Source organism: Delftia sp. S65 (assembly GCF_016516495.1).
Taxonomy (GTDB): Bacteria; Pseudomonadota; Gammaproteobacteria; order Burkholderiales; family Burkholderiaceae_C; genus Comamonas; species Comamonas acidovorans.
In genome coordinates this window covers 111,565-159,304 of record NZ_JACVUR010000011.1, presented here as the reverse complement: position 1 = coordinate 159,304, position 47,740 = coordinate 111,565, and the positions used below count along the sequence as shown (strand labels likewise).

Genomic DNA, 47,740 nt, shown 5'->3' with positions numbered 1-47,740 from the left:
GCGGGCCCCCAAGGAGAAATGCGTGCGCAGCAAGCTAAATGGATTCACGCTGATCGAGCTGATGATCACGGTGGCGGTGGTCGCCATTCTTTCGGCGATCGCCTACCCCTCCTACCAGGAATACGTGCTGCGATCGCGGCGCGTGGAGGCGCAAAGCCTGCTGGGCGAGGCCGCCGCCCGGCAGGAGCGCTGGCGGGCGCAGAACGGCGGCTACACAAGCTCCGTCGCCAACCTCAGACTGCCCTGGGGGGACAAGTCCGAGAACGGCCACTACACCCTGACGATGGCCACGGCCGCCAATGACGGCGGCTACACGCTCAAGGCCACGCGCACCGGCCGCCAGGCATCGGATAGGCGCTGCGGCGACTACACCCTGAACGCCCTGGGCGTGAAGGGCATCTCGCCCTTGGGAACGGTGGGAGACTGCTGGCGCTGAGCGCCACCGGGGCCGGGGTCTCAGTCCTGCGCCTCATCCACAAATTCCACCATGGCCGCCGACACCTCGAACTGCTGCTGCACAAAGCCCAGCATGCGGTAGTAGGTGCTGTCGGTTCGGCCGTAGGCAAGCGCCCCCAGCCGGATGGCGGCCGCCGCCATGTTCCAGTGTTGGGCGAAGGCCTCGCGCTCCATGGGCCCCGCTGCGCGCAGGCGCCTGATGTGTTCCAGCGCCAGTTCCACGGCCAGCTCCACATCGGCATCGGTGCCGTCGTCGTCGTAGTTGGCGTTGTCGTGTTCGCCTGCCACGCGCACCAGGAATTCCAGGGATCGCTGCATGAAGGCCAGCGCGGTCCGCATGGTGCAGTGAGTCCTGCGATGCCTGCGGCAAGCCTTGGCTTTTCCCGCTTGGCGAGTGGTGAGGGAAGGGGGTGGACGGGAAGCGGGTGAAGATGCGGTCATCGCTTGGCTCCTACTGGATTCAAGGAAGCCACCCGCACCGCTTCGACACGAGACGGGTGGACGGGATGTTCGAAGCACGTCAGTAGCCGTGCGGGCGTCCTCACGGAGAGCCCCATCCCGCCCAAAACCGTTGGAAGGGGCGTGCACAGGCACGTCCGCCTCAGGAATTCGGGCATGACAGAACCCCGCTTGACGTTGGGGGTCGCAAACGCTACTGGTAAGGTGCTTCGACACACCGGGCCTTTCGGCTTGGCGACAAGTGTAATGACTTCTGCCCCTGACCTGGGCAAGCGGCCTCGTACCCGTGCCGTGTTACCGCAGTCAGGTGCGTTGCGAATCCAGCTGCTCACCGTTCCTGGCCACTTCCTGCGCCTTGGAGTAGCTTTCGATCAGCAATTGGTACGGCGGAAAGATGGCGCTGTAGGCCTGCGCCCACTGCAACGCGTCCTCACGGTTCCAGGTCTTTTGCACCTCCGAGCACACCGCCGCCGTGTCCATCGGCACGACACCAGCCTGCACGATGCGCGCCAGCGTGATTTCCTGCGCCATTTTCGAGTAGGTCCCCGAGGCGTCGATCACCGCGAAGACCTGGTAGCCCTCGTGCACTGCGGCGATGCTGGGGAAGGCCATGCAGACGCTGGTGATCGTCCCCGCGATGATGAGCTGCCTGCGCCCAGTGGCCTTGACGGCAGCGACGAACTCCGGGTTGTCCCAGGCGTTGATCTCGCCCTTGCGCGCAACGTACCGGGCATGCGGGGCGTACTGGTGGATCTCGGGGATCAAGGGGCCGTTCGGACCCTGCGGCACCGATGCGGTGGTGATGACCGGGATCTTCGCCAGTGTCGCTACCTTGGCGAGTGTGGTGGCATTGGCACGCACCTCGGTGAAGGGCATGTCCTTGATGGTCTGGAACAGGCCGCTTTGATGGTCGATCAGCAGCATCGCCACATTGTCGGGATCGATGACCGGGCGGGCGCCGTTGAAGTTGGCGATGGTTTGGGGTGTGCTCACGGTCTTCTCCTCAATTGCCCTGGGTGAACGTGGTGTGGCTCGTGATCAGGTTGCGGTAGTCGGGGATGTGGTTGGAAAACAGAGTGCCCAGCCCCTGCACGTCGTTGCGCCAGTCGCGGTGCAGTTCGCAGGCAGCGCCGAACCAGCTCATCAGTTGCACGCCGGCCTGCGACATGCGATTCCACGCCGCATCGCGGGTGATGGGGTTGAAGGTACCGGAGGCGTCAGTGATCACGAAGACGTCGAAGCCTTCCTCGATGGCCGACAGTGCCGGGAAGGCCACGCACACCTCGGTCACCACGCCGGCGATGATGAGTTGCTTCTTGCCCGTGGCCTTCACGGCCTTGACGAAGTCCTCATTGTCCCAGGCGTTGATGTTGCCGGGCCGGGCGATGTAGGGCGCCTGGGGAAACTTGCTCTTGAGCTCCGGCACCAGCGGTCCGTTGGGGCCGTTCTCGAAGCTGGTCGTCAGGATGGTCGGCAGCTTGAAATAGCTGGCGATGTCGGCCAGCGCCAGCACGTTGTTCTTGAACTTGTCCGGGTCGATGTCGCGTACAAGGGATAGCAGGCCGGTCTGGTGGTCTACCAGCAGCACGGCGGCGTTGTCCTTGTCCAGGCGGACGTAGGGCTTGGTCATGGTGAATCTCCTTGGGTCGCCCAGACAAAGGTCTTGGCTGATGGATAGAGAATAGGATTTGAACGATGAACGCGGTAGTCGTTAATAATTGCCATCAGAGTCCTATCTGAGGAACGATGGAGACGGTGTGCAATGAAAGACCTGAACGACCTCTACTACTACGTGCAGGTGGTGGACCACGGCGGCTTTGCGCCCGCGGGCCGCGCGCTGGGGATGCCCAAATCCAAGCTGAGCCGGCGCATCGCGCAGCTGGAGGAGCGTCTCGGCACGCGCCTGATCCAGCGCTCCACGCGGCGATTTGCCGTCACCGAGACCGGCCAGACCTACTACGGCCACTGCAAGGCGATGCTGGTGGAGGCCGACGCCGCCGACGAGGCCATCGCGCTGACCCACGCCGAGCCGCGCGGCATCGTGCGCATGACCTGCCCGGTGGCGCTGCTCGATGCGCGCATCGCCGACATGCTGGCAGCCTTCATGGCCGCGTACCCGCGCGTGGAGATCCACCTCGAGGAAACCAACCGCCGCGTGGACGTGGTGGGCGAAGGAATCGACGTTGCCATCCGCGTGCGCCCGCCGCCGCTGGAGGACAGCGACCTGGTGATGCGCATGCTCGCCGAGCGCGGGCAATGCCTGGTGGCTTGCCCGCGGCTGTTGACAGGCGGCATCCCCCAGGTGCCCGCCGATCTGGCAGGCCTGCCGAGCATGGACCTGGGCCTGCCGCAGCACGAGCATGTGTGGCACCTGATCGGCCCGGACGGCACGCAGGCGGCCATCCGCCACCGGCCGCGCCTGGTCACGCGCGGCATGCTGGCGCTGCGCGCGGCGGCCTTGGCGGGGGTGGGCGTGGTGCAACTGCCCTCGATGATGGTGCGCGAGCAGATCGCGCGCGGTGAACTGGTCCACGTCATCCCGGGCTGGGCGCCACGGCGCGAGATCATCCATGCGGTGTTCGCCTCACGGCGCGGGCTGCTGCCGGCCGTGCGGGCGCTGCTGGATTTCCTGGCAGAGCGGTTTGAGGCGCTGGACGAAGACTGAGCTGCCGGGAAGCCGACTGGCTACCACCCGGAGCTCCATCTTCATCGCTGACAGATGAATGATCCGGCCGGGTACTTGATGCCTTCCACCTCCGGAAGCTGCTTTTCCAGAGCGACCAGATTTTCAATCAATCGGGGACCGTGCGATCACGCGGCCGTCGTGTTAGATGTGCGCCGAGCGGACGCCAGGAGACAGCTATTGTGCGCCATCGATCCTGCCCGTAGAGCGCGGCAATGTCCCGGTGCTTGCCGTTAGTCAGGCACGTAGTCAGGCACGTCGAACCCACTCCGGATGGCATCACGTCAAGCGTGTATCGCGCCACCGGGGCGCCGTTGGACGACATCGAAAGCTAGGTGTACCTGAAGCCCGAGACCAGTGCGGGCCCTTGGACTTCTTTGGACGTATTGGGATTTCTTGGGATGCCAGGATGGCCTGCCCGGAGGGACTCGAACCCCCGACCTATTGCTTAGAAGGCAATTGCTCTATCCGGTTGAGCTACGGGCAGATATGGCCGCTGACGGGCCAGCGCGGATCATACCCGCAATGGGTGGGCGCTCAGGGCTTGGCGGCGTGCCCTGGCGCCCTTGCCGTCATTCGGCGTCGTCTTCTTCCTCGAAAACCACCGAAGGAGGTGCCATCACGCGCGCCATGTCGGTCATCGTGGGCACCAGGCCGCGTGCAAGGTAGCTGTAGGGTGTGTCCGGCTCCAGCGCCGCAGCGGCAAGATTGGCCATGGGCTGGTTCATCGTCAGGTAGTAGCTGCCCACGGGCGCTTCGACGGCGCCGCGCGTGAGCGCATAGGCGCCGCTGGCGGGCGTGGCCGAGCGGGTTTCGTTGTACGAGTCGGCCAGCAGCTGGCCGGGCTCGGCCACCTTGAGCACCTGCAGGCCCAACAGGCGCAGCCTGTCTACGGCGGGCTGGGCGCTGGCGGACAGCCAATAGCCGCAGGAGCGCGGGCGCGACAGCGTGGTGCGCGGCTGCAGCGAAGCGTTCCAGTCCACGCGCACCTGCTGGTCGGCGCCCGTGTCGGGCTGGATCATGGTGAGGGTGCGCTGCTCGGGGGTCTGCTCGGCCAGCACGGCCAGTTGCTGGTGGCAGGCAAGGGAGGCGGTCTCGCGGGCCACGAAGGCCTGCACCTGGGTGAGGTCCTTGGCACGCTCGGCGCTGGAATGCAGCATGCGTGTGGACGCGGTGACCAGGGTGTGCACGCGCCGCTGGATGTGGGCGCGGCCCAGGTCCGAGCCACGGCTGCTGACCAGGTAGCCCACCGAGTTCTTGAGCCCGCTGACGTTGCGCAGCGAATCGGGCGCGAGGCTGCCCATGGAGATGGACTTGTCCTGCAGATCCTGGCTGGTGGTGTAGTACCAGTCGCTGCTCAGCCCGGCCTGCGACAGCGCGGTGCGCAGCGGCGCCGTGTACCACTCGCGCGCAGCCTTGGTCACGAATTCATTCTGGTTGGCCGTGGCCGAGTACTGCAGCAGGGCGTCGTAGCGCTGTATGGCCTGGTACTTCTGCAGGAAGATGCTGGCGGCGGGGAATTCCTGCAGGTCCACCACGGCGACGGGGCGGTAGTCGCGTGCCAGGGTGGCCAGGGCCTTGGCCTCCGGCGTGTTCAGGAGCAGGTGGTCATGGGCGATGTCGGTGCCATCGGCTGCATTGCGCGTGCCGGCTTCCACGGCGTCGGGGTTGGCGCGCGGCACGAGGATCACGTTGATCTGCTGCAGCAGCGGCTCCAGCAGGCCGCCGGGAGCGAGCTCGCGGGCGATGATGAGCAAGGCCTCCGTACCCGCGGGTTCGTCGCCGTGCTGGCCGGCCACGAGCATGACCGTGGGGCGGCGGCTGTCATAGAGCGCCGACGGCTGAATACCGGGTGCGCGCGTGGCCACCAGGGCCTGGATGGGGCTGCCGCGCTGCGAGCTGCCGGGCTGCACGATACCCAGGCGCGTGTCGCGGCCCAGGGATTTGCTGGCCTGGCTGTTCAGCCAGGAAGACAGTTCGCTGGCCGTGGTGAACTGGTTGCGCTGCGGGGCCAGGCCCGGTGTGTCGTAGCGGGTGGCTGGATCGGGAAAGCGCGCAGCCACGGCCGCGTTGTAGGGCAGCGGGACCAGGTTGTTGGCCGGCGCGATGGGCTGCGTGGTCGCCTGGGGCTTGGAGGTGGTGGGCCATGGCGGCAGCGGGGTGCTGGCGCAGGCGGAAAGCAGGGCTGCGCACGCCAGGGCCGACCACCGCAACCTGTCCTGTGGCAGCTCCGAATCGGGGCGCTGGCTGGAGGGGGTGGCGTGTGGGGTCTGCAGTGTCATGGCGTGGCCTTGAGGAACCAGTCGGGGGAGTCTTTGAAATCCGGGAAAAGGGCGCGGCCTTCAATAGCCGCAGGCCGCAATGCTATCGGGATGATAGCCATGCAGGCTTGCGGCGCGCTGTCGGCTGAATGCGCAATCTGCGCCATGTGAAAAGGGCTGCAGCCCCGGAGAGATGCAGCCCGTTTTTGTTGGCGGATTCCTCGGCTTGCCGCAGGGCATGCCAAGGAGCCGTGGTGCAGGTCAGCGACCGTAGCCGCCGCGCGAGGGGCCGCCACGGCCACCGCCGCCGAAGCCGCCACCACCACCGCCGCCACCATTGCCGCCGCGGTTGAAGCCGCCACGGCGGCCGCGTTCGGCCATGGTGTCCACGCTGGTGCGCATCGGATCGGGCTGGCCGCCACCTGCGCTGCCACGGGGGCCGCTGCTGCGTGCATGGCCCAGCTGCGTGCCCAGGTGGGCATCAGCGCGCGGGGGTTGGTCATCGAAGCGACGGACACCGCCGCCGCCTTCGCCGTCAGGGCGCGGGCCGCGCCTGGGGGCGTTCTGGGGGGCTGCCTTGGGGCGGTGGGCGGCGCCGGAGCCATTGCCCGGGCCATCGAAGCGATCGCGGCGCGGCTTGTTGTTGGCGCTTGCACCGGCGTGGTTGCGGCCACGGCCCTGGCCGCCGGCGTTGCCTTCGGAGCGGCCTTCGTCCGAGCCGGCCTTGGGAGCCTGGCCACGGCCGCCTGCGCGACCGCCACGGTCGGGCTGGGTGGCCTTGGTGGTGCGGATGCGGTCCATCATTTCCTGGCGCGCAGCCTTGGCGGCGGCCTGCATGACGTCACGGCTGGGCGGCTTGCCTGCACCGCCCCAGATGGTCTGGCGGCCCATGGCGATGGGTTCGGCCACTTCGTCCTCTTCCGGGCCGAAGCCTTCGAGCACCTGCACAGGGATTTCCTGCTTGGTGAAGCGCTCGATGTCCATCATGAAGCCTTCTTCGTCCATGCAGACCAGGCTGACGGCGTGGCCTTCGCGACCGGCACGGCCCGTGCGGCCGATGCGGTGCACGTAGTCCTCGGACACGTTGGGGATCTCGTAGTTCACGACGTGCGGCAGCTCGTCGATATCGATGCCGCGTGCAGCGATGTCGGTGGCGACCAGGGCGCGCAGCTCGCCGGTCTTGAAGCCTGCCAGGGCCTGGGTGCGGGCGCTCTGGCTCTTGTTGCCGTGCAGCGCCATGGCGCTGATGTTGTTCTTGGTCAGGAATTCGGCAACGTTGTTGGCGCCGAACTTGGTGCGCGTGAACACCAGAACCTGGCTCCAGTTGTTCTCGTTGATGATGTGCAGCAGCACCTGCTTTTTCTTGCCGCGGCCCACGGGGTGGATCACCTGGGTGATGCGCTGGACCGTGGTGTTGCTGGGCGTGACCTGGATGGACTGCGGGTTGCGCAGCAGGCCGTTGGCCAGGTCGCGGATCTCGTCGCTGAAGGTGGCCGAGAACAGCAGGCTTTGCTTGTCCTTGGGCACCAGGGCCAGCACCTTCTTGACGTCATGGATGAAGCCCATGTCCAGCATGCGGTCGGCTTCGTCGAGCACCAGGACTTCGACGGTGGACAGGTCCATGAAGCCTTGCTGCTGCAGATCCAGCAGGCGGCCCGGCGTGGCGACCAGGATGTCCACGCCCTTCTTGATGCGGTCGATCTGGGGCTTCATGCCCACGCCGCCGAAGATGACGGTGGAGTTGATGTCCAGGTACTTGGCGTAGCTGCGCACCGATTCCTCGACCTGTGCGGCGAGTTCACGCGTGGGCGTCAGCACCAGGGCGCGGATGCCCTTGCCGCCGAACTTGTTGCGCGGCACCTGGCCTTGCGAGAGGCGGTGCAGCATGGGCAGGGTGAAGGCAGCGGTCTTGCCGGTGCCGGTCTGGGCACCTGCCAGCAGGTCGTGGCCGGCGAGCACCGCAGGGATGGCCTGTGCCTGGATGGGAGTCGGGTTCTCGTAACCCTCCTCAAGCACGGCCTTCAGAATGGCGGGAGCCAGATTCAGTTCTTCAAATGTCATGTGATCAAAGATGCGCCCGTCCGGGGCGCTGGGTATCTGCCTGTCGAGGCAACCAGGGCGGTTGCCGGACCAGTCGTAGGCGGATGTAGTTCAATGTCGGGAGCCTGGAAAACAGCGTCCATCGTCCCCAGCTGGAATGCTGATGTCACGGGCAACTGGAACCCGTGACGCAGGGTATTGTCGCATGCGCGGATAATCACGGCTGGCGTGCAACCGATTTGTTGCCCGGTTTTTGCAGAAATCAACGATTCAAGTACTCGGACCAGAATGGCTCAATACGTTTTCTCGATGAACCACCTCACCAAGACCGTGCCGCCCAAGCGGCAGATCTTGAAGGACATCTCTCTCAGCTTTTTCCCGGGCGCCAAGATCGGCGTGCTGGGTCTGAACGGCTCGGGCAAGTCCTCGCTGCTCAAGATCATGGCTGGGGTGGACAAGGAATTCGAAGGCGAGGCGCTGCCCATGCAGGGCCTGTCCATCGGCTACCTGCCGCAGGAGCCGCAGCTCAATGCGGAGCACACCGTGCGCCAGGCCGTGGAAGAGGCCATGGCCGAAGTCAACGCGGCCCGTTCGCGCCTCGATGAAATCTACGCCGCCTATGCCGAGCCCGACGCCGACTTCGACGCGCTGGCCGCCGAGCAAGGCGAGCTCGAAGCCAAGATCGCCGCTGCCGGCACCGACTCCGAGCACCAGCTGGAGATCGCTGCCGACGCCCTGCGCCTGCCGGCCTGGGATGCCGTGATCGGCAAGCTGTCCGGTGGCGAAAAGCGCCGCGTGGCCCTGTGCAAGCTGCTGCTGTCCAAGCCCGACATGCTGCTGCTTGACGAACCCACCAACCACTTGGACGCCGAGTCCGTGGAATGGCTGGAGCAATTCCTGCACCGCTTCACCGGCACCGTGGTGGCCATCACCCACGATCGCTACTTCCTGGACAACGCTGCCGAGTGGATTCTGGAACTGGACCGTGGCCACGGCATTCCCTACAAGGGCAACTACTCCGAATGGCTGTTCCAGAAGCAAAGCCGCCTGGAGTCCGAGCAAAAGGGCGAGGAAGCCCGTGCCAAGGCCCTGAAGAAGGAACTGGAGTGGGTTCGCCAGAATGCCAAGGGCCGCCAGACCAAGTCCAAGGCCCGTATTGCGCGCTTCGAGGAACTGAGCGATTTCGAATACCAAAAGCGCAACGAAACCCAGGAAATCTTCATTCCTGTGGCCGAGCGCCTGGGCACCCAGGTCATCGAGTTCAACAACGTCACCAAGAGCTTTGGCGACCGCGTGCTCATCGACAACCTGACCATGAACATCCCCGCTGGCGCCATCGTCGGCATCATCGGCCCCAACGGTGCCGGCAAGTCCACGCTGTTCAAGCTGATCGCGGGGCGCGAGCAGGCCGACTCCGGCGAAGTCATCGTGGGCCAGACGGTCAAGATGGCCTATGTGGAGCAGACGCGTGACGCGCTGGCCAACGACAAGACGGTGTGGGAAGACATCTCGGGCGGGCTGGACATCATCAACGTCGGCAAGTTCCAGATGGCGTCGCGTGCCTACGCAGGCCGCTTCAACTTCAACGGCCAGGACCAGCAAAAGAAGGTCGGCAACCTCTCCGGCGGCGAGCGCGGCCGCCTTCACCTGGCCAAGACGCTGATCCAGGGCGGCAACGTGCTGCTGCTGGACGAGCCCTCCAACGACCTGGACGTGGAAACCCTGCGCGCGCTGGAAGATGCGCTGCTGGAGTACGCGGGCACGGTGCTGGTGATCTCCCACGATCGCTGGTTCCTCGACCGTATCGCCACGCACATTCTGGCCGCCGAAGGCGATTCGCAATGGGTGTACTTCGACGGCAACTACCAGGAGTACGAAGCCGATAAGAAAAAGCGTCTGGGCGAGGAGGGCGCCAAGCCCAAGCGCATGCGCTACAAGGCACTGAAGTAAGCATCAAAGGCAAGCCTCAAAGCGCCTCCGGCACGGGCTGGAGCCTGTATTCTTCGGGCCATGAATCCTCCACCCGTTTCTGTTGCCGCGTTGCAAGCCTGCCTGGTGCAGGCTGTGCGTGGCTCGGAGGCGCTGATCCTGCGGCTGCTGCAGCGCACGGCGCATGCCATGGAGCAGGCCGACCAGCCGGGCTCCGGCCTGCCGCGCCGCGCTGAAATCCCCGAGGCGCTGGAGCTGCTGGCCCGCCATCGGGCGCCCATGCTCAAGGGCTATGGGCGGGCGCTGCTGGAATGCTTTGGTCAATCCGGCGGCGCTGCGGCCTGGCCCCCTGTGCCTGGCATGTCCGGTGCGTCCGGTGTGCCCGGCACCACCGATTTCGCCTCCCTCTCCCTCCTGGACGATTCCGTGCTGCAGTCCCAGCTGGCCCACCAGCGCCTGCTGCAGCATGTGGCGCCGCAGGTGGAGATCGCGCTGGCCGAGCTCGATGCCCTGGTCAGCGCCGTCCAGGGCCTGGACCGTGTCCAGCCCGAACGCAATCCGCTGCGGCCCCACAGCTATGTGCAGGCGCTGCAGCGCGTGATCGACGACACCGGGGTGGACCCCGGCTCCGCCGCCTGCTGGCTGGGCTTCATGCGCGAGCACCTGGGTGCGCTGCTGGTGTCCGAGTACGGCCATATCGCCCAATCCCTGCGTGACAAGGGGGTGCAGCCTGCGGCCTATGGCCTGGCGCCGGTACAGGCCCCTTCGCCCGACGCGGGACGCCGCCATTCCGACCTGCCGGGGCAAAGCCGCTGGCGGGCACCTTCCCACTATGGCGATGCCGTGGCCCAGAGCCGCGCCTATGGCTCCTTTGGCCAGCAGGCCCAGGAAGATGAGCTGACGCGGCGCCTGGTGGCGGCCCTGCTGTCCGATCCACGCTGGATGGATTCGCACCGCGAGGCGCCCGCAGCGGCGCCTTCTTCCATGTTGGCGCTGGCCCACACATCCTCCTATTCCGTGCCCGGGCAGTTTGCGCCGGCCATGGACGGCGCAAGCCGCCTGCAGACCACCGCCTGGCAGGGCAGCGAGACGGCACCCACCGTGCTGGCGGCGCTGCCCGAAGGCTGGACTTCGCTGAGCTGCATGGCGCTGGAGTCCGTGCAGCACCACTCGGCCCAGCTGGAGCAACTGATGCAGGCGCTGCAGCCGCCCGAGCAGCAGGAGCCCGCACCCGGCGTGCGCGCCGACGACGGCGCCGCGCTGCACACCCTGCAGCGCATGATGCGTTTCATGGCGGCCGACACGCGCCTGCTGCCTTCCGTGCAGCGCACCGTGGGCCGTCTGGAGCCGCTGCTGCAGCAGCTGGTGGTCCAGGACGCGCGCTTTTTTGAAGACCGCAGCCACCCCGCGCGCCAGCTGCTGGATGAGCTGACGGCACGCAGCCTGTGGTTCGACAGTGAATCCGCGCCCGGCTACGGTCAATTCCTGCAGGTGGCCGATTCCGCCGCCATGCGGCTGGCGGCCCTGCAGCGTGCCGATGCGTCGGCCTTTGCCACGGTGCTGCAGCAGCTGCGCGACGGTTGGGGCGGCAGCGGCATGCAGCCCGTGGGCCCTGGCGAAATGCCGGAAGGCGGCACGGTGACCGGGCCTGTCTCGGCTGCGCTCAGGCATGTGGAAAGGCGGGGCTTGGACCCGCGCTGGCCCGAAACCGCCATGCCCAGGGCAGAGCAGATTGCAGCCGCCATCCGGCGCCTGCCCAGCGCCCAGGGCGTGCCCGATGACATTCTGGAATTCGCCACGGGACCCTGGGCCGAAGTGATCGCCAGCGTTCAGGAACCCGTGGACGGCAGCGAGGCCCGGGACCCCGGCGGCTATCTGGCCCTGGTGCCCAGCCTGCTGTGGAGCGTATCAGCCCATGCGGGCCGCGATACCGACCGCCTGGTGGCGCTGGCACCCCGGCTGCAGGCCCGGCTGCGCGCCGGCCTGCGCAGCGTGGGGCGTACGGAAGAGGAAATCCAGGCCTTTGCCGCGCGCCTGGCCGGCCTGCACCAGGATGCGCTGGATGCCGGTGTGGTCCGCCAGCCCATAGAGAGCGTGGACATTTATCTGGACTCCGTACCGCCCACCATCTACGGGTCGGACTCGGTGCTGGCATCCCTGTCTTCCTCCACTGGTGCGGCAACGCTTGGCCAGACAACGCCCGGCTCCCTGGCGGGCCGTCTGCCGCAGTCGTTGTTTGGCCTGGCGGCCTCCCTGCCGGTGCCGCTTGATGTGCGGCAGCCGATGGTGGACGATATCGGCGCGCTGACCGAGCAGGACCTGGAACTGCCCGAGGCGCTGCAGGATGAGCTGCCGGCCACCCCGGCTGCACAAGCGCCGCAGGCCCTTGCTGGGCTTGCGGGGCAGGCTGCGTTGGCCGTTGGCGAAGCCGCCCCGATGCCTGCCGAGCCCGCGCTGCCCCTGGAGCCACCGCCGCCGGTGGTTCCCGTGGTGTCCGAAGACTGGGCGCTGGGTACCTGGGTGGAACTGTCCAACGCCCGGCAGTGCATCCGCACCCAGCTGACCTGGGTCAGCCCGCAGCAGACGCTGTTCCTGTTCACGGCCACCGATGGCAGCACCCAGTCCATGACGCGCCGCATGCGCGACAAGCTGCTGGCACAAGGGCAACTGCGGCGCGTGGACTGAGGCGCCTGCCGCACATGTGCCGGCGCCGATGGGTACGAATCGTGCCCAATTCGGGCCTTGCGGAGGTTGAGGCCCGAGGCCTGTCAAAAAGACAATGTCCTGCATCGGTGCGCTCCGGATCACGGGGCGCATCACCGAATAGACCCCACCAGCAGGAGACAGGAATCATGGCGCGTTTGAGGATAGGCATCGTCGGAGCAGGCATTGGCGGACTGGCGGCAGCCAATGCGCTGCACCAGGCAGGGCATGAAGTATTGGTGTTCGAGCAAAGCCGGCAGTTCCTGCGCGTGGGCGCGGACATCAACCTCACGCCCAATGCCGTGCGCGCCCTCGATGGCCTGGGCGCCGACATTGCCGCCGCCGTGCGCGCCAGCGCCGCCCGGCCCACGCACCGCATCAGCCGCAACTGGGACACGGGCGAGGAAACCTCGCGCCTGACCATGGGTGACGAGGCCGAGCGCAAGTACGGCGCCCCGCAGTTGACCATCCACCGCGCCGATTTGCTGGCCGCGCTGGCCGATGCCTTTCCGCTGGACCAGGTGCAGTTGGGCAAGCGTGCCAGCCAGATCACGCAGACGGGGCAAGGCGTGGACATCGCCTTCACCGATGGCAGCGAAGTGGCCGGGCTGGACGCACTCATTGGCGCGGACGGCATCCACTCCGTGGTGCGCGCGGCCCTGTTCGGTGCCGAGAGCCCGCGCTTCACGGGTGTGGTGGCCTTCCGCGCGGTGGTGCCCACCGAGCGCGTGCGCCATGTGCCCGACATCCAGGCCTTCACCAAATGGTGGGGCGCCACGCCGCAAAGCCAGATCGTGACCTTTCCGCTGAACCAGGGGCGCGACACCTTCATCTTCGCCACCACGGCCCAGGATTCCTGGCACGAGGAATCGTGGACCACGCCCGGCAGCGTCGAGGAGTTGCGCGGCTTCTACGCCGATTTCCATCCCGACGCCCGGGCGCTGCTCGACGCCTGCGATGGCGTGCTCAAGACCGCGCTGTACGAGCGCGATCCCCTGCCGGCCTGGTCGCAGGACCGCATCACGCTGCTGGGCGATGCCTGCCACCCGATGATGCCCTTCATGGCCCAGGGCGCAGGCATGGCCATCGAAGACGCCGTGGTGCTGGCCCGCAACCTGGATGCCGCCCCGGGTCCGCAGCAGGTGCCCGAGGTCCTGGCGCGCTACCAGGCCATGCGCATGCAGCGCACCAGCGAGATCCAGATCGGCTCGCGCGGCAACAACTGGCTGCGCGCCGGTGGCAATGCCGATGGCGTCTACGGCTACGACGCCTGGGCGGTTGCGCTGCAGGCCTGAGCCCGGTCAGGGCCGGCAGGCGGCCAGTTCCCTGGCGCAGGGCAGCTCCAGCCCTTCGGCCGTGGTCAGCGACTGCGCGGCCAGCACGGCGCGCACCGTGGCCAGGGCCACGGCCTCGGCGGCCATGGCGGACAGGGTCAGCATGCCCAGCGAGTGCTCGGCCAGGCCCGTGCCCAGGGCGAACAGCGTGTCGCCATCGCTCATGGTGTGCACGGGGCGTATGGCGCGTGCCAGGCCGTCATGGGATACCACGGCCAGGCGCTGGGCCTGGACCTTGGTGATGCGTGCATCGGTGGCAATCACGCCGATGGTGGTGTTGGTGCCTGCCAGCAGCGGCCGGGGCTCTTCGCCGCGCAGCAGGGCACGGCAGGTGTCGTGCAGCTGGCGGCCATCGGGGCTGCGCGCGCCGGCCAGCAGCGCGCCGCTGTGGGGGTCGACCACATCGCCCACGGCATTGCAGGCGATCAGCGCGCCCACGGTGACGCCGCGCACGGTCAGCGAGGCCGTGCCGATGCCGCCCTTCATGGCGCGATCCATGCCGAAGACCTTGCCCACGCAGGCGCCCATGCCGGCGCCCACATTGCCCTCGGCAGGCCGCGCGGTGCTGGCGGCCTGGCAGGCCGCATGGCCGGCATCGGCACCCGGGCGGATGCGGCTGTCGCCCACCGCCAGGTCGAACAGCACGGCGGCCGGCACGATGGGCACGCGGCCCACGCCCACATCCAGCCCAATGCCCTGCTCATCGAGCCAGCGCATGGCGCCGCTGGCCGCGTCCAGCCCCCATGCGCTGCCGCCCGAGAGCATGACGGCATGCACCTGCTGCACCAGGTTGGAAGGATGCAGCAGGTCGGTCTCGCGCGTGCCGGGGGCGGCGCCACGCACATCGCAGCCCCCCACGGCACCGCCGCGCGCCAGCACGACGGTGCAGCCCGTGGGCCGGCGGGCATCGGTGTGGTGGCCTACCTCGATGCCCTGTACGCGGGTGATGGAGCCGGGGTCTGAGTCGGTGCTTGGCATGCGCTGCTCTGCTCGGTGATGGACAGGCCTTCACCTTAGCCGAAACGGCAGCCCTGCACCCCGTCTTCAGCGCAGCACTTCCAGCTGCGTGACCACGAAGGCGCCCTGGTCCTGCTCGGCGCGAAAGCGCACCTTGTCGCCGGCCTTGAGGGCGGGTTCGGGTGCAGCCACGCGCAGCTGGAAGACCATGGTCATGGGCGGCATGCCCAGGTTCTTGAGTTCGCCGTGGCGCAGCGTGACCTTGCTGGTGCGAGCATCCCAGCGCGTGACCTCGCCTTCGCTGAGGTCCTGGCTGGCGGCGGCAGGTGCGGTTTCTGCAGATTGCGCGCCATGCGCCGCATGGTCGTGGGCCGTGGCCTGGGCACCGGCCCAGGCCGGGATCAGCGCGGCGGCAAGGGCCAGGCGCACGGCAAGGGCGGTACGGGACGTACGGGAAACAAGGAGGGCTGTGTTGTGCATGGTGTGCTCCGGGGTTCAGCGGTAGCTGGTGAAGGTACGGGTGGAAACGTCGCTGTTCATGAGGTTCTTGGTGATCAGCAGCACCTCGTAGGGGTCCTTGCGGCCGCCGTACTCGGGGCCGTCCATGCCGGGGCTGCCCACGGGCATGCCGGGCACGGCAATGCCCAGCGCCTTGGGCTTTTGCTTGAGCAGCTTGTGCACGTCGGCCGCAGGCACATGGCCTTCGAGCGCATAGCCTTCGACCAGGGCCGTGTGGCAGGAGCCCAGGCGCGCCGGAATGCCCAGCCGGGCGCGCACGGCGCTGTTGCCGGTGTCGTGCACGGTGACGGCAAAGCCGTTTTGCTCCATGTGCACCACCCAGTCCTGGCAGCAGCCGCAGTTGGGGTCCTTCCAGACCTCGACGGCGATGCGGGTGCTGGGTGCTTCTTTGGGCGCCGTGGGTGCAGCCGCCCACAGCGAAGGGGCGGCGAATGCCGTGCAGGCCAGGGCCATGCGGCGCAGCGCACTGCGGCGCGGGTGGGCGGATGCCATGCGTTCATGTTTCATGGGGTGCTCCTGAAGGGGGGGAAGAAGTGGCGCGCTCATTGCGTCACCGTGATGGTTCCGCGCATGCCGGCCTGGTAGTGGCCGGGGATGAGGCAGGCAAAGTCGAAGCTGCCTTCGCGGTTGAAATTCCAGACCAGGTCGCCGGATTTGCCGGGCGAGACATGGGCCATGTAGGGCTCGCCGTGCTCCATGGTGGGGAACTTGAGCATCATCTGCGCGTGCTCGTCCAGCGAGGCCGGCGTGCCCAGCACGATCTCGTGCATGACCTGGCCCTTGTTGGCCACGCGCAGGCGCACCGTCTCGCCGCGCTTGACGCTGATGCGCTCTGGCGTGAAGCGCATGTTGTCGCTCATGTCCAGGGTGATGGTGCGCCGGGCGGCCGAGGCATCGCCGGCAATGCCCCAGGGCTTTTGCTCCTTGACTGCGGCGGCCTTGGGAGCGTCATCGTGGGCTTCGCTGCCATGGGCGAAGACGGTAGCGGGGCCGGCGAGCAGTGCGGTGGCGAGGAGGAGGGCAAAGGTGTTCATGAGGTACTCCTTGGATGGCATCAGTGGTGCTCATGGCCCGCACCGGGCTTGCGCACGCTGGGTGCGCCGGGGGACTGGCCGGGCGTGGTCTGGCGCGGTGCGGAGGCCTCGGCCGCCGGCCCCTTCCATTCATAGGCCACGCTGCCCTTGGGGTGGGTGAACCAGCCCGGGTCGCCGTAGTCGTTGGCGCCCAGCTGCTCGCGCACCTTGAGGGTGGTGAACATGCCGCCCATCTCGATGGGGCCGAAAGGGCCCGTGCCCGTCATCATCGGGAAGGTGTTGTCGGGCAGGGGCATTTCCATGGAGGCCATGTCGCCCATGCCGCGCTCGCCCATGACCATGTAGTCGGGCACGATCTTCTGGATCTTGCCGACCAGGCCCCGGTGGTCCACGCCGATCATGGTCGGCGTGTCATGTCCCATGGCGCCCATGGTGTGGTGGCTCTTGTGGCAGTGCAGGGCCCAGTCGCCCAGCTCGTCGGCGATGAACTCCACCTGGCGCATCTGGCCCACGGCCACGTCGGTGGTCACCTCGGGCCAGCGAGCGGACCGGGGCACGGGGCCGCCGTCGGTGCCCGTGACCTCGAATTCGTGGCCGTGCAGGTGGATGGGGTGGTTGGTCATGGTCAGGTTGCCCACGCGCAGGCGCACCCGGTCGCCGCGCCTGGCGACGACGGGGCTGATGGCGGGGAACACCCGGCTGTTGAAGGTCCAGATGTTGAAGTCCGTCATCTCGGCCACGCGCGGCGTCATGGAGCCGGGCTCCACGTCGTAGGCCGACAGCAGGAAGGCGTAGTCGCGCTGGACCTCGGCGATCTGCGGATGGGCCGCCTTCGGATGCGTGATCCACAGTCCCATCATGCCCATGGCCATCTGCACCATCTCGTCGGCATGCGGGTGGTACATGAAGGTGCCGGGGCGGCGCGCCGTGAACTCGTAGACGAAGGTCTTGCCGGGCGGGATGTGCGGCTGGGTCACGCCGCCCACGCCGTCCATGCCGTTGGGCAGGCGCTGTCCGTGCCAGTGCACGGTGGTGTGCTCGGGCAGGCGGTTGGTCACGAAGATGCGGACCTTGTCGCCTTCCACGACCTCGATGGTCGGTCCCGGGCTCTGGCCGTTGTAGCCCCACATGTTGACGAAGAAGCCCGGTGCCACCTCGCGCACCACGGGCTCGGCCACCAGGTGGAATTCCTTGACGCCTGCGTTCATGCGCCAGGGCGTGGTCCAGCCGTTGAGCGTGACCACGGGGCGGTAGGGGCGGCCGTTGGGCGGTGCCAGCGGAGCGGCGGTTTCGGCCGAGGACTGGGTCGCTGCCTCGGGCAGGGCGGCCAGGGCCACGCGGCTGACGGCGGCGCTGGAGACGGCGGCCACGGCCGCGCCGGTGAAGAAGTTGCGGCGGTTCATGTCAGTGGCTCGCTGTGTTCGTGGGAGTGGGTGCGGCGGCGCTGGATGCGGCCTCGACCGTGCCTGGCGAGGTTCCGGCCAGAGCCAGCTGCAGGTCGGTGTCGGCCAGCCAGAAGTCGCGCTGGGCGTCGGTGGCGGTGGCCACGGCCTGGGCGCTGTTGCGGGCCTCGGCCAGCAACTCCCAGACGCTGACGAACATGCCGTTGTAGCGGAGCATGGTTTCGTCCTGGATGAAGCGGCGCAGCGGCAGCACCTCGGCCTGCTGCTGGTGGGCCAGGTCCCAGGCCGTGCGGTAGCGCATCCAGCTGCTGCGCGCCTCGGCCCGCGCCTGGATGGCGCCTTGCTGCAACTGGGCCGCGCTGCGCTGGACCTCGGCACGTGCGCGGCCGCTGGCGGCGCCACCCCAGTCGAACAGTGGCAGGGGCAGGTCGATCTCCCAGCCGCGTGTCACATCGCTGTGGCCGGTGGCCCGGTCCGTGGCGGTGTTGCGGTTGTAGCCCAGGCCGATGTCGCCGAACATGGCTCCCAGGCGTGCCCAGCCACGGCGCTCGGCCAACTGATCCAGGTCGCGGCGCAGGGCGCGCAGGTCCAGGCGCTCGCGCAGCGCGGTGGCTTCGGCATCGTCCCCGGAGCGCAACTGCGTGGCGGCCTGCGGGATGGCGGGCAACTGGTCGGGCAGCTTGAAATCGATGCGCCGTCCCCACAGGCCCATCAGACGGGCCAGTTGCTCATGCTCTGCCGTGGCGGCCAGGCGCGCACGCGCCAGCTGGGCTGCGGTGTCCTGCTGGATGCTGAGCTCGCGTGCCTGCTGCAGCCGGCTGAAGTTGCCCACGCGGGCCATGCGGCGCGCCAGCTCGGCACCGGCCTCGGCCGCCTCGTGCATGCGCTCGCTGGACGCCAGCTGCTGGCGTGCGGCCACGGCGCGCAGCCAGGCGCGGCGCGTGTCGGCGGCCAGCCGCAGCACATCCTGCGCGGCGGTCAGGGTGGCCTGTTCCATCTGCATGCCCTGCCAGCGGCTGCGCCAGGGCAGGGTGATCAGGCTGACCAGGCCAAAGCTCAGCTGGCGCTCGATCTCGCGCTCGTCGCTGTTGACCATGCGGCCCAGGGCCAGCGTGGGGTTGGGCAGGGTCAGGGCCTGAACGCGTTCGGCATCCTGCACGCCCAGTTGCGCCAGGCGCGCCTGCAGGCCGGGGTTGTTGAGCAGTGCGATGCGCACGGACTGGTCCATGTCCAGCGGCTGGCGCAGCCACTCGTCGATGCGCTGCTGTGCCGTGTCGCGGGCCTGCAGATCGGTTGGTGGCAGCTGGGCGCCGTCCGGCAGGCGGCTGGCGGTATGGGATTGGACCGCGCCGCGCAGGCCGTCGGGCGAGATGCTGGCGCAGCCGGCCAGGACCAGCACGGCAGCCATGGCGCCGACCAGCCGGGTGGGGGCGAAGAGGGTGCGCTTCATGGCCGGCCTCCGTGCTGCATGTGAGAGCCGTGCGGGGACGGCGCAGGCGTGGATCGGCCGCTCTGGGCGGCTTCCCAGCGCAGGATGTCCATATGGCCGTTGGGAAACTCGGCCACGGCCGCATTGGCCTGGCGCCAGTCGGTCAGCTCGGTTTCCACGGCGCCACTGGCCGGCAGCGCGGCATGGCGCAGCGGCAGGCTGGCCGCAGCCGGATCGATGGCGCCGGTCAGGCCTGCGGAGGAAGAGGCCGGGGGGTGGCTGCCGTCATGGGCTTGGGCCCAGGCAGCGGGGCTGGACGCGGCAAGGGCCGCCAGCCCGAATTGGATAAGGGGGACGAGAAAATGCGCACGGCGCATGGTGTTCTCCTGAATGCGAAACGGACAACGCATCCGCGGCCAGACGCCCCGCCATGCCCGCAAGCGGGCTGCCCATGGAGGGGCGGCAGGGATGGCGCGGACGCACTTCGGGCGTCAGGCTTCAGGAAATGGGTGGCTTGATGGCCTGCAGCTTGGCCGCGCTGGCAAAGCGCGCGCTGCCTTGGGGGCGCAGTGCGGCGGACGGCGCTGCGCCGTCCGAACCGATCTGGCCAGGAGTGAAAAGGGCCGAATGGCAGATGCCGCACAGGGTGCAGCTGGGCCCATGTTCATGTTCGCCGCAGCTGCCGCCCGCAGGGCCACCGGCCTGGGGAGCGCAGCCTGCACTGTGCTCGGCGTGTGATGCGTGATCTGGGCCGTGATCTGCGACGTGCGCCGCATGATGCTGCTCGGGGCTGTCCGGCGATTGCGTGATTTCCAGCGCGACTTCCCGCGCGATTTCGGGCGCGTGGTGGTGGAGTGCCGACGCCGGAGCCAACGCTGGCGCAGATGCGGCAGCCGGCGCCAGGGCCGACATGACCGGCGCAGCCCCCATGGCCATGGCGTCGCCCAGCAGGCCACGAAGGACCAGCAGCAAGACCAGGACAATGGACAAGGGGCGGCGCATAGGCATGGATGATACCGGACGGTGCTGCGAAGTTCCTCAGGTGCGGGCCCTTCGCCCGGGCGGGCGGCGCGTGGCGCGCAGGGCCTCGGCGATGAGGGCCGATACGGCGGGCGGCATGTCCATGGGAAGGGTGGCCGGCACCGTGGCGCGGCCTGTGTTGCCGCGCGGCAGCCGGTCCAGCAGGTGGCCTGCAGGCACCAGGGCCAGGCGCAGCAACTGGCCTGCCACCTCCCCGCCATCGCGCAGCTGCAGCGCATGGCGCAGCATCCAGCAGTGGGATCGCCAGTGCAGGCCCAGCATCTGCTGGCCCAGCACATGGCTGGCCTCCAGCAGCAGCCAGCGCTGTGCGGGCGCCTGGTCCTGGCTTGAGCGGAAGCTGTGCAGCAGGTGGGTGAAGGCGGCGCGGCGCTGGGCGTCGGTCATGCCGCCTCCCTGTCGCTGCCCCAGCGGCGCAGCCGCAGGCCGTTGGCGACCACCAGCAGGCTCACGCCCATGTCCGCCAGCACGGCCAGCCACATGCTGGCGTTGCCGGCCAGGGCCAGTGCGAAGAACACCAGCTTGACGCCCAGCGACAGGGCAATGTTCTGCCAGAGCACGGCGTGGGCGCTGCGCGACAGTTCCACCACCTCGGGCAGGCGGCGCAGGTCGTCGTTCATCAGCACCACGTCGGCGGTTTCCATGGCCATGCCCGTGCTGTGCATGCCGCCCATGGCAAAGCCGATGTCGGCCTGGGCGAGTGCCGGTGCGTCGTTGATGCCGTCGCCCGTCATGGCGGTGGGGCCGCGGGTGCGCTGCAGCTCGGCCAGTGCGTCGAGCTTGTCCTGGGGCAGCAGGCCGCCGCGCGCATCCTGGATGCCGGCTTCGGCAGCGATGGAGCGCACGGTGGCCGTGTTGTCGCCGCTGAGCACCACGGGCTGCACGCCCAGGGCCTGCAGGCGTGCCACGGCCTCGCGGGCCTGGGGCCGCAGCGGGTCGGCCACGGCGAACAGGGCCCGCACGCCGCTGCTGTCGGCCAGCAGGGTCACGGTGCGGCCCTGGGCCTCATGGGTGGCCAGGCTGGCACGCAGCGCGGCGCTGTCCCAGCCTTGCTCCTGCACCCAGCGCAGGTTGGCCAGGGTCCAGAGCTGGCCGTCGATCTCGGCCTGCACGCCACGGCCGGGCAGGGCCAGCAGCTTGCTGACCGAGGCCCGTGCGGCATCGGCGGCCACGGCGGCGTCGGCCTGGAGGCCGGAAGCAATGGCGCGCGAGACCGGGTGGTCCGAGCGGCCGGCCAGGGCCAGGGCATATGCGGCGGGCTGGCTGGAGTCCTGGGCCGCGTCTTCTTCGCTCCAGGATTTCCATTCGACCAGCTTGGGGCTGCCCGTGGTCAGCGTGCCGGTCTTGTCCAGGGCAATGGCGCGCAGTTTGCGGGCCGATTCCAGCGCCTGGCCGCCCTTGATCAGCAGGCCGCGGCGTGCAGCCGCCGTGAGCGCGCTGACCACGGTGACGGGGGTGGACAGCACCAGGGCGCAGGGGCAGGAGATGACCAGCAGGGCCAGCGCCTGGTAGGCCGCGTCATGCCAGCTCCAGTCCATGACCAGCGGTGCCAGCACCGCCAGCGCAATGGCCAGCACCAGCACGATGGGCGTGTAGACGGCAGCAAAGCGGTCGACGAAGCGCTGGGTGGGCGCCTTGGAGGCCTGGGCCTGCTCCACGGCGTGGACGATGCGCGCAATCAGGCTGTCATTGGCCGCCGAGGTGACGCGCATCTGCAGCTCGCCATCCTGGTTGATGCTGCCGGCGTAGAGCTCGTCGCCCGGGGCCTTGTCGGCCAGGGCGCTTTCTCCGGTGATGGGCGCCTGGTTGACCGAGCTTTGGCCTCGCAGGACCACGCCGTCAAGCGGCACGCGCGCGCCGGGGGCCACGCGCACGGTGGCGCCCAGCGCCACGTCGGCGGCGGCCACGCGCTGCACGCTGCCATCGGGCTGGAGCACGTCGGCCGTCTCGGGCGCCATCTGCAGCAGGCTGCGGATGGCATTGCGCGCGCGGTCCATGGCCTGGTCCTCGATGCGCTCTGCCGCGGCGTACAGGGCCATGACCATGGCGGCCTCGGGCCACTGGCCGATGGCGAAGGCACCCGTGACGGCAATGGCCATCAGCGCATGGATGCCCAGCTTCAGGCGCAGCACGTCGCGGATGCCGGCCTTGTAGACGCCCAGGCCCGACAGGGCAATGGCCAGCACGGCCACGGCCATGCCGCCGTATTGCAGGGCCGGCACGCCGCCCTGGGAGCCGCTGAACCAGTGGGCGGCTTCGGCCAGCACGGCTGCAATCAGCGCGGCCGTGATGCGCGGCCAGCCGGGCAGCACGCTGTGGTCGTGGCCGGCATGGGGATCGCTCTCGTCGTGACCGTGGTCATGGTCGTGGTCATGGGCGTGATCGTGGCCATGGCCCTCGCCATGCGCATGCGAGTGGCCTTGGGCCTTCTTGCGGGCCGGCGTGGGCTGGGTGATGGTGAAGGGCGCGCAGCAATCGGTGCCGCAGGCGGAAGACGGCGAAGTCGAGGCGGGCTTGGAAAGGGCTGGGGAGGCTTTCAGGGCCTCGTTGCCCTGAGGGCTTGGCAGGCGATTGGAGTTCATGCGAGCATTGGAAACGGTGAAGTCACTTCAAGGTCAAGCATGTCACAGCATGAATCTGCGCGCTGGCGCATCGGCGAGGCGGCCAAGCGTTCCGGCGTGGCCGCCGCCAACATCCGCTACTACGAGAAGGAAAGGCTGCTCAGTGCAGGCGTGCGCGAGGACAACCAGTACCGGCTGTACAGCGACAGCGATGTGCACCGGCTGCGCTTCATCCGCCTGTGCCGCGCCATGGACATGTCGCTGGACGAGGTCCGCACCCTGCTGGCGCTGGACGGCGCCAGCAAGGCCGACTGCGTGGCTGCCAACGAAACCCTGGATGCCCACTTGGGCCATGTGCGCGAGCGCCTGGCCGAGCTGCGCGCGCTGGAGCATGAGCTGATGCAGCTGCGCAGCCAGTGCGACGGGTCGGACAGCTACTGCCATCTGATCGAGGCCCTGCACGCCCAGGCCGACGAACCGCTGGCACCCGCCCTGGGCAGCTCCGGCGCCAAGCGCCATGTGTAGCGCCGTCCGCAGCTGCCTGTCTTGCGCCGGCGTCCGACGGACCGTCCCGGTACGGCTCGCTATCATCGTCCGATGAGCCTCAGCCACGCAGCCCTGTCCCTTCCCGACCGCATCTGGGCGGCGCTGCGCGACCATGCGCTGGCCTGGTGGCGCAGCGTCTACCTGGGCGCCGTGCTGCTGGTGCTGGCCATGTCCCCTTCCAGCTACCGGCGCGGTGCACGGCGTGCCATGGCGCACCAGATCTATGTGCAGACCGGGCCCATCCTGCTGGGTTTCACGGCTCTGGCGGCGCTGTTGTGCGCGGTGATCACGCGCATCGTCATCGTCACGGCGCTGAGCTATGGGCTGTCGCGCTATGCGCTGGAGATGGTGGTGCGTGTGCTGGTGATCGAGCTGATCCCGCTGACGGCCGCGCTGTTCGTGGCCATGCGCTGCACCATTCCCAACGGCACGCTGATTGCGCAGCTGCGCGCACGGGGCCAGCTCCAGGCCTGGCAGGAGCGCGGCTCCGATCCGCTGCGCATGGCCCTGGTGCCGCGCGCCGCCGGTGGCGTGTTTGCCTCGGTCACGCTGGCCGTGCTCAGCTGCGTGGTGGCCCTGGTCACCGTCTACCTGAGCGTCTATGGCTTCACGCTGGCGGGCCTGCCCGGCTACACGCGCATCTTCGGCCAGATATTCACGCCGGCCGTGACCCTGGTCTTCGTGCTCAAGACCTGGTTCTTCAGCCTCACCGTGGCCATCATGCCCATGGCCTCGGGCCTGTATGCGCCGCTGCGGCGCCACCGGCTGGGCGGCGCGGCGCTGGGCGGCTTTGCGCGCATGTTTGCCGTGCTGCTGGTGATCGAGGTGATCTCGCTCATGGGCAACTATTACTGAGCACGCCCGCTGAACTCCACGAACCCCACATGCACGGCAAGGCCCGTGCCAGAACAAGGAATGCCATGACCGATACGCGGCGCACGCCGCCAGACCCCTGGGACGGCGAGGAAATCGAGGCCCTCAAGCCCGTGGCGCACCTGCGCGCCAAGGCGGCGGGCCTGCTGCTGTTCACGCTGGTGCTGATTCTTGGATCGGCCCTGTACCTGCTGTACTCGCGCGGCGTGTTCGACGCCACGCAGCGCCTGGTGCTCACGGCCGACGACTCCGAGGGCGTGAGCGTGGGCATGGACATGACCTTCTCGGGCTTTCCGATCGGGCGCGTGCGCCGCATCGAGCTGGCCGAGGACGGCAATGTGCGCATCCTCATCGACGTGCCGCGAAAGGACGCGCACTGGCTGCGCGAGTCCAGCGTCTTCACCCTGGTCAAGGGGCTGGTGGGCGGCACCACCATCAAGGCCTACAGCGGCATCCTCAGCGATCCGCCGCTGCCCGACGAGGCCGTGCGCCCCGTGCTGCGCGGCGATGCCACGGCCGAGCTGCCGCAGATCATGTCCACGGCCAAGGAAGTGCTGGGCAACATCGCCCAGCTCACCGCGCCGGACTCGGCCCTGGGCGGGTCGCTGACCGAACTGCGCGGCCTGGCCGGCCGGGCCCAGGGGCCGGGCGGCGTGCTGGGCGTGGTCATGGGCAGCGAGCAGGAGGCGCGCAAGGTGACGGCCCTGCTGGACCGTGCCAATGCCACGCTGGCCCGCATGGAGCGCATGGTGGCGCGGGCCGACAGCCAGGTGTTCGACGCCGGTGGCGTCATGCCCGAGGTGCGTTCCACCGTGGTGCAGCTCAACGGCCTGCTGGCCGACACGCGCCGCACGCTGGGCAAGGTGGACGCCGTGCTGGCCGAGGCCCAGGCCGTGGGCTCCAATGCGCGCGAGGCCACGGCCGACCTGGGTGCCCTGCGCGCCGAGGTCGAGGGCAACCTGCGCCGCCTGGAAGGCGTGCTGGCCGACCTGCAGCGCAAGTGGCCGTTTGCCCATCAACCGGAGTTGAAGCTGCCATGAGCCCTGCCGCAACCCTCCTGGCGCGCCATGCCGTCGCCGGCGCCGTGCTGACCCTGGTGCTGGCCGGCTGCAGCAGCCGCCCGCCCGCGCCGGACTGGGCGCTGAATGCCGAATCTGCGTCCCAGCGCGCATCCACCGCCTACCTGGAAGGCCGCCAGCGCGTGCAGGCCATGGAATGGGACAAGGCCCGCGCCGAGGTGGCCGCCACGGGCCGCACCGACCTGGCCGCGCGTCTGGAGCTGATGCGCTGCGCGGCCCAGGTGGCCAGTCTGGAATGGGATGACTGCCCCGGCTACCAGGCGCTGGCGCTTGACGCTGCGCCGGCCGAGGCCGCCTATGCGCGGTATCTGCAAGGTAGGCCCCGGCCCGAGGACATTGCGCTATTGCCAGAATTGCAGCGCCCCGTGGCGCAGGCGCTGCTGGGTGCACCTGCCTCCACGCTGGCTGCTGTGGGCGCCATCAAGGAGCCGCTGCCCCGGCTGGTGGCAGCCGGCGCGGCCTTGCGGGCGGGTGCGGCGCAGCCGCAATTGCTGGAGCTGGGTGCCGAAACCGCCTCGGCCCAGGGCTGGCGCCGTGCGGTGATGGCCTGGCTGCTGCTGCAGGCCAGGGCCCATGATCAGGCGGGCGAGGTGGACAAGGCCCAGGCCGTCAGGCGCAGGCTGTCGCTGCTGGAGAAGACGGCCAGCGGTGGGGGCACATCGGCCGGCAAATGAAAACAGCGCCAGTCCGAAAGGGATGGCGCTGGGCAGGCATTTGCAGGCGTTTGCGGGGCTTACATCGACGACAGCAGGGCGCCCGGGTCTTTTTGCAGCAAGGTGTCTGCGGCCGGGGCGGCGCTGTCCAGCCAGAAGGTGGCAACGCTGGCGGCTACGGCAAGCACGACCGTGGCGGTGAAGGCGATGAAGGGATGACGTCCGAAGGGGCTGGGTCTGCGCATGGTGGACCTCCTGTCTGGCAGCGCAGGCAGAGCATTGGGCTGGGCCTGGACTCCATTGCACACCGGATTGCGCAGCGCGGCTGTCGGACAATCGCTTTCTCTCTTGACGTTTGTAAAAAAGTACTGAGAGAAAATTTCTATCGACTTTCAAGAGTCCGAAAAAAAAGCGAGGCAGAGCCTCGCTGAAAGTTCGGGACGTAAGTCCCTGGCCCGTGCTGGCAGGCCAGGCGTCGCCTTAGAAACGGTGGCGGATACCCGCGATCAGGCTGGTGCCCGACTTCAGGTCCGTGATGCGGTCGTGCATCAGCACGGTGTACACGTCGGTGCGCTTGGACAGGTAGTGGTCGTAGCCCAGGCTGGCCGTGGTGCGCGTGGAGTCCACGGCGCCGATTTCGGCCTTGGTGCGGGCCAGGGCTGCCTTGATGGTGCCGGCGCTGGTCACGGGCACGTCCAGGCCCAGCGAGTAGGTGCTGTTCTTGCGGTCCAGATCCTTGACCTTGGCCTGGCCGTAGGTTGCGTACAGCTTGGCCACTTCGAAGTTGTAGGTGCCGCCCAGCATCCAGTCGGTCTTGGTGGGCATCACGGCCAGGCTCACGGGGTTGCTGATCTGGGCGCGCTCGTAGAAGGCCACCAGGCTCAGGGGGCCGCCGAAGTACATGGCGTTCACGCCGATGTTCTTCTTGCCGGAATCGCCGCCCTTTTCACCGAACTGGTAGTGGACGTTCGCCTGCAGGCCGCCGAACTTGGGCGTGGTGTAGACGACCTGGTTGCTCCAGCCGGTGTCGGACGGCGTGGTCAGGTTGGCCGAGCCCCAGGCTGTCGTGCCCACGTTGGCGTGCAGCACCAGCGGGGAGATGGTGAAGGAGTCGCCGAAGGGGTTGGTCAGGATGGTGGGCAGGAAGTTGGGCGCCATGCCGCGGCCCAGGCGCACCGTGCCGAAGCCGCCGGACAGGCCGACGTTGGCATCGCGCGAGAAGTACGGGTCACCATCGAAACGGCCGGGGCTGCCAGTGTCCACACGCATGAAGGCCGTCAGCTGGAAATCGACCTTCAGGCCGCCGCCCAGGTCTTCCTGGCCCTTCATGCCCCACCAGGAGGTGGTCATGCCGCCCGAACCCACGACACCCTTGCCGCTGGCGTCGCCAGCCATGCGCATGGAGCCGGCATAGGCGTCCACCAGGCCAGTCAGCTGGACCGAGCTTTGGGCGTGTGCAGCGCCGGCGCAGGCCAGTGCAGCGGCCAGTGCGATGAAGGAACGTTTCATGTTGAGGAGTCTTTCATTGTTGGAGAGTGGAAACGGGTGGCCAGTGCTGTGACCGGGGCAGACGATGAACCAATCGCCCGGGCTGGGCTACGTGGCAAACCTGGGACAGTGGCGTTTTCGCATCAGGGGCGGGCTGGCGTCGGCACGTCTTTGCGGCCTGTGCGCAAGGCGGTCTTGACTGGCTAAGCCGCGTATTACAACGCATCCCAGCCATTGCACCGGCCAGAAAGTGGTGTCTTTGACACAGTTATGACGAAACTTAATTTGTGTTTTGCACTCTCGCGGCTTGAACACTGCCGTGCACTGGGATGGGGCCGGGGCACCAGGGCTGTGCAGCAGGTCGTTGCAAGAGGGCTCAAAGGTCAATTCAGGGCTCCTTGTTCGTCGGTTGGGCGGTGGATCTGTGCCTGTTGCCAGGCCTTTGGCTGCAACTGATTGCAAACAGCGTGCCAGCTTGCAACCCGGCCATGGACCAGGCATGGGCCCCATGAGCCGGGCATGTGCTTCCAGACGTGTCAGACTCGCGCCCATGTCCGAATCCACCCTGCTCGTTGCCGATGACCACCCGCTGTTCCGCGCCGCGGTGATCCATGTGCTGCGCGAGGCCCTGCCGCAGTTCGCCGTGTTGGAGGCCGCAAGCGCCGCCACGCTGGGCGCGGCGCTGCAGCAGCACCCCGAGATCGAGCTGGTGCTGCTGGACCTGGCCATGCCTGGGGCGCGTGGTTTCTCGGCGCTGCTGCATGTGCGCGGCGAGTACCCCGATGTTCCGGTGGTGGTGATTTCCTCCAACGACCATCCGCGCGTGATCCGCCGTGCGCAGCAGTTCGGTGCTGCAGGCTTCATTCCGAAATCGGCGCCGGCCGAGGCCATAGGCACGGCCCTGCAGGAGGTGCTGGACGGCGGCAGCTGGTTCCCGCCCATGGCCGCCGAGCGCTCCGAGGCCGACGCCGCGCTGGCCGCGCGGCTGGCCCAGCTCACGCCCCAGCAGTTCCGCGTGCTGCTGTGCCTGGCCGATGGCCTGCTCAACAAACAGATCGCCCACGAGCTGGGGCTGGCCGAGAACACCGTCAAGGTGCATGTGACGGCCATTCTCAAGAAGCTGGAGTGCTACAGCCGCACGCAGGCGGCCGTGCTGGTCAAGAGCCTGGAGAACGACGGCACGGTCTGAACGCCAGGCCCTGCCGTGCCACGTCTATCGGTGGCGCAGCAGCATCTGGCTCATGAGCGCGCGCAGCGCGGGCGGGCGCACGGGCTTGGCCAGAAAGCCCCAGCCGCGCTCGGCCGCCTGGCGGCGCACCATGCCGTCGCGCTCGGCCGTGACCAGGATCACGGGCGGCGACTGGCCCCAGCGCTGGCACAGCTGGGCGTACACATCGGGGCCGTGCAACTGGCCCAGGCGCACATCGAGCAGCACCAGCTGCGGCGCTTCGCCGGGCGCGGCCAGCGCCAGCGCCTCGGCCGGGCCACCGGCCAGCGGCACGTTGCAGCCCCAGCGCTGCAGCAGGGCGCGCATGGCGGTGCAGGACTGGGCATCGTCTTCCACGTACCAGGCGCTCATGCCCTGCAGCGGTGCGTCCTGGCCTGCCTCGCCGCAATGCGTGGCCGCGGCGATCTGCGGCACGGCTGCGGGATCGCCCAGCGGCACGCAGACCCAGAACACGCTGCCCCGGCCCAGGTGCGAGCGCAGGCCGATCTCGTGGCCCAGCAGGCGGCCCAGGCGCTCGACGATGGCCAGGCCCAGCCCGGCGCCACGGTCGTCGCCATGGCCTTCGTCCAGGCGGCGGAATTCCTCGAAGATCTCGTGCTGCAGGCTTTCGGGAATGCCCGGTCCCTGGTCGTGCACCTCGATGCGCAGCTGCTGGCCCTGGCGCCGGCAGCCGATGACGATGCGGCCCTGGCGCGTATAGCGTATGGCGTTGGACAGGAAGTTCTGCAGGATGCGGCGCAGCAGGGCCTCGTCGCTGCGCACCACGCAGCGCGTGTCCACCGCGCTCAGGCGCAGGCCCCGGCTTTCGGCCAGGATGCCGAAGTTGTGGCGCATGACCTGCAGCAGCGGCCCCAGCGCGAAGTCGCGCACGCGCACCTCCAGCTGGCCCGATTCCATGCGCGAGATATCCAGCAGGCTGCCCAGGATGGCGTCCTGCGCGGCCAGGGCGCCGTCGATGCTGTCGGCCACATGGCGGCCCGCGTCGTCATGCAGATGGCTGCGCAGCAGGGAGCTGAACATGCGCGCGGCGTTCAGCGGCTGCAGCAGGTCGTGCACGGCGGCGGCCACGAAGCGGGTCTTGTAGCGGTTGGCCTGCTCGGCCTCGCGCTTGGCTTCGGCCAGGTCGCGCGTGCGCTCGGCAATGCGCTGCTCCAGCGCATCGGCCAGCGAGCGCAGCTCGCGCGCGGCGTTCTTGTAGCTGGTGATGTCGGCGTAGCTGGTGACGAAGCCGCCATCGGGCAGCGGGTTGCCGCGGATCTCCAGCACCGTGCCGTCGTCCTTGGTGCTTTCACGCAGGTGCGGGCTGCCGCTGCGCAGATGCTGCAGCCGCCGGTGGATGGCCTCTTCGATGGGGCCGGGCCCCAGCAGGCCGCGCCGGGCGTTGTAGCGGAACAGGTTCTCTATGGGCTGGCCCGTGCGCAGCAGTTCGGAGGGAAAGCGGAACAGCTCCACGTAGCGCGAGTTCCAGGCTACCAGGTTGAGGTCGGCATCGATCACCACCACGCCCTGGGGCAGGTGCTCCAGGCTGCGGCTCAGGCCCGTGTCGGCCTGGCGCGCGGCCTGGACGATGCCGTCCTGGGCCGTGCGCAGCTCCTGGGCATGCTGGCGCAGCACGGTCTCCAGCTCCAGGCGGCTGCGCAGGCGCAGCGCAGCCAGCCGCCTGCGCTGGCGCACGAACAGCACCAGCAGGCCCAGGGCCAGCCAGCCGCCCGCAGCGGCCGCCGCCGCCCAGCGGCTGGCCACGGTGCTGGCCTGCGTGTCGTGCAGCAGGTGCAACTGCCAGTCGCTGCCGGGCAGGGGCAGGGTCTGCCACAGCGTGGTGCCGGGCAGGGCGGGCTCCTGCATCTGCACCAGGCGGCTGCCTTGCTCCAGGCCCTGGCGCACGCGGTAGCGCATGGGGTGCAGTTCCTGGTCGATGTACTGGCGCGTGGCGGCCAGGTCCGCTTCGTCGGCGGGGCTCAGGGGGGACAGCAGGCGGTAGCGCCAGTCGGGCTGGCTGGCCAGGAAGACCACGCCGTGCTCGTCCGAGGCCATGACCACGTCGGGCGTCTGCAGCCATTCGCGCTCCAGCTCCAGCAGCGCGATCTTGATCACCACCAGGCCCGCGACGGCGTTCTGTTCGTCCAGGATGGCCTGCGACAGGAAGTAGCCCGGCAGGCCCGTGGTCAGGCCGATGCCGTAGAAGCGTCCGCTGCCGCGCGACAGCGCCTGCTGCACATAGGGCCTGAAGCTGTAGTCCACGCCCACGTTGCTGCGCGTCTCGCGCCAGTTGCTGGCGGCCAGGGCCGTGCCGTGGCGGTCGATCAGGGTCAGCGTGGACGACTGGCTGGCGCCGTTGGCCTGCTCCAGCTTGCGGTTCAGGGCATCGACCTCGGCGGGAGACAGCGGGTGGGTGAGGGCGGCGCGCAGTTGCGCGTCCAGCGCCAGCACCTCGGGCAGGGTGCGGTAGCGGTCTATGCGCTGGCCCAGGGCCTGGGCGTAGAGGCTGAGCTGGCGCTGCACGCTTTCGGCCTCGCCGCGCAGGGCGCGGTGGTAGACCAGCTCACCGGCCAGCAGCATGCAGGCGAGCATGCCGCCGAACAGCAGCAGCAGGGTCCAGAAGGAACGGCGTGAAGGGCGTCGAACGGGTTGGGGCATGGTGGTCTGGACCCGATTGGGCGCCAGCTTGGTGCCTTCCAGGGGCGGGAAGGAGTTGGGGATTACCCTGATTCTGCGTGCATTCTCCCAGGGAGAGCACCTGCGCCTAATACCAATAGGTTATCGGCGCCGGAGCACGCCAGCGGTACAAACTGGACCTCGCCGCACCTTGGTGGTGCGCCCACCCCCCACACAGTCCCGCCGGAGCCGCACCATGCATGCCGTCCCCACCCACGCCGCCAGCCCCGAGCGGCTGCCTTTCTACCGCCAGCTGTATTTCCAGGTGGTGGTCGCCATCGTGGCAGGCGTGCTGCTCGGCCACTTCGAGCCCCAGTACGCCGAGCAGTTCAAGCCGCTGGGCGATGCCTTCATCAAGCTGGTGAAGATGATCATCGCGCCGGTGATCTTCCTGACCATCGTCACCGGCATTGCGGGCATGACGCACCTGCGCACCGTGGGCCGCGTGTTCCTCAAGGCCATGGCCTACTTCCTGTTCTTCTCCACGCTGGCCCTGGTGGTCGGCATGGTGGTGGCGCACGTGGTGCAGCCCGGCGCGGGCATGAACATCAACCCGGCCGACCTGGACCAGGCCGCCGTCAAGGGCTATGTGGCCAAGTCGCATGAGCTGACGCTCACCGGCTTTGCCATGGACATCATCCCCAAGACGCTGGTCAGCCCCTTTGTGGGCGACAACATCCTGCAGGTGCTGTTCGTGGCCGTGCTGTTCGGCATCTCGCTGGCCATGGTCGGTGATGCGGGCAAGCCCGTGCTGAACTTCCTGGAGGCGCTGACGGCCCCCGTGTTCAAGCTGGTCGGCATCCTGATGAAGGCTGCGCCGCTGGGAGCCTTTGGCGCCATCGCCTTCACCATCGGCAAGTTCGGCCTGGGTTCGCTGGTGAACCTGGCCTGGCTGGTGGGCTCGTTCTACATCACCTCGCTGCTCTTCGTGGTCGTGGTGCTGGGCTTCGTGGCGCGGCTGTGCGGCTTCTCGGTGCTCAAGCTGGCGCGCTACCTGAAGGCCGAGCTGCTGCTGGTGCTGGGCACCTCGTCCTCTGAATCGGCCCTGCCTTCGCTGATGCAGAAGATGGAGCGCGCCGGCTGCGGCAAGTCCGTCGTGGGCCTGGTCGTGCCCACGGGCTATTCGTTCAACCTGGACGGCACCAACATCTACATGACGCTGGCCGCGCTGTTCATCGCCCAGGCCACCAACACCCACCTGACCCTGGGCCATGAGATAGCGCTGCTGCTGGTGGCCATGCTCAGCTCCAAGGGCGCTGCCGGCGTGACCGGCGCAGGCTTCATCACCCTGGCCGCCACGCTGGCCGTGGTGCCCGAGGTGCCGGTGGCCGGCATGGCCCTGATCCTGGGCGTGGACCGCTTCATGAGCGAGTGCCGCTCGCTGACCAACTTCATGGGCAACGCCGTGGCCACCGTGGTGGTCTCGCGCTGGGAAAACGAGCTGGACTACAGCAAGCTCAACGCCGCCCTGGACGGAGAGCCCGTGCAGGCCCTGCCTGCCGAGGCCGCAGCCGTCAAGGCCTGAGTCCGCAGGCCCCGGGCACCCAACCCTCTCCTGCTCGATGCGGCGGCCTTGGCCGCCGCATTCGCTTGCGATGCGCCCCGCATCGCTCTCAGCGATAGTCGATCCACACCCCGCCTGCGTCGGCCGAACGCACGCAGTTCTCCACCCAGCGCACTCCCTCGACGCCCGCCTGGATGTCCGGATAGCGGATCTTGCCCAGGGCCAGGCTGTCGCCCCGGTCCGTGGCATGCATGGCCAGGGCGAAGCGGCGGTAGAGGTTGGCCCAGGCCTCGAACAGGCCCTCGGCATGGCCGGCGCCGATGCGGTCTTCCTGCCGTGCAGCGGGATGCAGGTAGTCCATGCCGCGATCGAGCACCTGGGCCGGCCGGCCCTGGATTTCGTGGCGCAGCTGGTTGGGATGCTCGTCCCACCATTCCAGGCTGGCCTTCGAGCCGATGACACGCAGCCTTTGCCCATGCATGGAGCCGCTGTTGACCGCGCAGGCCCACAGATAGCCCATGGCGCCGCCCCGGTACTGCATGAGGGCGAGTGCGTTGTCCTCCAGCGGGGCGCGGCTGCCGATGAAGCTCTGCCGCGAGCACATCAGCCGCTCTATCTCCAGCCCGGGCAGCACCAGCTGCGAGAGGTACAGCGGATGCGTGCCGAGGTCGCCCAGCACATAGCTGGGGCCGGCATGGGCCGGGTCCATGCGCCAGCGCGCGGCCGGGCTGGAGGCTTCCACCGCCTCGCTGTGAAAGCCGTGCGAGAACTGCATCTGCACGATGCGGATCTCGCCCAGCTCGCACTGCGCGACCATCTCGCGCGCCTGCTCCATGAGCTGGTGGCCCGCGTAGCCGTAGGCCACGCCCACGATCCGCCTGCTGGCACGCGACAGCTCCAGCAGCTGCAGAGCTTCGGCCGTGGTGAAGCACAGCGGCTTTTCGCAGACCACGTGCAGCCCCGCCAGCAGCGCGGCCCTGCAGATCTCGAAATGGGTGTTGTTGGGCGTAGCGATGGACACGGCGCGGATGCCGTCCGGGCGGCGCGCCTCTGCCTCGAACATGGCGCGGTAGTCGGCATAGCAGCGCTGCGCATCCAGGCCCAGCCGCTCGCCGAACTGCCGGCCGCGCACCGGGTCGATGTCGAAGGCGCCAGCCACCAGCTGCAAGCCGTGGTCGCGCTGCGCCGCCGATCGGTGCACCGGGCCGATCTGGCTGTCCTGTCCCCCGCCGACCATGGCCCAGGCAATCGGGTGGCCGGGCATGGGTGTTGCGTCGATCATGGTGTTCACCTTTCTCTTTCGTCTTCAGCAAAAACCGACAGAGGCCAGGAAGGCGCGGCTGGCCGCCACGTCGGGTAGGCTGGCGCCCGCGTTGCGCGGGTCGCGCTCCTGCTCCACGGTGATGCAGCCGGCATAGCCGATCTCCAGCAGCGTGGCCCTGATGGCCGGATAGTCGAGCACGCCTTGGCCGATGGGGCACATCACGCCCCGGGCGCAGGCATCGAAGAACGCAATGCGCTCACCCATCACCTGCCCGTACACCTGGGCGTCTATGTCCTTGAAATGCACGTATTCCAGCCGTGCCGCATGCCGGCGCAGCCAGCTTGCCGGGTCCATGCCGCTGTAGTGCAGATGGCCCGTGTCCAGGCACAGTCCGGCGGTCTGCGCCGGCACGTCGGCGACGATGCGGTCGATCTCGTCGGCAAATTCGATGTAGCCGCCCGCATGCGGATGGATCACCGCGCGCACGCCGAAGCCGTTCCAGGCAAGGTGCGCTATCTGGCGGATGTGATCGACCATGGCGGCCCAGCGTGCATCGGACAGGCGCGGGGCGCGGTCCGGGTGGCCGGCCTCGAAGTCGCGCTCGGGATGGCCCCAGTCGATCACCACGAGATAGGGCGCCGGGTAGCGCATCCCGGCTGCGGCGGCCGGCCTGGGAAGCTGGCTGATGAGTCCGCAGATCTCGCGTGTCTGGCGAAGCAGCTGCGGCAGCCGGGCCGGCGAGACGAGATCGTCGAAGATGGTGCCGGCGGTGATGCACAGGCGCCGCCGCGTGAATTCCGTGCGTACCAGGGCCACGTCGAGCGGGATGTAGCCGCAGGGGCCGAGTTCCATGCCCCGAAAGCCCGCCTCGCAGGCCTCGTCCAGCACCTGGCGCCAGGGCGGCAGGTGCGGGTTGTCCACGTTGTCCACGCCCCAGCAGCAGGGGGCGCAGCCAATGGTCAGGGATGCTGTCTTGGTCGCAGTCATGGCGTCGGGGGCTCAGGGCTGGTAGAACGCCGGGCGCGGTGCGGTCGCCATGCGCTCTATCGCGCCGGAGGACTGCGCCAGCACGCAGGCATCGGCGGCCACTGCGGCGGCGTAGCCATCCCAGGCCGAGGGGCCCGTCAGTTGCCGGTCGCGCACGCCGTCGATGAAGGCCTGCAGCTCCACGTCGTAGGCGGCGATGAAGCGCTGCTTCCAGTCGGTCAGCAGGGGCGTGCAGTGGCTGGCCGCGCGCTTCATCGGCACGGCCGCAGGCTCCGGCAGGCGCGCGATGCCCGTCTCGCCCACCACTTCGCACTGGATGTCGTAGCCGTACCGGCAGTTGACGAATACCTCCACGTCGATGCGCACACCGCCCACGGTCTCCAGCAGGATGATCTGCGGATCGTGCAGATGCGGCAATGCGTGGCGCGTCTTCCTGGGGAACACCACCTGGGCACTGGCGTAGTCGTCGTCCAGCAGCCAGCGCAGGACATCGAGCTCGTGGATCAGCGTATCGGTGATGGCCATGCTGGTGGTGTAGCCCTCGGCCACCGTGGGATTGCGGTGCGCGCAGTGCACCATCAGGGGCGCGCCAATCTCGCCGGCGGCGATGACATGGCGCAGCGCACGGTAGCCCGCGTCGTAGGGGCGCATGAAGCCGACCTGCACCAGCCGCTGCCCATGGGCCATCTCCGCCTGCACGATGCGCAGGCAGCCGGCAGCGGTGACCGCCAGCGGCTTTTCGCAGAACACCGGCTTGCCCTGGGCGATGGCCGCCAGCACCAGCTCCTCGTGCGTGGGTCCCCAGGACGTGACCAGTACCGCCTGCACCTGCGGCGCGGCAATCAGCGCCGGGCCGCTGTCAAAGGCCTCGATGTCCGGGCCGTGCCGGGCCATCACCTCACGCACCTGCTGCGCATCGATGTCCGTCACCGCCACTACCCGGGCGCCCGACAGCGTCTGGCACATCCTGCGGATATGGTCCTGGCCTATGGCCCCGCAGCCAATCACTCCGATCTGCAATGTCATGTCGTCCTCTCCTCGTCAAAGCAATGAATGGCGGATGAAGTCCATGCTTTGCCGCAGCAAAGCCTCGCTGTCGGCCGCTTGCGTGATCCCTTCCGCGAACGGCTCGAACGAGACCGGGGCGCCGCAGCCGCGATCGAGCAGGGCGCGCAACTGGGCGATGTTGCCCAGGCGGTCACCTTCGCCGACCAGCACGCGATGGCCGTCGCGCATCTGGCCGCTCTCCAGCTGGCGGTCCTCGACGCCCGAGACATGCACCAGCCCGGTCTGTTCGGGAAAGAACAGGTCTTCGCCCGCCAGGTGGTGGTGGAAGCTGTCGTGCACCAGCTTGAAATGGCGCTCGCCCGCGGCCTCATGGATGGCGGCCACCGCATCGGACTTGCGGCGCAGTGCGCACTCGGCAAAGCCCAGGGGCTCGACCAGGCCCTGGATGCCGTGGCCGTCGAGGATGGGGCGCAACTGCCGCAGCGCCTGCACCAGGTCGCGCCGCCGTTCGCCGGGCGTGCGCGCATCGGCCCGGTCGTTCAACGGACACATGACCAGGGCCTGCGCGCCGCAGTCACGCGCATACGCAGCCAGTTCGCGCGCCTTGCGTTCGATGCCTGCGTCGAAAACGTCGAAGGGATACAGCGCGTTGATTGACAGGATGGTGATGCCCGCCTGCTGCGCTGCAGCCCGGATCGCGGCGGGCGCCGTGCCGTCGCGCATCTCGGCGTGGGGCAGATCGTTGCGGATCTCGATGGCCGACACGCCCAGGCGCCGGCACATGCCCAGGTAGTCGGCAAACGGCATGCGAGAGGCGCTGATGCGGTTGATGGCGAAGTGGATGGGCTGGTGCATGGCAAGAGCTCAGGCTGAAAGGGGCAGGGCGGCGGGGGAGAAATGCCTGTTCAGGTAGCGCTGTATCTCCCGGCGCATGAAGCGGCTGGATTCGGCGGCCCGCTCCTCCCAGGCGAACACGCAGGACGACAGCACGCCGTCGAAGCCGGCTGCGCCCAGCGTGCCGAAGAACAGGTCCCAGTCGATCTCGCCCTGGCCCATGTCCAGGTGCTGGTGCACGCGGATGTGGTGCGAGCCCGGCGGGTTGACGATGTAGCGCAACTGGCTGCTCTTGCGGTGGTCGAAGGTATCGGCCACGCGCACATGGGCCAGCAGCGGTGCCGCCTCGCGCAGCATGGCGGCCATGTCGTCGCCGTAGTGGAAGGTGTGCGGGGCGATATAGGACAGCCGCAGCGCCTTCGAGCCCATGTTCCTCACGATGTCCATGGCCGGCTGCAGCTGCTCTATCCAGTCCTCCGGATGCGGCTCCACGGACAGCGTGATGCCTTCGCGCTCCAGGATGGGCAGCAGCTCGTCCATGGAGCGGAACCAGGCGGCCTCGCACATCTCTTTCGGATTCGCGCCGGCAGGACCGTTCACCGAGCGCTCGGGCGATGCGCCTCGGCCGAACTCGGACACCATCAGCGCGCAGTCCATCTCCACGGCGACTTCGATGGCCTTTCTCCAGCAGCGCATGGCCCATTGCCGTTCGTCCTCGAACGGGCTGGCCCAGCGGTACATGGGCTGCAGCGATGCCAGCGCCACGCCGCTGGCGCGCATCGCCTGGCGGAATGCGGCCATGCGCTCCTTGGTGGCGCGCGGCATCACCCACCAGTCCAGGAAGTCGCTGCGCGGCGACAGTTCGATCTGGTCATAGCCCAGCTCGGCCACGGCGTGCGGCAGGCGGTCCAGGCACTCGTGCCGGATCATGTAGGGATCGAGGGCGATTTTCATGATGCCTCCCTGCAGGGCGCGCCGTCAGCGCCGCGCCTTCTTGTTGCGGTACTGGTCTGCGACCACGGCCGCGACGATGATGGCGCCCTTGACCATCTCCTGGTAGTAGGCGTCGATGCGGATGAAGGTGAAGCCCGAGGTCATGACGCCCAGGATCAGCACGCCGATCACCGTGCCGGTGATGCGGCCCACGCCGCCCGCCAGCGAGGTGCCGCCGATCACGACGGCGGCGATCGCATCGAGCTCGTACATGACGCCCATGCCGGACTGGCCGGAGATTGCCCGCGCCGCCGTCACCGTGCCGGCGATGCCGCTGAGCACGCCGGCAATCATGTAGACCCAGACCAGATGCCGACGCACGTTGATGCCCGAGACCACGGCAGCCTGGCGGTTGGCGCCGATGGCATAGGTGAACTTGCCAAAGCGCGTATGGCGCAGCACGGTGTGGAAGACGGCGGCAAGCACCAGGAAGATGAGCACCGGATGGGCGCCGGAGCCCAGCGCCGCGAACTCGTCCGTCAGCATGGAGACGGGCGTGCCGTTGGTGAACCACTTGGCGAAGCCGCGTGCCGCGACCATGGTGCCCAGCGTGGCGATGAAGGGCGGGATGCCGGTGAAGGCGATCAGCGAGCCATTGATCAGCCCGACCGTCAGGCCCACGCACATGCCGGCCAGCACGGGCCAGACCACGGGCAGATCGGTGAGTTGGGGGAACACCGCGCGCGGAAAGTCCGATACCTGCGCCAGGCTGGCCGACACCACGGCGGCGGCGGCCACCACGGAGCCGGAGGACAGGTCGATGCCGCTGGTGATGATGACCAGGTTGACGCCCACGGCGATGATGCCTACCACCGCCATCTGCAGCACGATGATCTGCAGCCGCTCGGCGTTGAGCAGAAAGCTCTGGCCCACGGTGAGCCAGCCTGCCGCCTCGAAGAACAGGGCGATGCCCAGCAGCACGAGGAAGATGCTGAGCTCCGGCGGCCACCGGGCGCGCTGCTTTCGGGCGGGCTGGGTCTGCGCTTGGGTTTTCGTTTGCGTTTGGGCTTGCGAAACCGTCTGGGAATTGCTCATCTTGCGTGTCTCCGTTGCGTATCGGGGCTCAGCGGGAGGCCAGTTCCATGATCCGCACCCGGTCGGCGTCCCTGCGCTCGACGATGCCGGTCATGCGCCCCTCATGCATGACCAGGATGCGGTCGCTCATGCCCAGCACCTCGGGCATTTCCGAGGAGACCATCAGCACGGCAGTTCCCTGGGCCGCGAGCGCGCCCACGAGGCGATGGATCTCGGCCTTGGCGCCCACGTCGATGCCGCGCGTCGGCTCGTCCAGGATGAGGATGCGCGGGCGCGTCAGCAGCCAGCGGCCGATCAGCACCTTTTGCTGGTTGCCGCCGGACAGGTTGCGGATGTCCTCGTGCAGCCCGGGGGACCGGACCTGCAGCATGCGGGCCATGTCCTCGCATTCGCGCGCCACGGCGGCATGCGCGACCAGACCCCAGCGCACATGGCGCTCGTGCAGCAGCGCCACCTCCATGTTGGCCAGCAGGTCCAGGCCCATGAAGCAGCCCGTGTCCTTGCGGTCCTCGGTGAGAAAGGCCATGCCCAGCCGCATGGCCTGGGCAGGCGAGGTGATGCGCACCGGCTCGCCGCCGATGCGGATCTCGCCGCAGGTGGCGGGCACGACGCCGAACAGCGCCTCGGCAAGATTGGAGCGCCCGGAGCCCACCAGGCCGGCCACGCCCAGGATCTCCCCGGCGCGCAGCTCGAAGCGCAGGCCATGGAACACGCCGTCGACGCCCAGCCCGTCCACCGAGAGCACCACATCGCCCAGGGCCACGTCCTGCTTGGGGAACATCCGGGTGATCTCGCGCCCGACCATCATGCGGATGATGTCGTCGCGCGTGACATCGGCCGATGCATGCGTGCCTATGTACCTGCCGTCGCGGAACACCGAGAACTCGTCGGCGATCTCGAACAGCTCGTTCATCTTGTGCGTGATGTAGACGATGCCTTTGCCCTGGCCGCGCAGGTGGCCGATGATGCGAAACAGGTGCTCCACCTCCCGGTCGGTGAGCGCGGAGGTGGGCTCGTCCATGATCAGCACCTCGGAGTCGAAGGACACGGCCTTGGCGATCTCCACCATCTGGCGGCTGGCCACGCTCAGCGTGCGCACCTCGGAGTCGGGGTCCATGTCGATGGCCAGCCGCTCGAACAGGGCCTGGGTGCGCTGGCGCAGCTGGCGGTGGTCGACCAGGCCCAAGCGGTTGACGGGCTCGCGGCCGATCCAGATGTTCTCGGCCACCGTCATGCTGGGCATGAGGTTCAGCTCCTGGTGGATCATGGCGATGCCTTGCCTGAGCGCATCCAGCGGGCTGCGCAGCGTGACGGGCCGGCCCCTGAGGCGGATCTCTCCGGTGTCGGGCGCATGCACGCCGGCAATGATCTTCATCAGGGTGGATTTGCCGGCGCCGTTCTCGCCCATCAGCGCATGCACGCTGCCGCTGCGCAGGCGCAGCTGCACATCGGCCAGCGCCACGACGCCCGGAAACGACTTGCCCACCCCACGCACCTCCAGCAGGTCGCTGCAGGCATGGGGCGCGTGTTGCGCGCACGGTGCGGCAGGCGCGGGTGGGCCGCGGTCCGGCCCGTGCACAGGGGATGCGGACATGGCTCAGGGCCTGGCGTACTGGCCCATGTTCTCGGGCGTCACCAGCTCGAAGGGCACGTTCACGAAGCGCTCCACGGGCTGTTTGCCGGCCAGGCGCAGGGCGGCATCGACCGCCTTGGCGCCCTGTCCGGCCAGGTTCTGGAAGACGGAGACCTTGAGGTCGCCGTTCTTCATGGAGGACAGCCCGTCGGGCGTGGCGTCTATGCCGGCCACGATGGTGTCGGGCCTCCACTTGCGGGCCGCCTTCAGCGCGTTGATGGCGCCAATCGCCATCTCGTCGTTGTTGGCGAGGATGGCGTCGAACTTCATGCCCGAGCTCAGCCAGTTCATGGTGATGTCCTGGCCCTGCGTGCGGCTCCACTTGCCCTCGCGCTTGTCGAGGATCTTCATTTCCGCGCATTCGGGCGTGGCCGCCACTTCCTCGATGTCGCGGGTGCGGGTGCGCGCCGATTCGTTGGAGAGCTCCCCCATCAGCACCAGGATGTTGCCGCGGCCCTCCAGCAGCTTGCAGACCTGGCGGGCCTGCAGCGTGCCCGAGAGTTTTTCGTCGGAGGCCACCACGGCGGTGCCTGCGGGCAGCTTGTCGAAATCGACGGGCTGGCGGTTCACGTAGACCAGCGCGATCCCGGCGTCGCTCACCATGCGGGTGATTCTGGGCGTGGCGTCGGTGTCCACCGGGTTGACGATGATGGCGTCGGCCCGCTGGGCAATCATGTTCTGGATCTGGCTCAGCTGCTTGCCCACATCGTTGCTGGCGTCCTCGATCTGCAGCTCGGCCCCGTGTTTTTTGGCCGCGTCCACGATGCCGTTGCGCAGGATGGTCAGGCCGGTGTCGTCGAAGAGCGCCATCGCCACGCCGATCCTGAGGGGCTGCGCGTGGGCTTGCGCCTGTGTCAGCGCCTGGGTCTGCTTCTGCGTCTGAGCCTGGGAATGCACGGGCAGTGCTGCCAGAAAGGCGGCGGCAATGGCCGCCAGCAGGTGGTTTTTCCTCATCCCTCGTCTCCTTGTCCTTGAGCGGCAGCGGGGCGCGTTCACATCCCGCCTTGACTCGCCAAACACCGGATTGCCCCGGACCCTGAGGAGAAATGTAGTTCTGTCCCTCTAATTTTTGGAAATTAATTTCTAAGTAAATACACCTAAGGAAAAAAATTTCTAATAGTTTTAATCTTTTTCCATGTTCTGAACGCTGGCCAAGCGCTGCCTGCGGACAGCCCCTGAGCAATGGCCATGGAAAGGCAAGACAAGAGATGACAGGCACCGTGACCGGCACCGTGAGATTGACCGTCAGCCAGGCGCTGGTCCGCTACCTGGCCGCCCTGCAGGCCGAGGTCATGCAGCCCGATGGCCGCACCGCCGTCCAGCCCTATTGCGCAGGGGTATTCGCCATCTTCGGACATGGCAACGTGGCCGGGCTGGGCGAGGCCCTGCATGCCGAACGGCAGCGGCTGCCCACGCTGCGCGCCCACAGCGAACAGGGCATGGCCCATGCGGCCGTGGCCTTTGCCAAGGCGCACTTTCGCCAGCGCATGATGGCCGTGACCTCGAGCATCGGGCCCGGCGCCACCAACCTGGTGACCCCGGCCGCGTTGGCGCATGTGGCGCGGCTGCCGCTGTTGCTGCTGCCCGGGGACATCTTTGCCTCGCGCCTGCCCGATCCCGTCCTGCAGCAGGTGGAGAGCTTCGAGCAGGGTGATCTGAGTGCCAACGACTGCCTGCGTCCGGTCACGCGCTACTTCGACCGCATCATGCAGCCCGGGCAATTGCTGGCGGCCTTGCCGCGCGCCATCCAGGTCATGACCGACCCGGCGCAGTGCGGCCCCGCCTGCCTTGCGCTGCCGCAAGACGTGCAGACCCAGGCCTTCGACTGGCCCATGGATTTCTTCCACCCGCCGCTGATCCGCCTGCGCCGCCCGCCGGCCGATGCCGCCGAGCTGGAGCAGGCCGTGGCCTTGCTGGCCTGCGCCAAAAGGCCGCTGATCGTGGCGGGCGGCGGCGTGCTGTACAGCCAGGCCTGGGAGGCCTTGCGCGTGTTTGCCGAAACGCATGGCGTGCCGGTGGCCGAGTCGCAGGCCGGCAAGGGCAGCCTGGCCTGGGACCATGCCCTCAACCTGGGCGCCATCGGCGTGACCGGCTCGCCGGCTGCCAACCACGCGGCCCGGCACTGCGATGTGCTGCTGGCCATCGGCACGCGGCAGCAGGATTTCACCAGCGGCTCGCAGGCGCTGTACAGCCAGGCCACGGTGCTGGGCCTGAACGTGCAGCCCTTCGATGCCGCCAGAAAGCGTGGCCGCCAGCTGGTGGCCGATGCCCGTACTGGCCTGGCCCAGCTGGGTGCAGGATTGGCCGGCTGGCGGGCCGATCCACGGTGGACCGAAGAGCTGCGCGCCCGGGCCTCAGCCTGGGCACAGCGCGTGGCGGAGCTGACATTGCACGCGCCCCAGGGCGAGCTGCCCTGTGACGCCGAGGTGATCGGGGCCTTGCGCGAGTCTGCCGCCGACGCAGGGCTGGACAGCGCCCGCAATGACGTCGTGGTCTGCGCGGCCGGCACGCTGCCGGCCGAGCTGCACAAGCTGTGGCGCAGCGGCCTGCCGGGCAACTACCACGTGGACTATGCCTATTCCTGCATGGGCTACGAGATCGCGGGCGGCCTGGGCGTGAAGCTGGCAAGGCCCGAGCGCGAGGTCATCGTGGTCGTGGGCGATGGCTCCTACATGATGCTCAACGCCGAGCTGGCCACCTCGGTGCTGCTGGGCCGAAAGATCATCGTCGTGGTGCTGGACAACCGTGGCTACGGCTGCATAGAGCGGCTGCAGGTGCGCTGCGGCGGCGCCAGCTTCAACAACATGCTCGATGACTGCGTGCCCGAGGGGGGCGAGCGCTCGTCCATCGATTTCGCCCGCCATGCCGCTGCGATGGGCGCCGAGGCCGTCCACGTGGGCGGTGTGCAGGAACTGCGCCGCGAAATGCTGCGTGCGCGGGCGTCCCGCCGCAGCCAGGTGCTGGTGATAGACACCACCCACCGCCGCACCACGGCCGACGGCGGCGCCTGGTGGGAGGTTGCCGTGCCCGAGGTCTCGGGCTGCCCCGAGGTCCAGGGCGCGCGGCGCGAGTACCTGCACCACAAGGCAGGCCAGCGGCGCTGACGCCGCACAACCGTCGCCCCGTACGACTTCTGCCCATCTGCCCATCTGCACCAAGGAGGACTCGCATGACCTGGAAGGTACGCATCGGTATCAATCCCCTGTCCTGGATGAACGACGACCTGCCCTCGCTGGGTGGCGATACGCCGCTGGACACGGCACTGAAGGAGGGCGCCGAGATCGGCTACGCGGGCTTCGAGCTGGGCAACAAGTTTCCGAAAACCGGCCCCGCGCTCAAGGCCAGGCTTGACGCGTACGGGCTGGCCTGCGTCTCCGGCTGGTACTCGGGTTTTCTGGCGCAGGCCGATGCGGGCAGCGATGCACAGGCGATTGCCGCCGAGGCCGAGCGCTGCAAGCCCCACATGGACAGGCTGCGCCACAACGGCGTCGACGTGGTGGTCTATGGCGAATGCGCGGGCACGGTCCAGGGGCAGATCGGCACGCCTGTGTCCCGGCGCCCGCGCTTTGCCGACGATGCGGCCTGGCAGCGCTATGCGTGGCGGCTGGATGCCTTTGGCGCGCACCTGCTGGAGTGCTACGGCATCCGGCTGGCCTATCACCACCACATGGGCGCCCATGTGGAGTCCCCGCAGGATGTGGACCGCCTGATGGCGCTGACCGATCCGCGCAAGGTCTTCCTGCTGTTCGATACCGGCCATGCCTACTACGGCGGGGCGGCCGATCCGGCGGCGCTGCTGAAAAAACATGTGGCGCGCGTGGCGCATGTGCATTGCAAGGATGTGCGTCCCCAGGTGATTGCCCAGGCACGCCAGGGCGACTGGAGCTTTCTGCAGGGCGTGGTCAACGGCATCTTCACGGTGCCGGGCGACGGCGCGCTCGACTTCGAGGCGGTGCTGCGCACGCTCAGGAATGCCGGCTACCAGGGCTGGCTCGTGGTCGAGGCCGAGCAGGACCCCGCCATCGCGCCCGGCTACACATACGCGAAAAAGGGCTACGAGACGCTGCGCGCGCTCGTGGACCGGCTGGGCGCCTGAGGCCATCCGGCATCGAGGCATGAAAACCAAGGGAGGACACCGTCATGACATCTGCAATCCACCACGCCCTGCGGGGCCCTGCGGCCCGGGCCACCGTGCCTTGCCTGTGCGCTGCGGCGCTGGCCGGCGCAGCCAGTCTGGCCACGGCGCAAGGCAGCGTCACGCTGTATGGGCGCATCGTCAGCGGTGTCGACTATATGAACCGCATTGCCGAGAGGCCGGGCCGGTCTTCCGATCAACTCCGGCACGCCGGGCAATGGGGCGCCACCTGGTGGGGGCTGCGCGGGGCCGAGGACCTGGGCGGCGGCCTGAGCGCCGTCTTCCATCTCGAAAGCCAGTTCTCCGCCGACGACGGCACGGTGGGCGACAGCTTCTTCAGCCGCTATGCGGTGGTCGGCCTGCGAAGCCAGACGTACGGCACGCTGCTGCTGGGCCGGGCCATGGGCATTCCCGATGGCGAGGTCTGGGCGCTGGACCCCATGGGCCTGCAGGCCATGGGCGCGGGCACGCTGCAGGGCAACCGGACCTGGGGGTCGCGCCCCAATGCCATCAGCTACCAGTCGCCGGCCTGGGGTGGGCTCTCGTTTCGCACCCAGCTGGGGCTGAACGGGGAGGCGGGCCGTTCCCGGGCCGGGCGCCAGGCCGCCGCCAGCGTGGGCTATGAGCAGGGGCCGCTGGTGCTCAAGGCCTTCTACGAGGAAATCCGTGACGGCAACGGCGCGTTCAGTTCGCTCTACACGGCATCGCGCCTGTACACGGTGGGCGCAACCTACCGCGTGGGCGGCCTGAAGCTGTTCACGGGCTACAGCCAGATCCGGTCAGGTGCGCTGACGGTGGCCGACGCCGACAACCCGGCAGGCGCCCGCAGGCAGCAGACCTACTGGATGGGCGCCAACTACCAGGCCACGCCGGCCCTGGTGCTGGTGGGCGGCGCCTACCGCGCCAACCGCAGTGGCGGCGGCGCCAGCCTGGTGAGCCTGGGGGCGAACTACCATCTTTCCCGGCGCACCATGCTTTATGGCACTGTGGGCACCGTCTCCAACGGCGGCGGAGCCTCGTTCTCGGTGGAGGCCAACAGCGCCAGGCCCGCACCCGGGTCCGGCCAGGAGGGCGTCTACACGGGCATCGTGCACTCGTTCTGACGCTGGCTTTTTGCGCATCAACCCTCGGCCCGGCCGGGTCAAGTCCGGGTGGGCCGGCTCGTGCGGGGCGGCTGCCGCGCCGCTTGGCTGTATTCTTGGTGCTTCGCTTCACGCAGCCTTGCGGCCGTTCCCACCATGCATTTGTCCAGACGCGAATTCCTCGGCGCCGGCGCGGCCGCCGCCTGTGCCTCGCTGGTCGGTTGCGCGGCCTCGGCGCCCGTGTCGGGCAGTTTTCTGCAGCCGTGGCGCAGCCATCTGGAGATGCCGCGCGACCAATGGCGCCAGCGCCTGGCCGCCACCCAGGCGCTGGGCTGCCGGGAGCTGTTCGTGCAATGGAGCGGCCTGCAAGGCGATTCCGAGGCGGACAGCTGGATGCTGGCCGACGCGCAGATCGCCGACCTGCTGGACATCTGCACCGAACTGGGCATGGGTGTGCACCTGGGCCTGCCCTATGACGAGCGCTGGTGGAAGCAGATCAGCCTTTCCAACGCCGCAGGCCCCGCGCCCTACCTGGCGCATATCGCCGAGCAGGGCGCCAGCTATATGTACGCCAGCACCTGGCCGCGCCACGCGGCGTTTCGCGGCTGGTACATCCCCTACGAGCTGGAGCAATACCACTGGGCCGCGCCCGAGCGCATCGAGCTGCTGGTGAGCGCACTGCAGCCACTGGCGCAGGCGGCAGCGGCCACGTCCGGCCAGGTGCCCGGCATCTCCACCTATTTCAGCCAGCTGCAGACGCTGGGCAGCCTGCCCACGCTGTGGAGCATCCTGCTGGACCGCGTGTCCCTGCGCCCCATGGTGCAGGACGGCGTGGGCGTGGCGGGACTGCGCAACTACGAGGCGCTGGCACCGCTGCAGCAGATGCTGCTGGAGCGCAGGGCGCCGTTCGATCTCATCGTGGAACTGTTCGAGCAACTGCCGCCCACGCGGCCCGATGGCTCGGACTTCCAGGCGCGCACGGCCAGCTTCGAGCGCGTGCGCCGCCAGTGGGACGTGGCCCGCGACTATGGTGCCCAGCGCGTCGTCGCCTTCGCCATCGACCCCTGGGTGCTGAACGACACGCCAGAGGCCCGGCAACTGCTGCGCGAGTGGAAGGCCGCCGCCCGCTGAGCGCGGTGGCTGCCGGGTCAGAAGCGCTTGCCGATGATCTCTCTGAGGATTTCGCTGCTTCCGCCGAAGATCCGCAGCGCCCGTGCATCGGCCCAGGCGCGGCCAATGCCGTATTCGGCCATGTAGCCGTAGCCGCCGTGCAGCTGCAGCAGCTCGTCCAGGACCTGGCCCTGCAGCTCGGTGGCGTTGAGCTTGGCCATGGCAGCGGTGACGGAGTCCAGTGAGCCTTCCATGTGCCGGGCCAGGCAGTCGTCCAGGAAGACGCGCAGCATGGTGGTCTTGGCCAGGGCGTCGGCGAACTTGAAGCGGGTGTTCTGGTAGTCGAGCACGCGGCGCCCGAAGACCTTGCGGTTGCGCACGAACTCGGCAGCCTCATCCAGCATGCCTTCGGTGGAGGCTGCCGCACGCAGCGCGATCGCCAGCCGCTCCTGCGCCAGCTCCTGCGTCACATGCTCGAAGGCGGCGTTCTCGCGCCCCAGCAGGTGGTCGGCCGGCAGGTGCAGTTCGTCGAAGAACAGCTCGCAGGTGTCCTGGCTGTGCTGGCCTATCTTGCGCAGGGCGGCACCCTTGCCAAGGCCCTTCATGCCTTCTTCCACCACGAACAGCGACAGGCCGCGCGCGCCCAGGTCGGGCTCGGTGCTGGCCAGCACCACCATCAGGCCGGCATTGACGCCGTTGGTGATGAAGGTTTTCTGGCCGTTGAGCACGTAGCCGCCGCCCTCACTCTCGCTCTTGCGGCGGGCGCGCGTGCGCACGGCCTTGAGGTCGCTGCCCGCGCCGGGCTCGGTCAGGGCGATGGCGCCGAT

Annotated in this window: 42 protein-coding genes and 1 tRNA gene (1 of these 43 cut by a window edge); 15 read left to right on the top strand and 28 right to left on the bottom strand. The window is 68.5% G+C overall.

The genetic code is table 11. The features are described from left to right. The coding region (locus IAE24_RS12525) for a type IV pilin protein (protein ID WP_325100528.1) at nt 1-436 on the top strand (436 nt) is incomplete at its 5' end. 20 nt (nt 437-456) lie between these two features. Here the strand turns inward: IAE24_RS12525 and IAE24_RS12520 are convergent. From IAE24_RS12520 to ycaC, 3 genes are all read right to left on the bottom strand, one after another. Next, entirely contained in the window at nt 457-795 is a 339-nt protein-coding gene (locus IAE24_RS12520; RefSeq protein ID WP_052195740.1) for a hypothetical protein, read from the bottom strand. 423 nt (nt 796-1,218) lie between these two features. Then, nucleotides 1,219-1,908: a hydrolase gene (locus IAE24_RS12515; protein WP_141833730.1), complete on the bottom strand. Its 690-nt coding sequence runs from the start codon at nt 1,906-1,908 to the stop codon at nt 1,219-1,221. 10 nt (nt 1,909-1,918) lie between these two features. After that, nucleotides 1,919-2,545: an isochorismate family cysteine hydrolase YcaC gene (ycaC, locus tag IAE24_RS12510; protein WP_199961359.1), complete on the bottom strand. Its 627-nt coding sequence runs from the start codon at nt 2,543-2,545 to the stop codon at nt 1,919-1,921. Between the two features lie 132 nt (nt 2,546-2,677). On the opposite strand from ycaC, the gene IAE24_RS12505 reads away from it, so the two are divergent. Beyond that, entirely contained in the window at nt 2,678-3,580 is a 903-nt protein-coding gene (locus tag IAE24_RS12505) for a LysR family transcriptional regulator (RefSeq protein ID WP_012204737.1), read from the top strand. Nucleotides 3,581-4,008: 428 nt separating this feature from the next. Here the strand turns inward: IAE24_RS12505 and IAE24_RS12500 are convergent. From IAE24_RS12500 to IAE24_RS12490, 3 genes are all read right to left on the bottom strand, one after another. Beyond that, a tRNA-Arg gene (locus IAE24_RS12500) sits at nt 4,009-4,085 on the bottom strand. Nucleotides 4,086-4,170: 85 nt separating this feature from the next. After that, nucleotides 4,171-5,880 (bottom strand): M14 family metallopeptidase, encoded by a 1,710-nt coding sequence (locus IAE24_RS12495; RefSeq protein ID WP_199961360.1) that lies wholly within the window; start codon nt 5,878-5,880, stop codon nt 4,171-4,173. Between the two features lie 240 nt (nt 5,881-6,120). Next, a complete protein-coding gene (locus tag IAE24_RS12490) occupies nt 6,121-7,920 on the bottom strand; it encodes a DEAD/DEAH box helicase (RefSeq protein ID WP_063326567.1) in 1,800 nt (599 codons plus the stop codon). A gap of 267 nt (nt 7,921-8,187) precedes the next feature. On the opposite strand from IAE24_RS12490, the gene ettA reads away from it, so the two are divergent. The 3 genes from ettA (at nt 8,188) to IAE24_RS12475 (ending at nt 13,826) form a co-directional block, all read left to right on the top strand. After that, on the top strand, nt 8,188-9,849 hold the full coding sequence (gene ettA, locus IAE24_RS12485; RefSeq protein WP_013803101.1) for an energy-dependent translational throttle protein EttA: 1,662 nt from the start codon (nt 8,188-8,190) through the stop codon (nt 9,847-9,849). A 60-nt stretch (nt 9,850-9,909) separates the two neighbouring features. Further along, nucleotides 9,910-12,513, top strand: coding sequence for a DUF1631 family protein (locus IAE24_RS12480; protein ID WP_199961361.1), 2,604 nt, complete (start codon nt 9,910-9,912; stop codon nt 12,511-12,513). A 167-nt stretch (nt 12,514-12,680) separates the two neighbouring features. Further along, nucleotides 12,681-13,826 (top strand): FAD-dependent monooxygenase, encoded by a 1,146-nt coding sequence (locus tag IAE24_RS12475; protein ID WP_012204753.1) that lies wholly within the window; start codon nt 12,681-12,683, stop codon nt 13,824-13,826. A gap of 6 nt (nt 13,827-13,832) precedes the next feature. On the opposite strand, the gene IAE24_RS12470 is transcribed toward IAE24_RS12475, so the two are convergent. The 10 genes from IAE24_RS12470 to IAE24_RS12425 all read right to left on the bottom strand — a co-directional run bounded on the left by IAE24_RS12470 (nt 13,833) and on the right by IAE24_RS12425 (nt 22,827). Beyond that, nucleotides 13,833-14,843 (bottom strand): P1 family peptidase, encoded by a 1,011-nt coding sequence (locus IAE24_RS12470; RefSeq protein WP_199961362.1) that lies wholly within the window; start codon nt 14,841-14,843, stop codon nt 13,833-13,835. Nucleotides 14,844-14,909: 66 nt separating this feature from the next. Then, nucleotides 14,910-15,302: a copper-binding protein gene (locus IAE24_RS12465; RefSeq protein ID WP_013803097.1), complete on the bottom strand. Its 393-nt coding sequence runs from the start codon at nt 15,300-15,302 to the stop codon at nt 14,910-14,912. Between the two features lie 15 nt (nt 15,303-15,317). Next, nucleotides 15,318-15,848 (bottom strand): DUF411 domain-containing protein, encoded by a 531-nt coding sequence (locus IAE24_RS12460; RefSeq protein WP_199961363.1) that lies wholly within the window; start codon nt 15,846-15,848, stop codon nt 15,318-15,320. A 35-nt stretch (nt 15,849-15,883) separates the two neighbouring features. Then, on the bottom strand, nt 15,884-16,375 hold the full coding sequence (locus IAE24_RS12455) for a cupredoxin domain-containing protein (RefSeq protein ID WP_199961364.1): 492 nt from the start codon (nt 16,373-16,375) through the stop codon (nt 15,884-15,886). Nucleotides 16,376-16,395: 20 nt separating this feature from the next. After that, nucleotides 16,396-17,778 (bottom strand): multicopper oxidase family protein, encoded by a 1,383-nt coding sequence (locus IAE24_RS12450; protein WP_088165228.1) that lies wholly within the window; start codon nt 17,776-17,778, stop codon nt 16,396-16,398. A 1-nt stretch (nt 17,779) separates the two neighbouring features. Further along, nucleotides 17,780-19,228 (bottom strand): TolC family protein, encoded by a 1,449-nt coding sequence (locus IAE24_RS12445; RefSeq protein ID WP_099734094.1) that lies wholly within the window; start codon nt 19,226-19,228, stop codon nt 17,780-17,782. Continuing rightward, nucleotides 19,225-19,584 carry a hypothetical protein gene (locus IAE24_RS12440; RefSeq protein ID WP_199961365.1) on the bottom strand — a complete coding sequence of 120 codons (360 nt, stop codon included), beginning with the start codon at nt 19,582-19,584 and terminating at the stop codon, nt 19,225-19,227. The genes IAE24_RS12445 and IAE24_RS12440 overlap by 4 nt, the downstream gene beginning before the upstream one ends. 121 nt (nt 19,585-19,705) lie before the next feature. Further along, entirely contained in the window at nt 19,706-20,197 is a 492-nt protein-coding gene (locus IAE24_RS12435; RefSeq protein ID WP_233626273.1) for a hypothetical protein, read from the bottom strand. A gap of 48 nt (nt 20,198-20,245) precedes the next feature. Further along, nucleotides 20,246-20,632 carry a DUF3703 domain-containing protein gene (locus IAE24_RS12430; RefSeq protein WP_199961367.1) on the bottom strand — a complete coding sequence of 129 codons (387 nt, stop codon included), beginning with the start codon at nt 20,630-20,632 and terminating at the stop codon, nt 20,246-20,248. Then, on the bottom strand, nt 20,629-22,827 hold the full coding sequence (locus IAE24_RS12425) for a heavy metal translocating P-type ATPase (protein ID WP_199961368.1): 2,199 nt from the start codon (nt 22,825-22,827) through the stop codon (nt 20,629-20,631). Before IAE24_RS12425 ends, IAE24_RS12430 begins: the two co-directional genes overlap by 4 nt. A gap of 39 nt (nt 22,828-22,866) precedes the next feature. On the opposite strand from IAE24_RS12425, the gene IAE24_RS12420 reads away from it, so the two are divergent. The 4 genes from IAE24_RS12420 to IAE24_RS12405 all read left to right on the top strand — a co-directional run bounded on the left by IAE24_RS12420 (nt 22,867) and on the right by IAE24_RS12405 (nt 25,978). Then, nucleotides 22,867-23,331, top strand: coding sequence for a Cd(II)/Pb(II)-responsive transcriptional regulator (locus IAE24_RS12420; protein ID WP_013803089.1), 465 nt, complete (start codon nt 22,867-22,869; stop codon nt 23,329-23,331). 72 nt (nt 23,332-23,403) lie between these two features. Beyond that, the gene (locus IAE24_RS12415) at nt 23,404-24,207 is read left to right on the top strand and encodes an MlaE family ABC transporter permease (RefSeq protein WP_012204765.1); all 804 of its coding nucleotides are present in this window, start codon (nt 23,404-23,406) and stop codon (nt 24,205-24,207) included. A 65-nt stretch (nt 24,208-24,272) separates the two neighbouring features. Then, nucleotides 24,273-25,265: an MlaD family protein gene (locus IAE24_RS12410; RefSeq protein ID WP_013803088.1), complete on the top strand. Its 993-nt coding sequence runs from the start codon at nt 24,273-24,275 to the stop codon at nt 25,263-25,265. Beyond that, nucleotides 25,262-25,978 carry a hypothetical protein gene (locus IAE24_RS12405; protein ID WP_199961369.1) on the top strand — a complete coding sequence of 239 codons (717 nt, stop codon included), beginning with the start codon at nt 25,262-25,264 and terminating at the stop codon, nt 25,976-25,978. Before IAE24_RS12410 ends, IAE24_RS12405 begins: the two co-directional genes overlap by 4 nt. A gap of 59 nt (nt 25,979-26,037) precedes the next feature. On the opposite strand, the gene IAE24_RS12400 is transcribed toward IAE24_RS12405, so the two are convergent. Continuing rightward, nucleotides 26,038-26,202 carry a hypothetical protein gene (locus IAE24_RS12400; protein ID WP_013803086.1) on the bottom strand — a complete coding sequence of 55 codons (165 nt, stop codon included), beginning with the start codon at nt 26,200-26,202 and terminating at the stop codon, nt 26,038-26,040. Nucleotides 26,203-26,437: 235 nt separating this feature from the next. After that, a complete protein-coding gene (locus IAE24_RS12395) occupies nt 26,438-27,466 on the bottom strand; it encodes a porin (protein ID WP_013803085.1) in 1,029 nt (342 codons plus the stop codon). Nucleotides 27,467-27,995: 529 nt separating this feature from the next. Between IAE24_RS12395 and IAE24_RS12390 the strand changes: the two genes are divergently transcribed. Continuing rightward, nucleotides 27,996-28,634, top strand: coding sequence for a LuxR C-terminal-related transcriptional regulator (locus IAE24_RS12390; RefSeq protein WP_034392075.1), 639 nt, complete (start codon nt 27,996-27,998; stop codon nt 28,632-28,634). A gap of 24 nt (nt 28,635-28,658) precedes the next feature. On the opposite strand, the gene IAE24_RS12385 is transcribed toward IAE24_RS12390, so the two are convergent. Next, the gene (locus IAE24_RS12385; protein WP_071955011.1) at nt 28,659-31,310 is read right to left on the bottom strand and encodes a hybrid sensor histidine kinase/response regulator; all 2,652 of its coding nucleotides are present in this window, start codon (nt 31,308-31,310) and stop codon (nt 28,659-28,661) included. Between the two features lie 214 nt (nt 31,311-31,524). On the opposite strand from IAE24_RS12385, the gene IAE24_RS12380 reads away from it, so the two are divergent. Next, nucleotides 31,525-32,853 carry a dicarboxylate/amino acid:cation symporter gene (locus IAE24_RS12380; RefSeq protein ID WP_012204771.1) on the top strand — a complete coding sequence of 443 codons (1,329 nt, stop codon included), beginning with the start codon at nt 31,525-31,527 and terminating at the stop codon, nt 32,851-32,853. An 88-nt stretch (nt 32,854-32,941) separates the two neighbouring features. Here IAE24_RS12380 and IAE24_RS12375 read toward each other — a convergent pair whose 3' ends face one another. Genes IAE24_RS12375 through IAE24_RS12340 form a run of 8 tightly spaced genes read right to left on the bottom strand, consistent with a single transcriptional unit; the run spans nt 32,942 to nt 41,540 of the window. Next, nucleotides 32,942-34,114 carry a Gfo/Idh/MocA family protein gene (locus IAE24_RS12375; RefSeq protein ID WP_199961370.1) on the bottom strand — a complete coding sequence of 391 codons (1,173 nt, stop codon included), beginning with the start codon at nt 34,112-34,114 and terminating at the stop codon, nt 32,942-32,944. Between the two features lie 24 nt (nt 34,115-34,138). Continuing rightward, entirely contained in the window at nt 34,139-35,083 is a 945-nt protein-coding gene (locus IAE24_RS12370; protein ID WP_199961371.1) for a TIM barrel protein, read from the bottom strand. Between the two features lie 12 nt (nt 35,084-35,095). After that, entirely contained in the window at nt 35,096-36,109 is a 1,014-nt protein-coding gene (locus IAE24_RS12365; protein WP_199961372.1) for a Gfo/Idh/MocA family protein, read from the bottom strand. A 15-nt stretch (nt 36,110-36,124) separates the two neighbouring features. Continuing rightward, on the bottom strand, nt 36,125-36,946 hold the full coding sequence (locus IAE24_RS12360; RefSeq protein WP_192368007.1) for a TIM barrel protein: 822 nt from the start codon (nt 36,944-36,946) through the stop codon (nt 36,125-36,127). Between the two features lie 9 nt (nt 36,947-36,955). Next, nucleotides 36,956-37,879: a sugar phosphate isomerase/epimerase family protein gene (locus tag IAE24_RS12355; RefSeq protein ID WP_192368006.1), complete on the bottom strand. Its 924-nt coding sequence runs from the start codon at nt 37,877-37,879 to the stop codon at nt 36,956-36,958. Nucleotides 37,880-37,903: 24 nt separating this feature from the next. Further along, a complete protein-coding gene (locus tag IAE24_RS12350; RefSeq protein WP_199961373.1) occupies nt 37,904-38,953 on the bottom strand; it encodes an ABC transporter permease in 1,050 nt (349 codons plus the stop codon). Nucleotides 38,954-38,981: 28 nt separating this feature from the next. Then, the gene (locus IAE24_RS12345; RefSeq protein ID WP_199961374.1) at nt 38,982-40,547 is read right to left on the bottom strand and encodes a sugar ABC transporter ATP-binding protein; all 1,566 of its coding nucleotides are present in this window, start codon (nt 40,545-40,547) and stop codon (nt 38,982-38,984) included. A gap of 3 nt (nt 40,548-40,550) precedes the next feature. Continuing rightward, on the bottom strand, nt 40,551-41,540 hold the full coding sequence (locus IAE24_RS12340; RefSeq protein WP_199961375.1) for a sugar ABC transporter substrate-binding protein: 990 nt from the start codon (nt 41,538-41,540) through the stop codon (nt 40,551-40,553). 266 nt (nt 41,541-41,806) lie between these two features. Here IAE24_RS12340 and iolD point away from each other — a divergent pair, with 266 nt between their 5' ends. The 4 genes from iolD (at nt 41,807) to IAE24_RS12320 (ending at nt 46,934) form a co-directional block, all read left to right on the top strand. Continuing rightward, nucleotides 41,807-43,690, top strand: a complete 1,884-nt coding sequence (gene iolD, locus IAE24_RS12335) for a 3D-(3,5/4)-trihydroxycyclohexane-1,2-dione acylhydrolase (decyclizing) (protein ID WP_199961395.1) — start codon at nt 41,807-41,809, stop codon at nt 43,688-43,690. Nucleotides 43,691-43,755: 65 nt separating this feature from the next. Next, nucleotides 43,756-44,682 (top strand): myo-inosose-2 dehydratase, encoded by a 927-nt coding sequence (gene iolE, locus IAE24_RS12330; RefSeq protein WP_199961376.1) that lies wholly within the window; start codon nt 43,756-43,758, stop codon nt 44,680-44,682. A gap of 44 nt (nt 44,683-44,726) precedes the next feature. Next, complete coding sequence (locus IAE24_RS12325; RefSeq protein ID WP_199961377.1) at nt 44,727-45,824, top strand: porin; 1,098 nt, start codon at nt 44,727-44,729, stop codon at nt 45,822-45,824. A gap of 135 nt (nt 45,825-45,959) precedes the next feature. Beyond that, nucleotides 45,960-46,934, top strand: coding sequence for a DUF4434 domain-containing protein (locus IAE24_RS12320; protein ID WP_199961378.1), 975 nt, complete (start codon nt 45,960-45,962; stop codon nt 46,932-46,934). Nucleotides 46,935-46,951: 17 nt separating this feature from the next. Here IAE24_RS12320 and IAE24_RS12315 read toward each other — a convergent pair whose 3' ends face one another. Then, nucleotides 46,952-47,740, bottom strand: partial view of an acyl-CoA dehydrogenase family protein gene (locus tag IAE24_RS12315; protein WP_199961379.1) — the 3' portion only. It continues 357 nt past the right edge of the window; 789 of the gene's 1,146 nt are visible here — the last part of the coding sequence; its start codon lies off the right edge, out of view — the gene reads right to left on this strand; its stop codon occupies nt 46,952-46,954.

Coding starts and splice junctions, on each gene's coding strand:
- IAE24_RS12520 (WP_052195740.1), bottom strand. CDS start 795: ATGCGGACCGCGCTGGCCTTCATGCAGCGATCCCTGGAATTCCTGGTG.
- ycaC (WP_199961359.1), bottom strand. CDS start 2,545: ATGACCAAGCCCTACGTCCGCCTGGACAAGGACAACGCCGCCGTGCTG.
- IAE24_RS12505 (WP_012204737.1), top strand. CDS start 2,678: ATGAAAGACCTGAACGACCTCTACTACTACGTGCAGGTGGTGGACCAC.
- IAE24_RS12495 (WP_199961360.1), bottom strand. CDS start 5,880: ATGACACTGCAGACCCCACACGCCACCCCCTCCAGCCAGCGCCCCGAT.
- IAE24_RS12490 (WP_063326567.1), bottom strand. CDS start 7,920: ATGACATTTGAAGAACTGAATCTGGCTCCCGCCATTCTGAAGGCCGTG.
- ettA (WP_013803101.1), top strand. CDS start 8,188: ATGGCTCAATACGTTTTCTCGATGAACCACCTCACCAAGACCGTGCCG.
- IAE24_RS12480 (WP_199961361.1), top strand. CDS start 9,910: ATGAATCCTCCACCCGTTTCTGTTGCCGCGTTGCAAGCCTGCCTGGTG.
- IAE24_RS12475 (WP_012204753.1), top strand. CDS start 12,681: ATGGCGCGTTTGAGGATAGGCATCGTCGGAGCAGGCATTGGCGGACTG.
- IAE24_RS12470 (WP_199961362.1), bottom strand. CDS start 14,843: ATGCCAAGCACCGACTCAGACCCCGGCTCCATCACCCGCGTACAGGGC.
- IAE24_RS12465 (WP_013803097.1), bottom strand. CDS start 15,302: ATGCACAACACAGCCCTCCTTGTTTCCCGTACGTCCCGTACCGCCCTT.
- IAE24_RS12460 (WP_199961363.1), bottom strand. CDS start 15,848: ATGAAACATGAACGCATGGCATCCGCCCACCCGCGCCGCAGTGCGCTG.
- IAE24_RS12455 (WP_199961364.1), bottom strand. CDS start 16,375: ATGAACACCTTTGCCCTCCTCCTCGCCACCGCACTGCTCGCCGGCCCC.
- IAE24_RS12450 (WP_088165228.1), bottom strand. CDS start 17,778: ATGAACCGCCGCAACTTCTTCACCGGCGCGGCCGTGGCCGCCGTCTCC.
- IAE24_RS12445 (WP_099734094.1), bottom strand. CDS start 19,228: ATGAAGCGCACCCTCTTCGCCCCCACCCGGCTGGTCGGCGCCATGGCT.
- IAE24_RS12440 (WP_199961365.1), bottom strand. CDS start 19,584: ATGCGCCGTGCGCATTTTCTCGTCCCCCTTATCCAATTCGGGCTGGCG.
- IAE24_RS12430 (WP_199961367.1), bottom strand. CDS start 20,632: ATGACCGACGCCCAGCGCCGCGCCGCCTTCACCCACCTGCTGCACAGC.
- IAE24_RS12425 (WP_199961368.1), bottom strand. CDS start 22,827: ATGAACTCCAATCGCCTGCCAAGCCCTCAGGGCAACGAGGCCCTGAAA.
- IAE24_RS12420 (WP_013803089.1), top strand. CDS start 22,867: ATGTCACAGCATGAATCTGCGCGCTGGCGCATCGGCGAGGCGGCCAAG.
- IAE24_RS12415 (WP_012204765.1), top strand. CDS start 23,404: ATGAGCCTCAGCCACGCAGCCCTGTCCCTTCCCGACCGCATCTGGGCG.
- IAE24_RS12410 (WP_013803088.1), top strand. CDS start 24,273: ATGACCGATACGCGGCGCACGCCGCCAGACCCCTGGGACGGCGAGGAA.
- IAE24_RS12405 (WP_199961369.1), top strand. CDS start 25,262: ATGAGCCCTGCCGCAACCCTCCTGGCGCGCCATGCCGTCGCCGGCGCC.
- IAE24_RS12400 (WP_013803086.1), bottom strand. CDS start 26,202: ATGCGCAGACCCAGCCCCTTCGGACGTCATCCCTTCATCGCCTTCACC.
- IAE24_RS12395 (WP_013803085.1), bottom strand. CDS start 27,466: ATGAAACGTTCCTTCATCGCACTGGCCGCTGCACTGGCCTGCGCCGGC.
- IAE24_RS12390 (WP_034392075.1), top strand. CDS start 27,996: ATGTCCGAATCCACCCTGCTCGTTGCCGATGACCACCCGCTGTTCCGC.
- IAE24_RS12385 (WP_071955011.1), bottom strand. CDS start 31,310: ATGCCCCAACCCGTTCGACGCCCTTCACGCCGTTCCTTCTGGACCCTG.
- IAE24_RS12380 (WP_012204771.1), top strand. CDS start 31,525: ATGCATGCCGTCCCCACCCACGCCGCCAGCCCCGAGCGGCTGCCTTTC.
- IAE24_RS12375 (WP_199961370.1), bottom strand. CDS start 34,114: ATGATCGACGCAACACCCATGCCCGGCCACCCGATTGCCTGGGCCATG.
- IAE24_RS12370 (WP_199961371.1), bottom strand. CDS start 35,083: ATGACTGCGACCAAGACAGCATCCCTGACCATTGGCTGCGCCCCCTGC.
- IAE24_RS12365 (WP_199961372.1), bottom strand. CDS start 36,109: ATGACATTGCAGATCGGAGTGATTGGCTGCGGGGCCATAGGCCAGGAC.
- IAE24_RS12360 (WP_192368007.1), bottom strand. CDS start 36,946: ATGCACCAGCCCATCCACTTCGCCATCAACCGCATCAGCGCCTCTCGC.
- IAE24_RS12355 (WP_192368006.1), bottom strand. CDS start 37,879: ATGAAAATCGCCCTCGATCCCTACATGATCCGGCACGAGTGCCTGGAC.
- IAE24_RS12350 (WP_199961373.1), bottom strand. CDS start 38,953: ATGAGCAATTCCCAGACGGTTTCGCAAGCCCAAACGCAAACGAAAACC.
- IAE24_RS12345 (WP_199961374.1), bottom strand. CDS start 40,547: ATGTCCGCATCCCCTGTGCACGGGCCGGACCGCGGCCCACCCGCGCCT.
- IAE24_RS12340 (WP_199961375.1), bottom strand. CDS start 41,540: ATGAGGAAAAACCACCTGCTGGCGGCCATTGCCGCCGCCTTTCTGGCA.
- iolE (WP_199961376.1), top strand. CDS start 43,756: ATGACCTGGAAGGTACGCATCGGTATCAATCCCCTGTCCTGGATGAAC.
- IAE24_RS12325 (WP_199961377.1), top strand. CDS start 44,727: ATGACATCTGCAATCCACCACGCCCTGCGGGGCCCTGCGGCCCGGGCC.
- IAE24_RS12320 (WP_199961378.1), top strand. CDS start 45,960: ATGCATTTGTCCAGACGCGAATTCCTCGGCGCCGGCGCGGCCGCCGCC.